This window comes from Catenulispora sp. MAP12-49 (assembly GCF_041262705.1).
Classification (GTDB): domain Bacteria; phylum Actinomycetota; class Actinomycetes; order Streptomycetales; family Catenulisporaceae; genus Catenulispora.
In genome coordinates this window covers 1-56982 of the sequence record NZ_JBGCCP010000034.1, presented here as the reverse complement: position 1 = coordinate 56982, position 56982 = coordinate 1, and the positions used below count along the sequence as shown (strand labels likewise).

The following is a 56982-nucleotide window of genomic DNA, read 5'->3' as shown; positions in this document are numbered from 1 at the left end:
TCTGGGTCGTGCGTTCGACCGTCGCGCCGGACGGGCCGCCTTCGAGTGCGTAGACGCCGTCGGCCGGGCCGTCCTCGTCCTTGACCGCCAGGACTATCCGGCCCTCGCTCTGGTACGTGCGCGCCGAAAGGGCCGCCGCCGCGTCGAGGATCCGCACCCACAGGGTGTCGTAGCGGTCGGACTGGCGGGCGGCGCGCGGGTTGCTCATGAACTGCCGCCAGGCGGCGTCGCAGCGCTCTGTCTCGATGTCGACGCGGACGACCCAGTCCTGCTCCCAGAGGAACTGCAGCAGCCGTGCCCGGACGGCGGGGGTCTCGGCCAGCACCGAGGCGCTGAGGATGGAGTTCGGCGTGAAGCCGACGCGCTCGCCGGCGTGCTTGGCCCGGTAGCTCGCCGAGCCGCGTACCACGCCGGCCTCGTCGCGCAGGACCGCGTACATCGTGCTCTTGTCCTCGGGCCGGCCCTCCGGGCGGATCAGCCCGGACTCCAGGCGCCACCGCCACAATGGCCGCTCGATCGCGCCGGGGGTCGCGGCGTGGATCCGGTCGTACACGGCGGGCATCTCCTCGCACCACTGCTCGACGCCGACCAGCTCGACGGTACCGGGCAGCGGTGCGCGCAGGCCGGCCGTGGCGGCGTCGATCTGGACGATCGCCTCCTCGGTCGCCGGGCCGTAGCCGAAGCGGCCGTAGATCGGCCATTCCGAGGGGATCAGGACCGAGGCGGCCTCGCCGTGCTCCAGCGACTGTCGCAGGCCGAGCGCCATCAGGCCTTTGAGGATCCCGCGGCGGCGGTGCGTGGCCTGGACCGTGACCGCCGTGACGGCGCCGACGCCGAGCGGCGCGCCGCCGGGGACGGTCAGGCCCGTGTGGAAGGTCGCGTACGTGCCGACGACCTTCTCGCCGTCGAAGGCGCCGAGCACCCGGCCCTGGGCGATCTCCTTCTCCCACATCAGCCGGCGGAAGTCGCCCTGGCCGCGCTTGTCGTAGCTCAGGAAGCCGACGCTGACCGCGTCGGACCAGGTGTCGAACTCCGCGTCGGAGACGGGCTTGATGGCGACAGGCTTGATGGCGATCGGCATGCGTGGTCCTCCCTGGGTGATCCGTCCATGATCACCCAGCGGGCGGACCCGCGCCCGCGGTTTTCCGCTCAGGCCTGTTCGGCCAGCTGTTCCAGGTCCTCGGCACTCAGCGTCACCGTCTTGATCAGTTCCCTGATCAGGTTCACGCTGAGCGTCGAGCCGACCGGCTCTCCCACCTCGTCGCGCATCAGGCCGCGCACGCCTCTGCGGTGCAGGCGCTCGCGCACCTCCTCGACCGTGTTCGCGACCGTCCGGAAGTTCCAGGACTTGGTCGTGTACGGCGAGGCGTTCGCCGTCCGGGCGGTGTCCTCCCACGTCAGCGGGAGCGGGAAGGGTTCCTGGCCTTCCAGGTAGCGGCGCGCCAGCGCGGTGAGGACCAGGCGTTCGGCCGGCGAGAGCTCGTAGACGGTCTCCGGGTCGACGGTCCCGGCCTTGGTCGTGGAGCGGGGGTGGCGGTCGTCGTCGTCCACCAGGCGGACCTCCACCAGGTGCGAGCGCTGCTTGGAGGAGTTGATGACCAGCGGGGTGTACCCGGGCTCCATGACGCGGCGGTGCCCGGTGAGCATCAGGGCGCCGTTGGGCAGTTCGATCGGCAGGTGGCCGGTGTTCGTGAGCCACCAGCCGCCGTCCGGGCCGGTGCAGGTGAAGACCCCGTGCCGGCGGCTGACCGTCGGGTCGTCGACGCCGACCGGGACGTGCACGTCCTCGCGGTCGCGGCCGAACAGCAGGGTGTACCGGCGCGCCGGGACCGCGTAGCCGCCCTCCGGGCCCAGCACGAAGATCGTGCCGGCGGGGGCCGCGGGGACTCCCTCGGACGGGCTGCCGGGCGGCAGCATCCGCGGGGGGAAGTGGGCGTTCGCCATGTCAGTGGCCTCCGTTCAGCTGGCGCCAGTGTAGGTGTACGCCGGGAGGACCGGTCCTCAACGATCATCAACAAATTGCCCTGGCACGACAGTGCTCGCTAACCTACGCAGCGTGAGTGCACGGAGCGGACGGGGCGCTGATGGACACTGACGTCGCCGATCAGCTGGGTCCGGGCGACCCGCGCGAGATAGGCCAGTTCACCATCATCGGCGTGCTCGGCGCCGGCGGCATGGGCGAGGTGTTCCTCGGCACCCGCGAGGGGCGCTACGTCGCCGTGAAGCGGGTGAAGCCGCGCCTGGTGTCCGGCGAGCGCTTCAACCGCGAGGTGGCGATCCTGCACCGGGTCCCCTTCGGCGTCGCGCCGTCCCTGCTGGCCAGCGACAGCACCGCGCCGGAACCGTGGTTCGCCACCGAGTACGTGCCCGGCCTGACGGTCGAGGACGCGGTCCGCGCCTACGGCCCGCTGGCCGCCGACACCCTGTGGCTGCTGCTGGCCGAGACCGCCGCGCATCTGCAAGCCGTGCACGAGGCCGGGATCGTGCACCGCGACCTCAAGCCCGCCAACATCATGATGGTGCGCGACGGCGTGAAGCTCATCGACTTCGGCATCGCGCTGGCCGGCGACCAGTCGCGGCTGACGCGCAGCGGCTCGAGTTCGGGCACGCGCGGCTTCACCGCCCCGGAGCAGGAGGCCGGCGACCGGGAGGTCGCCGCCCCGTCGGACGTGTACTCCCTGGCGGCCACCCTGGTCTACGCGGCCACGGTCCGGCTGCCGGGCGCCCAGCCCGACATCGCGCCGATCCGCGCCCTGGACGCCGATCTCGCGTGGATCGTCGAACTCTGTCTCGCCCCCGATCCCGCGTCCCGGCCGACCGCCGCCCAGCTGGTGGCCGCGGCGCGCGATCACGCCGATTCCGTGAGCCCGTCGTGGCCGGCCGAGGTGACCGAGCGCATCGCCAAGCGCCGGGCCTTCGCGACGACGCCGGTGAGCGTGATCGACACCGTGCTGCCGCCCGAGCCCGACCCGGACGTCGACACAGAGCCGGAACCCGGCCCCACGCAACAGATAGCCGACGGCGCCAAGCCGAAACGACACCGACCGCGCTTCCTGGTACCGCTCGCGGCGGTCACGGCGCTCTGCGCGGTCGTGGCCGGCGTACTGGCAGTACTGGCCTCGACCCATCGCGGCGGAGCGGCGCACGCGTCCACCCCGCCCTCGGGAGTCGGGATCGTGCCGATCGCCGGGTCGCTGTCCCCGTCGGCGGGGTCCGGAGGAACGACCCCGCACACGCCGACACCGACCGCGCCCGGCACGACCACCTCGTCGGGGGCGTCCTCCTCGAACACCACCACCGGGCCCGGTTCCGGGACCACGACACCGCAGGGACCCGCCTCGTCGTCGAAGAACGGCGGCGGCAGCAGCTCACCGGGACGGCCGGTCAGCTCCAGCACGGCTCCGGGCACTCCCGGCACGCCATCGAGTTCGGCCCCGGGCTCCAAGCCCGGCCCCGGCCCCACCCCGACCGCCTCGTCGATCCCGGGCATCAACAGCGCCGACGACCCGGCGCGGGTGTCGAACTCGGAGGTGGACGTCGACTACGTGGCCAACGACGCCGCGTGCTCGGCCTGGCTGGACACCGACGGCTCCGGCAACCTGGCAGGCGTGCTGAACACCTCGCTGTACCAGTCCTGTGTCGCCGAGATCATCCGCAGCGACGGGATGGCCTACACCTTCAGCGCGTCACAGAACGCTGAGAAGACCAACTATCTCCCGGACCGGGGCGACACCATGCAGATCTGCGTGTGGCACGCGGACGACAAGGCCGACGAGAAGTGCTCGCCGCTGTTCGCCATGAGCGGCAGCACCCCGGTCCAGCGCTAGAGTCCGCCCTGCTGTGCCCCGGCCAACGCGCCGACCAAGGCGCCGACGTCTTGCTGCGTGTCCGCACGCGCCTGGAATCCCAGGTTCACGCTGACGTCCAGACCGTCGCCGCCGCCGAGCGTCCGCACCACCGACACGGCGTCCGGATCCTGGCAGTGGAACGTCTGCGGCTGGTCCAGCGGGAGCTTGGCGATCACCTCGCACTGTCCGGCCGGCTGGCCGTCCACGCTCACCGTGGCCGTCACGTCGGCGACGACGGAACCAGTCGGGTCCGTCCCGGAGGCGACGACACCGTCTGCCTCGACGGTGCATGCGTTCCGCGAGCAACGCAGCTGCGGATCCTGGCCGTACTGGAAGACGATCCCGAAGTCGAGCGCGGCCGTGAGCGTCCTGGTCTGATCGACCAGGCCGCTGATGACGTCCTTCGCAGTGCTCTGCGACACGGTCTCGACATCGGTCGGCTGCCCGGGGCCGGCCGTGACGGGAACGAGGCGGAGCACGCGGTACGGCTGCGCCGTCGAGATGTACAGGACGCCCGCGGACGTGGTCACCGGCACCGCCGCCTCGCCGTCGACCAGTGGCGTCGGGACGGTCGGCGACGGGAAGCCGGCGTCCGAGGAGGACAGTGCCGACCGCAGCGAGGCCGCCAGGTCCCCCGCTGAGGCCAGACCGGACGGCAGCAGCGCTTCCAGGGCGCTCTCGCCGGTGACCCACGTCCCCCGCACCGAGGCCGCCGTCACGCCGGACGGCAGCTCCCCCAGCAGACCGGCCGAAGCCGTGTCGTCGGCCCGGAAATAGGTCCGGCCGCCGACCTGGAGGACCCCGAGTTTCCCGTCGCCGAGTTCGATGGCGCCCTGCGCCTGGCCGCCGGCCGTGACCGTGAGCTGCCAGGAGGCGCGGCCGTCGGGCGAGACGCCGGAGTAGCGCAGCAGCTGCTGGTCGGACAGGTTCGCGAGGGCTTGGGAGAGCGGGCCGGACACGGCCGGAGCCGGAGCCTTCGGCGCGCTCGACACCGGCGATGTGTTCGGGATCGGCGATGTACCCGACACCGGCGAGCTGCTCGGCATGCCGGTCGGAGCCGACGTGGTCGCGGATGTCCCCGACCACATCGCCAAAGCCGTGGCCGCGAACGCCACGACCGCCACCGCCGCTCCGGCTCCCACGACAAGGCGCCCGCGCCGCTTGAGCGGTGCTTGTCCGGTCGAAGTCGGAGGATGACGAACCGGCGAAGTCTGCGATCCGGCTCCAGCCTCCGACACGACCGACCGGCCGTTCGCCGGACCGGATCCCCAAAGCGTTCGTGGCTCGGCGACCGCAGCTCTCATCGGTCCCTGATGCACCGGAACGCCCGCCGCGACCCCGATCCGCGCCGGCCGCTTGGACTCGACCGGCGGCGGCGCCCCCAGCGGCGGCGGCACGGCGCGCGGCGTGCCTTCCCAGATCGGCAGTGGGCCGTCCATGGCACCTCCCGGTCGGCAGTGCGTTCGAAGCGCGCAGTGCGTTCGAACTCTGACGGCGAGCGTAGGTCGGCGCGCTCAGGACCGGTCCTCTGCCGGTTTGCCTAGCCTGCTCCGCAGGGACGCCCGCACGGCGGGCGAGAGGGAGGCGATCGGGATGTCCGAGGCTAGAGGTGTGCTGCTGCCGGCCTACGTGCTGGTCGACGAGTCGGCGTCGATGGGTCCCTACGTGGACGACCTCTCCGCCGGGCTGGTCTCGCTGTGCGAGGAGCTGCGGGCCGCGCCGATGCTGGCGGCCAAGCTGCGGCTGGCCGTGCTGGGGTTCTCCGACGACGTCCGGGTGCACCTCGCGGTGGCCGACATGCGGCAGGAGACGAACCTGCCGCGGGTGACGGTGCGCGGCAGCACCAACTACGGCGCGGCGTTCTCCGATCTGGCCGGCCGCATCCCGACCGATGTGCGATTCCTGCGCGACCAGGGCTACAAGGTGCACCGTCCGGTGGTGTTCTTCCTCAGCGACGGCCAGCCCACCGACTTCGGCTGGAAGCGCGCGCTGGGCAAGCTGACCGACCGGCAGCGGATGCCGGCCGCGCCGAACATCATCGCCTGCGGCATGGGCACGGCCCAGCGGCAGACCATCGCCGAGGTGGCCTCCCGGCCGGAGTTCGGATTCATCGCGCAGCGCGGGGCCGACCTCGGCCGGGCGATCTCAGAGTTCTTCCACGCGCTGACCGCCAGCCTGATCGCCTCCAGCCAGGCGCTGAACTCGGACCATCCGCAGCTCGTGGTGACCAGGCCGGAGGGCTTCTCGATCGTGCTGGACGAGGTCACGCCGTGAGCCCGGGCGTCCTGACCGCCGGCGACGACACCGCGCCGTGGCCCCGGATGACGGTGGACACCCCCGGCGCCGAGTTCGAGCCGCGCCCGCCCGGCCAGTTCGCGTTCGACTTCCCGGACACCGAGTGCGACGGATGGTCGACCCCTGATTTCACCGTCCGCTCCGCCTCGGTGCGCGGGGCCAGCCACCGCTTCTACCGCAAGCCGCGCCAGGACTGCGCGCGCATCGCCGTGCACGAGGCGTCCGGCACGCTCGTGTTCGCGGTCGCCGACGGCGTGTCCGGCGCCACCGACTCCCAGCTCGGCGCGGTGGAGGCCTGCCGGGCCGCGGTGGAGCGGCTGCTGCACGTGCTGTCGCGGGGCGGATCGCCGGACCTGGAGAGCGTCGCGCACCACGCCGCCGAGCGGCTGCGGCAGCTGGCGGCGTGGCGGCTGGGCAGCACCGATCCGCAGCCCTCCGCGGTGGCCGCGCAGTGGTACGCCACGACGCTGGTCGCCGGGATCGTCCAGCCGGACTCGTCCGGGCCGCACGTCCGGCTCTTCCGGATCGGCGACTCCGGCGCCTGGCTGCTGGACCGCGCGACGGGTTCCTACCACGCGCTGTTCGGGACCAAGACGGGCTCCGCGAACGACCTCGTGTCCACCGCGGTGGTCCCGCTGCCGCACGTGCCCGAGGCCGTCGAGGCCGTCGCCGAGCACCTGACCGCCAGCGAGGTGCTGCTCGTCGGCACCGACGGCTTCGGGGACCCGCTGGGCGACGGGGACGGCCGGGTCGGCGCCCTGTTCGCACGCCACCTCGCGGTGCCGCCGAGCCCGCTGAGGCTGGCGCACGTCCTGGACTTCTCCCGCGAGACCTTCGACGACGACCGGACCCTGGTCGCGGTCTGGCCCGCTCGCGGCGCCGCGGGGGGCGCGCCGTGACCGGGCCGACCCGCACCGTCGACCACGGCGACCTCACGCTCGGCGCCGAGATCGGCCGCGGCGGCCAGGGCACCGTCTACCCGGTCGCCAACCGCAGGATCAACGAGGCGGTCGACGGCGGCTGGGAGGTCGTCTACAAGGAGTACAACACCGCCACGCTGGCCCTGCTCGACGCCGACGCCCTGCGCGCCATGGTCGACCTGCTCGGGGATCTGGACGCCGACGACGCGCGCTGGCTGTGCGAGAAGACCGCGTGGCCGGTCGCGGTGGTCGAACGGTCCGGCCGCGTCTGCGGCTTCCTGATGCGCGCCGTCCCCGACCGCTTCCGCTTCAGCATGCGCAGCCTGTCCGGCACCGCGTCGGCCAAGCCGGTCCTGGCCAACCTGGAGTTCCTGCTCAACGACGAGGCCTACATCGCCGGCATCGGGCTGGCCATCAGCCCCCGGGACCGGCTGGAACTGCTGGCCGACCTGGCCGCGAGCCTGGACCGGCTGCACGGCCTGGGCATCGCGGTCGGCGACCTGTCGCCGAAGAACCTGCTGTTCGCGACCGGCCGGGACGCCGGCTTCTTCCTCATCGACTGCGACGCCATGCGCCTGCACGGTGTCAGCGCCCTGCCACAGGTCGAGACCCCGGACTGGCAGGCACCGGCCGGCGAGGAGAAGGCGACCCGCGCCACCGACGTCTACAAGTTCGGGCTCCTCGCGGTCCGCATGGCGGCCGGGGACCAGACCACGACCGACCCCCTGCGGCTCGAGGCGATCAGCGGCGACCTGGGGGACTTGGCGCGCTCCAGCCTGAGCGCGGATTCCGCGCGGCGGCCGACGACGCCGGCGAACTGGATCGCTCAGCTGAACGCCGCCGCGCACGCCGCTCCCCCGGTTCCGCCTCGGCCTCCCGCTCCGACGCCGCCGCCGGCCCCGATCCCGACGCTGACCCCGACGCCGGGGACGCCGCCCGGGACACCGCCGACGTACACGCCGGCCAAGGCGGTCGGGAAGATCCTCGCCAGGGTCGGCGCGTTGGCGACCGTGTTGGTGATCGTGCTGGTGGTCGTGGTGAACAGCAACCACAGTGCGAAGGGCGCGAGCAACAGCAGCGGGACCACGTATACGACGTCCACCTCGGGCGGCGACGGTTCCACCGGTGGTTCGAGCGGCACGAGGGGTACCAGCGGTACGGCTGGCGACTCGACCACGACCGGCGGGGACAGCACGACCGGCGGGGACAGTTCAAGCGGCGGGGACAGCACGACCGGCGGCGACAGCACCACCGGCGGTAGCACTTCGAGCGGTGGCGACAGCACTTCCGGGGGCGACAGCTCGACCGGCGGCGACTCCTCAACCGGCGGCACCACCTCCGGCGACACCGGCGGCTTCACCCCGCAACCGCCACCGCCCCCGGCAGACCTCGTCAAAACCCTCCAGATCGGCGACTGCGTCGACGACAGCGACCCGTCCACCTCGTCGAGCGCGAACCTGTCGTCGGCCGACTGCGGGCCCGGTACCTTCAAGATCGTCGGCGCCTTCGACGACACCACCGACATGAACTCCTGCAACAGCGTCGACGACGTCTCGCAGAGCGTGTCCTCCCCCGCCGACGACCGCGTGGTGTGCCTGAGCTACCAGGCCGACGGCACCGCGTACTGGGCCAAGCCGGGGCAGTGCGTGTACGGCCTCAACAGCTCCGGCAGCACCTGGGACGTCGAGGACTGCCAGACCGGCAATTTCAAGGTCGTCGGCCGCTATCCCCAGACCGTGGACAAGAGCCGCTGCCCGGCCTGGCCGCAGAGCAACGAGGACTTCACCTACTCCAACACCGACTCGGGCCTGCAGGTCCTGCTGTGCCTCGTGATGAACTACCCCGACGCCCTGGGCACCGCCACGCAGAACGAGTGCCTGGTCAAGAACGGCGACACCTTCACCAACGTCGACTCCTGCCCGAACTCGAACGTCGTGGTCTCCGGCCGCACCGGCACCTACGACGACCCGGGCTTCTGCGGCAACGACGGGGCGCAGTGGTGGCAGCCGAGCGACTTCCCGGAGTTGGGATACACCGTGTGCTGGCGATGGAAGCAGTGAAACAAGCCATGGACACAAACTCGTGGACACAAAACAGCACCCTTTTATAGCTCGACAGCGTCGTAGTAGTCGTGAGAACCATGAGAAGCCATGTCCAGCCGGGCCTGTGGGCCGCGGGCTGCGCCATCGCGCTGGCGGTGACCTGCGTCGCCGCCGCGCCGGCCAGCGCGCAGGCGCCGAGCGCGGTATCAGGAAACGGAACGCTGCAGGGCGCGTTCGCGGCGGCCGCACACGAGTCCGGGGTGCCGCTGAACGTCCTTGAGGCGCTCGCGTATCAGGAATCTGCTTGGACCGACCACGGTGGGGCGCCGTCCACCTCCGGCGGTTACGGGATCATGCAGCTGACCGACGTCTCGGCGGCGACGCTGGACGGGCTCGACCCGGACAGCGCCAAGGCGGCGGCGGTCGAGGCCGATCCGACGCTGGCCACGGCGCAGAGTGCGGCGAAGCTGATCGGGAAGGACAAGGGCGCCGTCGAGCGGGACGACGCGACGAACATCCGTGCCGGTGCCGCGCTGTTGGCGTCCGACGCCAAGAAGCTCGGCGGCGGCAAGCTCCCGGCCACCGCCGGGGGCTGGTACGCGGCGGTCGCCAAGTACAGCGGCGCCACCGACGCCGCGACGGCCAAGCAGTTCGCCGACCGGGTGTTCACCACCGTGCGGACCGGCATGGCCACCTCCGCGTTGACGCTCGCGGGGGACGCGTCCGTCGCTGCGGACGCCGGCTCCATCAACGCCCTGCATCTGAGCGCGCCGGCGGCGGTCAAGGCCGCGACGACCTCGCCGAACGGCACGCCGCTGCCGGAGTGCCCCGCCGATCTGGACTGTGACTACAATCCGGCGGCGCTGGCGCTGAACAACCCGGCGGACCTGTCCAGCTACGGCAACTACGACCCGGCGAACCGGCCGGCGCAGTCGGCGATCCGCTACATCACGATCCACGACACCGAGGACACGTACGCCGGCGCGATCTCGACGTTCCAGAACCCCGCGGTCTACGCCTCGGCGCACTACATCGTGCGCTCCTCGGACGGCCACGTGACGCAGGCCGTGCCGACGCAGGACATCGCCTGGGACTCCGGCAACTGGTCGATCTACCAGCACGCGGTCTCGATCGAGCACGAGGGCTGGGCGATCCACGGCGCCTCCTGGTACACCGAGGCGCAGTACGAGACCACCGCGGAACTGGTGCGCTACCTGGCCGCGCGGTTCAACATCCCGCTGGACCGGCAGCACATCTTCGGCCACGACGAGGTGCCCGGCTCCAAGGACGCGAACCAGACCAGCCAGCACTGGGACCCGGGGCCGTACTGGGACTGGTCGCACTTCATGGACCTGGTCGGCGCGCCGATCGTGCCCTCGTTCAGCCCCTCGAAGCTGGCCGACCCGAGCTTCAACCCGCTGGGCTCCGTGGTGGTCGTGAAGCCGGACTTCCAGGGCAACCTGCAAGTGGTCTCCGGCTGCACCACGGCCAACGACCCGACGCCGGGCGCGGTCCCGGGCCAGTGCGGCGAGCAGCCGTCGCAGCCCACGAACTTCGTCTGGCTGCGCACCGCCGCGGACCCGAACGCGCCGCTGCTGTCTGAGCCCTACCTGCACGCCGACGGCTCGCCGGGCACCGACTCCGCCGACGACTGGGGCGACAAGGCGGTGACCGGGGAGAAGTTCGTGGTCGCGGACCGCAAGATCACCTCCGACGGCCTGTGGACCGCGATCTGGTACGGCGGCCGGGAGGCCTGGTTCGAGAGTCCGTGGTCGGACTTCTCGGCCCTGCCGTCCACCGCCACGGTGGTGACGCCCAAGCCCGGCGTGGCCTCCATCCCGGTCTACGCGACGGCGGCCCCGGAGGCGTCGGCCTACCCGGCGCCGATCGCGGCGGTCGACCTGCGCACGCCGAAACTGCTGTCGCTGTACTCGATCCCGGCCGGGCAGTCGTACGTGACCGCCGGTCCCGCGGTGAACGGCGAGTACTGGTACGCGCGCAACATCGACGGCTCGGCGCCGGACGACCGCACGGACGTGGTCGGGACGACGATGTTCTACCTGATCCAGTACAACCACCGGCTGGCGTGGGTCAACGCGGCCGACGTGACCGTCTCGCAGTCCTGACCATATCGCGGTCCTGATTCACGAGAAGCGCAGGTAGCGGCCGTCGTATCGCCCGTACGCGGGCGATACGACGGCCCGAGTGACACAATGCTCTGTCATGGACTCGATAGACGCGGCCGAGTTGGCCCTGAGCCTGCCCGAGGTCGACCCCGACCGTCCGAGCCCGGCGCGCATCTACGACTTCTGGCTCGGCGGCTCGCAGAACTTCGAAGCGGACCGCGAGGCCGGCCGCCGGGCCGCCGAGGCGATGCCCGCGCTGCCGGCCAGCGCGCAGGCCAACCGCCTGTTCCTGCGGCACCTGGTCGAGAACCTGGTCGCCGAGCGCGGGATCACGCAGTTCCTCGACCTCGGCTCCGGCGTCCCCACGGTCGGCAACGTGCACGAAGTCGCGCAGGCGGCCGACCCGGACGCGACAGTCGTCTACATCGACCTGGACCCGGTGGCCATCGCGCACGCGCGGACTTTACTGGCCGACAACGCGACCGCCCACGCGGCGCTGGCCGACCTCCGCGAGCCCGAGGCGGTACTGGAGCACCCCTTGGTCCGCGACACGATCGACTGGAGCAAGCCGGTCGCCGTGCTGCTGTTCTCGGTGCTGCACTTCATCCCCGACTCCGACCGTCCCGGGGACATCATCCGCGCTTTCCTGGGGCCGTGTGTCCCGGGCAGTTACCTCGCGCTCTCCCACGGCGCGCCGGACGACGACGCGCCCGAGGCGCAGAAGGCCGCGGTCCGCGAGTACGCCTCGCGCACCGGCGTGCCGGTCACACCGCGCACCGCCGAGCAGATCACGCCGTGGCTGACGGGTCTGGAGATCCAGCCGCCGGGGGTGGAGGACATCCGGCTTTGGCTGCCCTCGTTGGCCGAGAGCCACCAGACGATCGCGCCGTTCATCGGAGCGCTGGCCCGCAAGCGCGCTTAGACGCGGTGGGCACGCCTAAGGTAGCGTCGTGAATCAGGCAATGCCGACCATCGCGCTCAGCTACACCACCCCCTTCTTCGGGGCCGACCCGGACCGGCTGGTCACGGTGGCCCGCCAAGCCGAGGAATGCGGCTTCGAGGCCATGTATGTGCCCGAACACGTGGCCGTCTACCCGGGAGCCCAGATCGGCGGCTGGCAGATCCCGACGGACATCCCGTTCCCGGACCCGTTGGACATCCTGACGTTCGCGGCCGCGAACACCGAGAGGCTGTTGCTGGGCACGGGAGTCCTGCTGCTGCCGTACCACCACCCGGTCACCCTGGCCAAGCGCCTGGCCACCATCGACGTCCTGTCGCGCGGCCGCATGCGCCTGCTCGGCATCGGCGTCGGCGCCCTGCCCGGCGAGGCGGCGGCGGTCGGCGTCGACTACACGACCCGCGGCCGGCGCACCGACGAGGCGATCGACGTGATGCGCGCGCTGTGGGCGCCGGACGCCGACGCGGACGGCGCGACGTTCCACGGCGAGTTCTTCACGTTGGACCACATCCACAGCTACCCCAAGCCGCTCACAGAACCCGGCCTGCCGATCCACATCGGCGGATCGAGCGAGGCCGCGGCCCGGCGCGCGGGACTGCGGGGCGACGGCTGGCTGCCCGGCGGCTCGCTCACCGAGGAGGGGCGCACAGCGCTGTGGGAGCTGGTGAAGTCGACGGCGGAGCAAGCCGGCCGCGACCCCGGCGCGATCGACTACACGCGGATGGGATCGCTGGAGACGACCCCGGAGGAGGCCGAGCGGCTGGGGACGCAGGGCGTCACGCGCATCGTGGTCGGCGCGCCGGCCGGGGAGCCGGAGGAGCAGTGCGCCCAGCTGGTGGAGTTCGCCGAGCGGTTCGGGCTCGGGAAGGGCTGAACCCGCGCTACCCCGCGCAGATCCGCTCGACGAACTCACCCAACTGCCGCTCGCTCAGGTGCGCCGCCAAGTCCGCCTCGCTGATCATGCCGACCAGCCGCTTGTTCTCCACCACCGGCATGCGGCGGATGCGGCGGTTCTCCATCTCGTGCAGCACGTCGGCGACGTCGGTGTCGACATCCACCCAGCGCGGGGTGCCCTCGCAGAGGTCGGCGCAGGTGGTCTTCGCGGGGTCGTGGCCCAGGGCCACGCACTTCACCACGATGTCGCGGTCGGTGATGATGCCGCACAGGCGCTCGTTCTGGTCGCTGACCGGCAGCGCGCCGACGTCGAGGCCGCGCATCAGCTCGGCGGCGCGGTCCAGGGTCTCCTCGCGGTAGATCCACTGGGCACCGGGATGCATGATGTCCTTGGCAGTGGTCATGATCGCCTCCCTGGGCTCGGCCCCGTCGGGACTGCCACCTCCATCGTGGTCACCACAGGCGGCAACGCGCCACCGGAGCCGCGATCACACCGCCGCGAGCAACCGCCGCACGAACTCGTTGCGGAACTTCCCGTCGGGATCGCGCCGCTCCAGCAGCGCCCGGAAGTCGCCGGCCCGCTCGTACCCCGCGATCGCCGCCGCCGGCCCGCCCGAGAACACCTTTCCCCAGTGCGGGCGCGCCCCCAGCGGCATCAGCACCCCCTGGACCGCCGCGAGGGCCGGCTCCACGGCGGCGCGGTCCGCGACCCACGTGAAGTGGATCGCCACGCTGTCCCGCCGGTAGGCCGGGCTGAGCCACAGCTCGTCGGCGGCGACGGTCCGGATCTCGGAGATCTGCACCACCGGGGCGAGGAGCGGTCCCAGTTCGCGCACCGCGTCGAGCGCCTCGGCGGCCCGCGACCGGGCAACGAAGAACTCTGATTGGAGTTCGGCGCCGCTGCTCGGGGTGAAGCCGGGGCGGAAGTGCGGCAGCCGCTCGTGCCAGGGCCCCGGGACGCCCAGCTGCTCGGTGCAGTTCTCAGCGGACATGCCGGGGATCGGGTGCGCGGCACGCGTCGCGAGCCGGCCGCCCAACCAGCCGTCGTCGGGCCGAGCAGGCTCCGATCCGTCCCCGGCCACCTTGGCCTTCACCCAGACCGACGCCTCGCCCCGCCATTCCGTGAAGCCGCTGACGCTGTATCCCGCCGAGAAGACCTCCTCGAACCGGGCGATCAGCTCTCGCATCGCAATGCCCTCGTACACGAACTGCGCGACATCGAACGTGGGCACCACATCGACCGTCATCCGCGTGACCACCCCGACCGCCCCGAGCCCCACCACGGAGCCGTCGAAGTCCGGCGTGTCGCCCCGCGTCAGCTCGACGACACCGCCGTCCGGCCCGACCAGCCGCATCCCCCGCACCAGCGCCGCAAGGCCCTGATTCCGGTCCCCCGAACCGTGTGTGCCGGTGGCGCAGGCACCGGCCAGCGAGATGTGCGGAAGCGAGGGCAGCGCGGCCAGGGCGAACCCCGCGGCGTGCAACCGCGCCGCGAGATCCGCCAGCCGCATGCCCGCCGAGACGGTCGCCGTGCCCGCGTCCGCGTCGACCCGCGCCTCGGCCGGCAGCGCGTCGAGCACGACGAGGTCGCCGTCGCTGCCACCGTCGCTGCCGGTGTCGGTGTCGGCGAGCCGGTTGAACGAGTGCCCGGTCCCGAGCACCCGCACCGACCGCGCCCCGGCCACGATCCGCCGCACCTCGTCGAGCGAGGCCGGATGATGGCTCCGGGCGGGGTGGAAGACGACGTTCCCAGCCCAGTTGCGGATCTGTTCGCTCATCGGTCGAGATCTCCCGGTGTTCTCGGTAACATCGCCGACCATCGAGTCACGCCGCGGACCCGGATGTCAACGCCAGGACAGGTCCAGTGCGCCGGCCGGCTGACGCCCGAGGGCGGCAGCGGATCCGTCCGGGCCGCCGGCCAAGCGCTCCAGCGTGACGTTCGCCGCCGCGAGGTCCTGCACGCCCAACCCGATCAGCTTGCACACGGTGATCTGCTCATCGGCGGAACGGCCCGGCGTCTGCCCGCTGATGAGCTCGCCGAGTTCGATCGGCGCCACCTTCGGTCGCACCCCCGCGCGGTGCGCATACGCGAGATCGCCATACAGGGCGGTCAGGTCCCTGCTGTCCACGACCACCAGGTCGGCACGCGCGATACAGCCGGGAGCGAGTTCGGCCTTGCCCGCGTCGTCCGCGCCCATGGAGGTCACATGTGTTCCCGGCGCCAGCCACTCGGCCTCGACCAGCGGCTGCGTGGCAGCCGTCGCCGTGATCAGGACATCAACACCCGCACAGGCATCTCGCGCTGTAGGTACGACTAGGACGTCGACTCCGTCCAGGCGCCGCCGAAGCGCCGCAGCCACGCGCTGTGCGGACTCCTCTCGCCGGCCCCAGATCCGCACCGACGCCACCGGACGCTCCGCAGCCGCGGCCAGCACCTGGAGGTACGCCTGCACCCCGGTGCCCAGCACTCCGACCGAGGTGCTGTCCTCCCGGGCCAACAGCCGCGTGGCCAGCGCACCGGCCGCCGCGGTCCGTACGTCGGAGAGATGGTGGCCGTCACGGAGCAACGCCACCGGCTCGCCGGTCCCCGAGTCGAAGGCCATGATCACGCCGCTCGCGCCATGGCCGGCGAACCAGCTGCCCACCTTGACGACGAACACCGGCGAGCCGGGCAGCCATGCGGACTTGACGTGCACGTCGCCGTCCGGCCCGGCGGGCGCGAACACCGAAACCGGGGACTCCCCCACTTTCCGGCTGTAGTCGGCGAAGGCGCGCGCGACCGGCTCGATCAGGTCTTCGAAGCCGATCGCCGCGCGGATCGCGTCGGGCTCGAACGAGACCATCCCGGCCACCGACGCGCCGCTCATTCCGGGATCCGATCGAGCGTGCCCCGGCCGACGAGGACCACGTCGGCGCCCACTTCGACCGACGACACGCCGGTCCCGCCGCCGTGGGCCCGGATCGTGATCGTGCTGGGACGGCCGAGGAAGCGTCCCTGATGAAGGGTGGCCGTCTCGCCGTCTCCGAGCCGGTCGTGGCGGCGCAGGTAGGCGGCGACGCAGCCGGCCGCACTGCCCGTGGCCACGTCCTCGACGACGCCGTCGTTGTTCCAGTGCCGGCCTTCCATGGCCGCCGCGTCCAGCAGGTAGGCGAACTGCGCTCCGATCGCTGAGAGCTGCTGTTCGAGGTCTGGTACCACGATCCGGGCCTGTTCGAGCACGCCACTGCGGACCGGCAGGATCAGGTAGCGCAGACCGGTGGACACGACCTGCGGCGGAAGTCCGGGATCGAGGTCCTTCTCGGCCAGGCCGAACCACGCGGCCGCGTCGGCCGGTATGGCCGGTATCGCCGGCTCGCTGAAGAACTCGGCGCGGCCCTGATCCAGCACGGCTGAATAGTGGCCGGACGCGCGGCGCTCGGTGGTGATGCGGACGGTGCGCGCCGGAAGGCCGATGGTCCAGGTCTCCGGAGCGCCGCCGCCGTGCAGTTCGTGCAGAACGCAGGCCGCGCCGAGGACCGGATGCCCGGCGAAGTCCAGTTCCTCGAAGAGGTCGAAGACGCGGGCCTGCCGGCGGTGGACGTCGGAATCGGAATCGGAATCGGCATTGGCATTGGCATTGGCATTGGCATCGACATCGGAATCGGCGCCGTCGCCGTCCGGGACCAGGAAGATCGATTCGAAGTGCCGCAGTTCGCGGGTGATCCGGGCCATCTGATCGCCGGTGAGTCCGGACGCGTCCGCGAAGACGGCGAGGCTGTTGCCCGAGTAGGGCTGCGACGTGAAGACGTCGACATGGAAGTAGTGGGAGTACTGGGAGTACTGGCTGTCCTGCATGATCGCGACGCTACGCGGCCGCCGAGTTCAAAGGAACTGGCCAACTTGGACCCCCTCGTATAAGAATTGCTTATGGTCCAGGACTTGGAAACCGGCTTGCTCCGGGCGTTCGTCACCGCGGTGCGCGCGGGCAGCATCAGCCGCGCCGCGCAGGTTCTCGGCCAGACCCAGCCCGCGCTCAGCCAGCAGCTCCGCAAGCTGGAGCGGCGGACCGGACAGCCCCTGCTGCACCGCGCCGCGACCGGCGTGAGCCTGACGCCGGCCGGGGAATCCCTTCTGCCGTATGCCGAACGGATCCTCGCGCTGTCGGCGCAGGCGCTGCACGCCACCCGGACCTCGCTGGCCGGGCACTGCGGCGTCGGCCTGATCGAGGACCTGGCCGCGGCCCGCCTGCCGCAGGCCCTCGCCGACTTCGGCCGCCTGCATCCCGAGGCGACGCTGGAGGTCTTCAGCGGCCCCGGCCCGGCGATGCGGGAGGCGTTCGACGCGGGCCGGATCCACATCGCGCTGTGCGATCCGGACTACCTGCCCGAACCACCGCGCTGGTCGGTACGGCTCCCGCTCACGTGGGCCGTCGGCACTGGGCTCGATCTGCGCGCCGATCCGCTCCCGCTGGTGCTGTTCTCGCAGCCGTGCGGGTGGCGTGCCCCGGTGCTCTCCGCGCTTGACGCCGTCGGACGACCGTGGCGCGTCGCCTTCGAGAGCACCGGACTCGCCGGCGTCCACGCCGCCGTCCGCGCGGGTCTCGGGGCGGCGGCGCTGCTGCCGGCGAACATCGAGGCCGGGATGAGCGCGGTGGACGACGCCGCCCTGCTCCCCGTCCTGCCGGATGTCGTGCTCGGACTGGTCCGGCACTCACGGACGGCCGGCGATCCCTTGATCGACGCGGTGGAGGCGGTGCTCCGGGGCGTCGTCTAGCGTTGTCCAGGTGCACGGATCGTCTACGCCGCGGCCAGGTGCGCCGGCTAGAACTCGGCGAGCTTGGCGACGGCCGGGGTGACGTACTCGTCCTTGTCGTACAGGTCGACGTGCGAGGCGCCGTCGATCCAGTGCAGTTCCTTCGGGCCGCCGGCGCTCTGGTAGGCCTGGACGCTCATCCAGGACGTGATGGCCTGGCGGCCGGCGATCAGCAGCAGCGGCCGCGGGGCGATGAGGCTGACGGTGGCCAGGCCGTCGAAGGTCGCGATGCGGTCGACGCTGGGATGCCCGACGACGGGCGCCTGCGCCGCGTCCCGGGCCTGCGCCGCGAGGAACTGGCGATGCTGGCGCACGTGAGCGTGGACTACATCGTGCGGCTGGAGCAGGGCCGCACGAACCGGGTCTCGCGCACCGTGCTGGAGGCCCTCGCCGACGCCCTGCAGCTGGCACCCGACGAGCGTGCGTACCTGTTCACGGTCGCCGACCTCACACAGAGCGCGCCGACGCGCCGTCCAAGCCAGTCCGGGGCGGCCCCGCGGTTGCAGCGGCTGCTGGACCTCATGACCGACGTCCCCGCGATCGTGGTCAACCACCGCATGGACGTGCTGGCCTGGAACCGCGGCGGCGCCGGTCTGCTGGCCGATTTCAGCGCGCTGCCGCCGGGGCGGCGGAACATGATCTGGCTGACGTTCCTGGACGAGTCCTTCCGCACGCTCTACGGCGACTGGCCGCGCGCCGGCAAGAACTGCGTGGCGACGCTGCGCATGGAGGCCGGGAGCCGGCCCGACGATCCCGCGCTGAACGCACTCGTCGGGGAGTTGAGCGTGCGGGACAAGGATTTCCGGACATGGTGGGCCACGCATCAGGTGCGGGGACCGGGCCAGTTGGTGAAGACCTACAACCATCCGATCGCCGGGACGATGGACCTGGATGTGCAGCAGTTCTCCGTGGACACGAACCCCGATCAGAAGCTGATCGTGTTCACCGCGGAGCCCGACACGGAGTCGGAGAAGGCGCTGCAGTTCCTCTTGCAGTGGTCTGACACGCATGTGAGCGCTGGGGCATAGTCGCCCGTCGGTATCAGTGCTCTTGCACTGTCCCGCTCGACGCCCGGACCACCAGCTCCGGAGCGAAGCGCTCGACGCGCTCCTCCCGCTCGGCCTGATCGGCGTGCAACAGCGCGATGGCACGGTCGGCCATCTCGTCGAGCGGGTGCCGGATCGAGGTGAGCGGCGGGTCGAGCACCTCCAGGATCGCGGTGTCGTCGAACGCTGTCACGGCCACCTCCGCGGGCACCGCGACGCCGGCCCGGTTCAGCGTGCTGACCAGCCCGATCGCCAGCACGTCGGCGGCACACACCACGGCGTCCACGTCGCCGCGCATCCTCAGCACGCGGCGTCCGGCCTTGCGGCCGGCGTCGGTGGTGATCGAGGGCAGCACGATGGTGCGGCCGTCCGCACCGCACCGGTCGGCGAAGGCGGCCGAGCGCTCGGCGCCCGATGACGAGCTCTGCTCGGCGGCGACCAGCGCGATCTTCTCCCGGCCCAGGCCCCGCAGGTGGTCGATCAGCATGCTGATGGCCGCGTGGTTGTCCAGGGTCAGCGCGACCGTGCCGGCGCCATCGGCCCAGCGGTCGAACTGCACGACGGGCCGGACCGAGGCCGCGGCCCGGATCGCCGCGCCGGAGGCCGCGGTGGTCACCGGCACCACGATCAGGCCGTCGACCTTGCCGTTGGCCAGCGTGTCGATCTCGCGGGCCTCGATGTCCGGGGCGTTGGCGGCGTCGGAGACCACCAGCACGCCGCCGCCGGCCCGCACCCGGCGGGACAGCGCCTCGATGAGCTGGACGAAGTAGGGGTTCGCCAGCGAGGGCACGACCACGCCGAAGGTCCCGGTGGTCCCGGTGCGCAGCGCCCTGGCCGACGGGTTGGTCCGGTATCCCAGCTCCCGGGCCGCGCGCTCGACCCGCTCGACGAGCTCGGGGGCCACGTTGCGCGGCGTCCCGGCGATGACCCGGGAGGCGGTCGCACGGGAGACGCCCGCGAGTTGGGCGACGTCGACCAGACGAGCCGTCACCGGGACGTCCTTTCCCTCACGGAAGTTTCGCGTCGATGGTACTTGACGGTGTGGTGAACATCATGCAGGGTATGGGAAATCGATCTCCCGGGAGGTGAAGATGGCGTCGATCACGGTGGTCGGCTCCGTGAACCGCGACGTGGTCCTGCAGGTGCGGGGCCTGCCGCGGCCCGGGGAGACCGTGCACGCGGTCGGTTCGCGCGAGGGTCTGGGCGGCAAGGGCGCGAACCAGGCGGTGGCCGCCGCGCGGCTGGGCGGCGGGGCCGGCGGGGCCCACGGTGGCCACAGCGCCCACAAGGCCCACAGGGTCCGGCTGGCCGCCAAGGTCGGCGCCGACGCGCAAGACATCCTGGCCTCGCTCGAGAAGGACGGCGTGGACACCCGATGGGTGGTCACCGCCGACCGGACCCGCACCGGCCTGGCGCTGATCACGGTGGACGAGGCCGGCGAGAACACGATCGTGCTGGACGGCGGCGCCAACCAGGAGCTGACCGTCGCCGACCTCCCCCCGGAGCTCGGCACGAGCGGCGATGTGCTGATGGTGCAAGGGGAGATCCCGCCGGAGGTGACCGGGGCGGCCGTCGCACGGGCCGCGGCGCAGGGCGTGACCGTGATCCTCAATCCGGCGCCGGCGTACGCGTTCGGCGACGACGTGCTCAAGCGCGTGGACGTGCTCGTCCCGAACCTCGGCGAGCTGTGCACGCTGCTCGGCGCGCCGGTCCCGGCCACCCGCGGCGAGCTCGAGGACCTGTTGGCGGCCCAGGTGCTGCCGGCCGGCGCGCTCGTCGTGACGCTGGGCGCGGACGGCGCGATCGTGGTGGACTCGCAGGGGACGACCCACATCCCGGCACCGCGCGTGACCGCCGTCGACACCGTCGGCGCCGGGGACACGTTCTGCGGCGCCCTGGCCGACTCGCTGGCGCGGGGACGGCCGCTGCGCACCGCCGCCGAACGCGCAGTCCTGGCCGCGGCCCTGTCCGTGACCGGCGTGGGAGCGCAGAGCGCGATGCCCACCGCCGCAGACGTTGACCGATTTGCCCAGCAGGTTGACCAATTCGCACAGCAGCAGGAGAACACCCGATGAAGACCCTCAAGCTCGGACTTTTCGAGAACGCGCAGACCAACTCCGGCGGCACGGCCACCTGGCGGCACCAGGACAGCGAGCGGCACCTGTTCGACACGCTCGGCTACTGGAAGCGGATCGCGGCGCTGTGCGAGGACGCGAAGTTCGACTTCCTGTTCCTGGCCGACGCCTGGGGCTGGTCGGAGGTGCGCGGCACGCGGCCGGCGATCGCCAGCGAGGAGAGCCTGGACCTGCCGCGGCTGGACCCGGCTATCGTCGCGGCGGCGCTGCTGTCCGCCACCTCCGAGCTCGGGCTGGTCATCACCGGATCGGTGCTGGTCGAGCCGCCGTATTCGTTCGCGCGCCGGATGGCCACCCTGGACCAGCTCTCGCAGGGCCGGCTCGGCTGGAACATCGTGACCACCGGAACCGCTGACACCGCTGTGAAGGCGTTCGGGATGGACATGGTCGCGCACGACGAGCGCTATGCGATGGCCGAGGAGTTCTTGGAGGTCGTCTACAAGTACTGGGAGGGGGCCTGGGAGCCGGACGCGCTGGAGAAGGACAAGAACGGCCGGTTCGCCGACCCCGAGCGCGTGCACCTGATCAAGCACGCCGGCAAGTACTTCCGCTCCGAGGGCTACGGCAACACCGCCTACTCCCCGCAGGGCACGCCGGTGCTCTTCCAGGCCGGGGCCTCGCCGGCGGGACGGCGCGTGGCCGGACGGCACGGCGAGTGCGTCTTCATCGGCAGCGGGTCGGCCGAGCAGCTCGGCGCGCACACCTCGGCCATCCGGGCCGAGGCGGTGAACGCCGGCCGGAACGCCGACGACGTGAAGGTCATGTCGGCGCTGGCGTGTGTGGTCGGGGCCACCACCGCCGACGCCGAGCGGCGGTACCAGCGCATCCTGGACGCGCAGCGGCCGGAGGTCACCGTCGCGAGCTACGCGATGTTCACCGGCATCGACCTGTCGTCGTACTCGCACGACACGCCGATGGCGGAGCTGAGCACGGAGATCTCCCAGACGCAGCTCGCGCGCTTCGCCGACAAGACGGTCGGCGACGTCCTGCGGGACTGGCACAAGCACGGCGTCGGGGCCAAGCCGATCGTCGGCAGCGCCGAGGAGATCGCCGACCAGATCTGCGCGCTGGCCGACGGCGCGGACCTGGACGGCTTCCTGCTGTCGCCGACGGTGCAGCCGGCCTCGACCACCGACTTCATCGAGTCGGTGCTGCCGATCCTGCGGCAGCGCGGAGTCGTCACGACGGAGTACCGCGACGGGGAGTCGCTGCGGGAGCGGCTCACCGGGTCCTCGCAGGCGACGCTGCCGGGAAACCACCCCGCCGCCTCGCACCGCCACCAGCGGCACGCGGCTCAGTGAGCTGACATGAGGGAGCGCGACGCCGCCGGATGGCTGGGCACAGTGGTCGGGACCGTCGTGCACGGCGCCGGCCGCGGACGCCGGCTGGGTTTCCCGACGGCGAACGTCGCCCCCGACCTGACGGACCAGAGGGACCAGACAAAACCGACGGAGCCACTGCCGGAGTCGGCGGTCTACGCGGGCCTGATGGCCCGGCTGAGCACCGGCTCACTGCATCCGGTGACGGTGAGCGTCGGGACCAACCCGACGTTCTGCGACGGAGACGAAGTACACATCGAGGTCTATTGCCACGACCTCAGCACGGACCTGTATGGCGAACGCGTGGTGGTCTGGCTCGCCGCCCGGCTCCGCGACACGGTCCGGTTCCCGACAGCCGAGGCCCTGGTGGCCGCTGCCGCCGGGGACGTCGAACGGACCGTGGCCACGCTTACCGAGGAACACAGGGCACGCGCAGCAAAGGAACTCCGCGCGTGTTCGTAGCAGGGAACGCAATGGCCGAGCCTTCAGCCACGAGCCGGCCGCACATCGAACGGGGACCCTTCCTACCCACGGAACACTGGAGATTCGCATGCACGCGTTCGATTGGCTCAACCACCAATTCAGCTTCTTCGGGCTCCCGGTCTACTGGTCGGACTTCATCGGCAACATCTTCGCCCTGCTCACCGTGGTCCTGGCGCTGAAGCGGCTGGTCATCTCCTGGCCGGTGCAGATCCTCGGCTCGATCTGCCTGCTGGTGGCGAGCCTGAACGTGCACCTCACCGGCAACGCCGGACGGCAGATCATCATCATCGTCGCGGCCACGTGGGGCTGGGCGACCTGGCGGCGGAACAAGGCGAACGAGGGCACGGTCGTGGTGAGCTGGGCCTCGTGGCCGGCGCGCCTGGTGCTGATGGCGGCGATGGTGATCGGCACCGGGGTGCTGGGCGCGTTCCTGAAGGCGATGAACTGGTCGTTCTACCCCGGGGCGCCGTGGTGGATGGTGCTGTGCGACGCGTGGATCTTCACCGGGACCGTCATCGCGATGTACTCCCAGGCCCGGCGCCACGTCGAGTTCTGGTTCGCCTGGCTGGCCGTCGACCTGGTCGGCGTGCCGCTGGCGGTGCACTCGCACCTGTACTTCTCCGGCATCGTCTACGGGATCTTCTTCTTCATGGTCCTGGCCGGTATCCGGGACTGGGCTTCGCGCAGCCGGACCCAGGCCGTTGCGTCCCCCAGCCCCCGCCCCGAACCCGAGCCGGAAGGAGCGCTCCATGCGTGAGGAGTACGGCGACCGCATCGACTTCATCGACGACGCCGACGACATCCAGCAGGTCTTCGGAGACATCCCGTCGACGGTCGCGGCGATCGGGGCCGTGGTCGACGGCACCCCGGTCACCATGATCGTGTCGTCCTTCACGGTCGGTGTCTCCCACGAGCCTCCGCTGGTCTCCGTCGCCATCCAGCGCACGTCCTCGACCTGGCCGGTCCTGGCCCGGGCGGCGCACCTGGGGGTGTCGGTGCTCGGCGAGAGCCACGCGTCCAAGACCCGGCAGCTCGCCTCGCGCAACAGCGCGGGGCGGCTGGCGGACATCGCGTGGCACCAGAACGAGAACGGCGCGATCTTCCTGGAGGGCTCGCCGATCTGGCTGGAGTGCTTCGCCGTGCACGACTACCCGGCCGGCGACCACTCGATCATCGTGCTGCGCGTGGAGCGCGTCCACCAGGAGGCGCGCAACCGCGCGCTGGTCTGGACCCGCGACCGCGCAAGCTGCTGAGCCTGAGCACCGGATCCGGCGAGGGACAGTTTCCGCCCACAGATCTGTTCGCTACTCTCCACCCCAGACGGCGTCGCGACTAGTCTCGCCATGGACGGTCGTGCACACCGGGTGAACCGGGGAGAGGAACGCGCTCGGGGATGAGAGGGCTCGGGGGGCTGGAAGCGGCGAGGGGAGACGCGCGGCCGGCTCGGCAACCAGCAGGGACACCAGCAGCGGCAGCGACAGCGGCAGCCGGGCTGAAGCCCACGCGGCGGCCCGGAGCACCGGTCCGGCCGGTTCCTGAGCGGACTTTGCATCCGCACCGCCCCGCCTTGGCGCACGATGCCCGGGACGCCGCTCCGTGATCGCCGCACTCATCCTGGGTTCCTACGCACTCCTGCTGGCGCTGCTGGGCCCGCGATTCCTGACCCGGGCCTGGCCCACCGAGCGGCTGCCGCGGCTGACCGTGGTGATGCTCCAGGTGGTCACCTGCTCCTTCCTGACCGCCGCGGCGACCGCGGGGCTGGCGCTCGGCCTGACCCTGATCGACACGCTGTCGCGGGTGGACCCGCAGATCGACCGCTGCGCCGACCAGCTGCCGATCAACGACGACTCGCCGGTCGGCCCGTTCCTGGGCTGGTTCGGGCTGGTCGCGGCGACCGCGCTGGTGCTGCGGATCGGCTTCTGCATGGCGGCGACGTTCCTTTCCGCGTGGCGGACCCGGCGCAAGCACATCGCGGTCCTGCGGATCCTGGCCCGGCGGGACGAGGAACTCGGCGTGCTGGTGCTGGAGCACGACGAGCCCGGCTGCTACTGCCTGCCCGGCCGCCCCGGCACCATCGTGATCACCAGCAGTGCCCTGACCCGCCTGTCGCCCTCCCAGCTCGGCGCGGTGCTGGCGCACGAGCGGGCGCACCTGACCGGCCGGCACCACTTCGCCGTCGCCTTCGCCCACGCGATCCACCGCACCGCACCGCGGATCCGGCTGCTGGCCCTGGTCGAGCAGGAGACCCGGCACCTGGTGGAGTTCATCGCCGACGACGCCGCGGTCCGCCGAAGCGGGACCGTGGCCCTGGTCTCGGCGCTGGCCGTCCTGGGCGCCGGCGGCGCGGGCGCCGCGCCGGGGTTCGCCCTCGGCGTCGGGATCGACCGGCGCCCGGCGGCGTCCTCGCGCGTGACGCGGCTGGCGCACCGCAAGATCGGCCGGCGCGGACTGGCTCTGGGGGCGCTCGGCTCGGCCCTGCTGATCATCGTGCCGCTGCTGCTGACCGCCCTGTCCGTGGCGACCGTGATCCACGGCTGCCCGCCGGACAAGGACGGCGACGCGCTGTCGCTGGCGCTGCCGCCGTCGGCCACCGCGCCCTCGTGGGTCGAATCCCCCTCATTCGCGACCTTTTCGACGGACACGTTTGTCGATTCTTCAGCCGGGTAATCGGTCGCGTTCGATATAGGCCAAATGGGCTGCTACTAACGCTGATTCGACATGCCAGAAGGCTTATCCCGGCGATCACTCACGCCTCTGACCTGGTAGAGAACAACTTTCTCACGGCTTTTCCAGGGTTCTGCAAGGGTTTTCCCCATAGAGGCTTTACAGAAACTTTGCCGCTGTCGCCCTTTATCGCCCCGGCTACTGTCCGCGATAGTACTAACACTGATCAAGGTGTTGCGAGCCGTGATCCGGCTCAGCGCTGCCCTTGATCCGTACCGCCACCCCTCGTCCCACGACAAGGAGCAAGAGTGTTCCAGCTCACACGGAAGAAGCGGGGGCGCGCAACGCCGCGTGCCGCCGCCGCCCTCCTGGGCGTCGCCGGTCTGATAACCATGGGCGCCGCGGTCGCCCAGGCGGCTCCGTCGTCCTCGTCCGCAGCGGCCGGCCCCACCTCGGTCCACAGCTGCAGCCAGGCCGTCAAGCCCGGTTACGCCACGTGTTTCGCGTTGAAGCGCACTGACAAGAAGGCCCACGCCATGGCGGCGAACGGTCTGCCCTCGGGCTTCGGTCCGGCCGACCTGGACAGCGCCTACTCGCTGCCCGCCAACGGCGGCTCGGGCCAGACCGTCGCGATCGTGGACGCCCAGGACGACCCGAACGCGGAGTCCGACCTGGCGACCTACCGTTCGACCTACGGCCTGCCGGAGTGCAGCACCGCCAACGGCTGCTTCTCCAAGATCGCCCAGGACGGCAGCACCAACTACCCGAGCGCCGACAGCGGCTGGGCCGGCGAGATCTCGCTGGACCTGGACATGGTCTCGGCGACCTGCCCGGGCTGCCACATCCTGCTGGTCGAGGCCAGCTCGGCGAGCATGTCGGACCTGGGCACCGCGGTGAACCAGGCCGTGAGCCAGGGCGCGAAGTACGTCTCCAACAGCTACGGCGGCAACGAGGACGGCTCCGAGGCCCAGTCGGACTCGAGCTACTTCAACCACCCGGGCGTGGCCATCACCGCCTCCTCCGGCGACGGTGCCTACTCCGCCGGCACCGAGTACCCGGCCTCCTCCCCGTTCGTCACCGCGGTCGGCGGCACCTCGCTGACCAAGGACTCCAGCAGCCGCGGCTGGAGCGAGTCGGTGTGGGAGACCAGCGACAGCGAGGGCACCGGCTCGGGCTGCTCGCAGGACGAGACCAAGCCCTCGTGGCAGACCGACACCGGCTGCACCAACCGCATGGTCGCGGACGTGGCAGCGGTCGCCGACCCGGCCACCGGCGTCGCGGTCTACCAGACCTACGGCGGCAACGGCTGGGCCGTCTACGGCGGCACCTCGGCGGCCTCGCCGATCATCGCCTCGGTCTACGCGCTGGCCGGCACCCCCGGCGGCAACGACGTCCCGGCGTCGTATCCCTACGCCCACACCTCGAACCTGAACGACGTGACCAGCGGCAGCAACGGGACCTGCTCCCCGAGCTACTACTGCACCGCCGGCCAGGGCTACGACGGCCCCACGGGCCTGGGCACCCCCAACGGCCTCGCGGCCTTCACCGCCGGCAGCTGAGGACGTGCCGGTCGACAGCCGGCACAGCCCAGCCACCGCGTGACATGGTTCGGCGCTGAACGAGCGGCCCCGCTTTACGGCGGGGCCGCTTTGCGTTCGCGGTCACAGCAGATCGTCGACTGCTGATCTGCGGCCTTGAGGGGCACCCCGATAACGCCTAATTTCAATAAAATCAGGTATCGCCCCGAATTCGGCAGAAAGGATCCTGATCCGATGACGACCGACGACTATCTCGCCACCAGACCATCCGACGAAGAGCTGCGACGGTTCCACCAGTTGCCTCCCAAGGCGATACCGGAGCCGTCGTTCGCGCACCTGCTGCGCATGAGCGACGACACGGGACTGTTCGAGCACGCCCGAGGCCCGATCCCCAAGCGGTGGCACGGCTACTGCGTGGACGACGTGACCCGCGGCCTGATCGTGGTGTGCCGCGAACCGGACCCGTCCCCGCAACTGATACGGCTGGCAGAGATCTACCTCGCCTTCTTGCTCGACGCCCAGGACCGCGAACGCGGATTCCACAACCGGATGGGCCTGGACCGGGTGTGGCACGACGAGCCGGAGACCGGCGAGTGGTGGGGACGCGGCGTGTGGGCCCTGGGCACGGCCGCGCACCGCGGCCCGACACCGTGGATCCGGGCCGTGGCCCTGGAACGCTTCGGCGACGGCGCCAAGCTGCGCGCGGGCCTGGGTCCGCAGAGCCGCCTGAACCATGCCATGGCCTATGCCGCCCTCGGCGCCGCCGAAGTCGCCGAAGCCCACCCCGGCCACCCGGCGGCACTGAGCCTGCTCACCGCCGCGGCCGACACCATCGGCCGCCCGAACCCGGACCCGTCCTGGCCCTGGCCCGAACCCCGCCTGGAGTACGGGGACCCGGCCCTCCCCGAGGCCATCATCGCCGCCGGCCAGTACACCGGCGACGAATCCCTACTCCAGGACGGACTCCGGCTGCTGGAATGGCTCCTCACCCTGTCGACGCACGACGGACACCTGTCACCGACCCCAGCCGGCGGCTGGTCACTCGGCGACCCCCGCCCGGCGTTCCATCAGCAGCCAATCGAGGCCGCCGCCTACGCCGACGCGTGCGTCCGCGCCTACGCGGCGACCGGCGACCGCACATGGCTGGCCGGCGTACGAATGTCGATCGACTGGTTCCTCGGCGTGAACGACAGCGGCATCCCGATGATCGACGAGGGCACCGGCGGCGGCTTCGACGGCCTCGCCGAGGACTCGCGGAACCCGAACCAGGGCGCGGAGTCGACCATCGCACTCATCTCGACCCTGCAGCACGCACGCTGGCTGAACGACCTCTCGACCGAGATCTGATGACCTCCTTGATGTCTTGATGCCCTACTGAAGATCAGTGCTTTCCGATGAGCCCGCGAGGTCTCATCGCTGGAGGTCGGGTCGCCGACCGGCAAAGGCGCCGGGCGACCCGATCGTTGTTTGCGGTGGGGGGCCTGACTTGCGTGCGGGTGGCGGGTCCGAATTGTGGTCGCCTCTGTCCCGGCCTGCCCTGAAACCCACGCTCGAACCGCAGCCAGCACGCAACACCCACCCCCGAACAAGCCCTCAGCGCCCTTTCTGAGCGACCCTCACGCCTCCCGCAACTCCCCGACAGCCGCCTCATACGCCAACAACGTCTCCACGACCGTGCGGCGCTGCGCAGGCGTCAGCGGCCCCAGAGCGCGCCGCCAGGCCTCGGCGCCGGGGGCGAGCCAGGCCTGGATCGCGGGTTGCGCGGCGGGGGTGATGCTGACGATGCGGCGGCGGCGGTCGGCGTCGTCCTCGGTGCGCTCCAGGACGCCTTTTCTGCTCAGCTCGGCGATCACCAGGCTCGCGGTGGTGGGCGCGACTTGGAGGCGGGTGGCGAGGTCGTTGACCGTCATCGGGCCGTCGAGCAGGAGGAAGACCAGCAGCGACAGGTGGCGGGGGCCGAGGGTGAGGTCGCGGAGTTCCTGAGGCGGGGGGATGCGTTTCGCGCGGGCGACCAGGCGTGGCATCAGGAGTAGCAGGTCGCGGATTGCGTCCTCGAGATCTGATTCGGTGGACACGCCGGCCGTCCTCCATTTACCTTTGAAACCAAAGATGTTTTGTCCTGCAGGCCAATCTTGGTCATCGTACTCAGGGGGACACAGCCATGACTGTGCTCGTGATCGGCGCGCGCGGGAACATCGGAAGCCGTGTCGTCGCGCGGCTGGACGCCGCCGGGCAGCGGGTCCGCGCGTCGGCCAGGGATGTCGGGACGATGAGCGTCCCTGACGGCGTCGAGACCGTGGAGCTCGACCTGACTGCCGCCGATGGTTTCGAAGACGCCGTGAAAGGGGTCGACGCCGTCTTCCTCTACGCGACCCGGGGCAGCGCGGCGCCCTTTCTGAACACGGCGCGCGAGGCCGGGGTACGCCACGTCGTTTTCCTGTCCTCGCCGGCGTCCTACGAGGCGGCCGAATTCCGCGGGCCCATCGGCCGGATCCACCGCGCGGCCGAGCAGGCGGTCGCCGAATCAGGCCTCGACCACACCATCCTGTATCCCAGCTGGCTGGCGACGAACGCGCGCCGCGACTGGGGCGCCGCGATCCGGGCCGGAGAGCCGGTGGAGCTTCCGTATCCGGCGGCGCAGTGCGTCCCGATCCATCCGGACGACGTCGCGGAGGCCGCCGTCGAACTGCTCCTGCACGACACCCATCGCAGCCGGATGCAGATCCTGACCGGACCGGAATCCCTGCGGCTGGACGAGGCGGTCGCCACGGTCGGCGCGGCGCTGGGCCGCTCGATCCCCGTCCGTGAGATCAGCCGCGAGGACGCGCTGGCACGCCGCGAAGCGTGGATGCGGGCGGAAATCCTGGAGTCGCTGCTGGACAGCGCCGCAGCCTCGGTAGGCCGGCCCGCGCCGCTCACGAACGCCGTGGAGCGGATCACCGGGCGACCGGCACGGCCGCTGCGGGAGTGGGTCATGGAGAACCGTGCGGGCTTCGACCAGGAAACCGACCCGCCGCTATGACGCGCTACCACTACGAGGCGCCACCGCTATGAATCGAACGAGTAGTACAGCGTGTCGTTGTAGAACGAGTAGAAGTTCTCGCGCCACCGCCCCCGCGCGACGGCGAGCCAGTCGGCGTTCTCGCCCGCGATGGCGGCCTCGGCGTGCGCGGCCAGATCGGGGATGTGCTGCGCGACGAGGCGGTCCATGGCGGTCTCGGCGGGCTCGTCCTCCAGGTCGAGGATCGCGCCGGCCTCCAGCAGGAAGTACTTGGCGCGCTGCTTGTCCAGTTGAGCCTTCGTGGTCGCGACCACCGACTCGAAGTCCTGGGTCTCCTCGACCCCCTCCCCCACGACCCGCAGCAGGTCCATCAGCAGCGCCGCCCCGCGCTCGTAGTCCCCGGCCACACCGCTGCGCTGGTCCCAGATCATCGAGGGGACGACGCGGGTGTCGTAGCTGACCAGGAGCAGGTGGGCCAGCGGGATGCTCCAGTTGTGCTCGGAGATGCCCACGATCGCATCGGGGCGGCCCTCGCCGGTGGGCAGCGTGTTCGCTGCGTACAGGTGGGAACGGTTTGCCATCCGGGGACCGTAACAGGGGTCCCCGCGCCCGGAAAGGGTGGCTCTGCCGTCATCGGGCGGCCCTGGACGGTTGGCCGGGCTGTAACATCCCGGCCGCACAGCCCTGCCCGCACTTCCGGTACGGTTGGTCTATACCAATGCTCTAGACCATTCCGACACGCAGCACCACCGTCATCGACCGTCAGTGCCAGCCAGAACCAGGGGTCGCCATGGAAGTCGTCATCGTCGCGGACGCCGCAGCTCAGGGCGAACTCGTCGCCTCGGCCGTCGCCGGCCTGATCGCCCGCAAGCCCGACGCGCTGTTCGGCGTCGCCACCGGTTCCACGCCGCTGCCGGTCTACCAGGCGCTGGCCGCGAAGGCCGCCGCCGGCCAGGTCGACGTGAGCCGGCTGAAGGTGTGCCAGCTCGATGAATACGTCGGGTTGCCGGCCGGGCACCCGGAGTCCTACCGCGAGGTCCTCAAGCGCGAGGTGCTGGCGCCGCTGGGGATCGGCGACGAGGCGTTCCTGGGCCCGGACGGCGGCGCCGAGGACCTGCCGGCCGCGTGCGCGGCGTACGAGCAGCAGCTCGCCGACGCCGGCGGCGTGGACCTGCAGCTGCTGGGCATCGGCACCGACGGCCACATCGGCTTCAACGAGCCGGTCTCCTCGCTGGCCTCCCGCACCCGTATCAAAACCCTGACGGAGCGCACCCGGGTGGACAACGCCCGGTTCTTCAACGGCCTGGACGAGGTGCCCCGGCACGTCATCACCCAGGGCATAGGCACCATCCTGCAGGCCCGGCACCTGGTGCTGCTGGCCACCGGCGCGGGCAAGGCCGAGGCGGTCGCGGCGACGGTGGAGGGACCGGTGTCCAGCATGGTGCCGGCCTCGGCGCTGCAACTGCACGCGCACGCTACGGTGGTCGTGGACGAGGCTGCCGCACAGCAGCTGAAGCTGACGGACTACTACAAGGCGACCTTCGCCTCGAAGCCGGCGTGGCAGGGGATCTGATTCCTCAAGCCCGAACCGGCTCCGAGCCGGGAAAGGGGCGGTGGTGCGACGACTCCCCGGGGCGGCGCACACCGCCCAGCCGTGGCTGATCCACGAGATCGCCGGCGACTTCGCGCTGGAGGACGTCTGGGAGATGCCCGCGCCCGGCGGCGGCCCGGACGACTTCCCGGTGCTGCTGGCGGTGTTCGACGGCGGACTGCGGGAACAAGCCTCGGCGCCGACGAAGGCGCTCTTCTGGCTGCGCTTGAAGCTGGGCTCGGTACTGCGGCTGGACCGGGGCTCGCGCGGACTCGGGGCGCGAGTGCCGTCGCTGCGGGAGCGCCTGCCGGCGGAGGTGCGCGACGCCACACCGGACAAGCAGCTGAATAAGAATGCTGATTTCACGCTGGTCTACGAGCGCGAGAACGAGCGCGCGATGGAGATCGCCAACGGAACCATGCACGGGATCCTGCACCTCGGCTGGGTGCCCGACGGCCGGGGCGGCTGGCGCGGGCAGTTGGCGGTGCTGGTGAAGCCGAACGGCCGGGCCGGGTCGGCGTACATGGCGTTCATCAAGCCCTTCCGGCACCTGATCGTCTATCCGGCGCTGGGGCGCGTCTGGGAGCGGCACTGGCGGCAATTAACCGAGACGGGACGTCTCGACAAGGGGTAGGCTGGTCGCGCACGCTTTCAGCACAGCCTGTTTAGGAGTCCGTGCCATGACTCGTTCCCGCATAGTCCTCTCCCGCATAGTCCTCATCACCGGCGCGACCGACGGCCTCGGCCGCGCGCTGGCCCACCGGCTGGCCGCCGCCGGCGACACCGTCCTGCTGCACGGACGCGACCAGGCCCGCCTCGACGCGGTCGCCGACGCCATCCGCGACGAGCACGGAGTGGCGCGGCCCGAGACGTTCCGCGCCGATCTGGCGGAGTTGGCGCAGGTACGAGAACTCGCGGCGGCGGTCCGCGCGTCCACCGAGCGGCTGGACGCGTTGGTGAGCAACGCCGGCATCGGCGGCGGCGAGCCCGACGGCCGCGACCGGCGCGAGAGCAAGGACGGGTACGAACTGCGCTTCGCGGTGAACTACCTGGCCGGATTCCTGCTCACGCAGGAACTGCTGCCGCTGCTGCGCGCCTCCGCGCCGGCGCGGGTGGTGAACGTGGCCTCGCTCGGCCAGCAGGAGATCGAGTTCGACGACGTGATGCTGGAGCACGGCTACAGCGGCACGCGCGCCTACTGCCAGAGCAAGCTGGCGCAGATCGCGTCGGCGGTGGAGCTGGCCGAGCGGGTGCCGGCGGACGAGGTCACGTTCAACAGCCTGCATCCGGCGACGTACATGCCGACGAAGATGGTGCTCCAGGAAGTCGGACACAGCATCGACACCCTGGAGACCGGTGTCGAGGCGACGTGGCGGCTGGTGACGGACCCGAAGCTGGCGGGGGTCAGCGGGCGGTTCTACGACCGGCAGCGGGAGTCGCAGGCGTTGAAGCAGGCTTACGACAAGCAGGCGCGGGGCGAGTTGTACCGGCTCAGCTTGAAGCTGGTGGGATTGCCGGGCGAATAAGGCGGTATATACCCCCATTCGGCGCAAAGTCAGGTACACCTGGCTGAACATGTCGCATGACATCTCCGGCGGCACCCATCGCGGGTGCCCGGAGAGGAGATTGCGGAAGTCATGAGTATCAGCGCAAGGGTCAAGGGGGCCGCGGTTCTGGGCGCGGCGCTGTCGGCGCTGGCGATGGCGCCGGCCCACGCGGACACCGGGGCCTCGGTCACGGTGTCCCCGTCGGTGGCGGCTCCGGGCGCCAAGGTCACCGTCACCTTGACCTGCCCCAGCATCGCCGGCGCGAGTTCGTGGAGCACGGCCATGGGGTCGTTCAGCCCCATCCCGAACCCGGGAGCCCAGGCCGGCTTCGTCATCGACTTCGGCCCCCCGTCCCGCCCCTCGCGGCCCGGCGCGCCGACCACGTTCGTCGGCACGGCGGCGGCCCCAGACCGGCCCAGCCTGTACTCCGTCAACGCGACCTGCTCGAACGGCAGCAGCGGGCCGATGCTCAGCGGCAGCACCTTCCTGCGGGTCGGGACCGGCGGCGGCGCGGCCGGCGACGGCGCGACGCAGCAGGCCGGGACGGCTCCGGGCGAGATGGCGCTGAGCGGCGTCCTGGCCGGGGCCGCGCTGGCGCTCGGCGGGGTCGCCGTGCGCCGCCGGCGGGCGGGATCGAACTCCTGACGTGGCCTCATCGAGGACTTCGAACGGCGGCCGCCTGCCCATGGCGGCGGCCGCCGTTTGCGCGCTCGCGGCGATCCTGATGTTCCACGGCGCCAAGTCGGCGCCGGAGCCTCCGCCGCAACCGCCGGCCTCGGCGGTCCAGCCGCTGCCCGCGGCCATCCCCGACGACCCGCAGATCGCCATGACCGCTTCGGACCCGGTCCGGGTCAGGATCCCCGACGTCGGCATCGACGCCCCCGTCGTCGGAGTCGGCCAGACCCGCGACGGCGAGCTCGCGGTCCCCTCCCCGGCCAGGGCCAGATCCGCCGGATGGTTCACCCAGAGCGCGGCGCCCGGATCGGTCGGCGACTCCGTGATCATCGCGCACGTCGACTCGCGCCTGGTGCCGACCGGCAAAGCGGCGTTCTACCACCTGGGCTCGGTCCGTCCCCACGACACCGTCTACGTCGACCGGGCCGACCACACCACCGCGGTCTTCACCGTCGACTCCGTCGAGGTCGCCAGAAAATCCCAGTTCCCGGCGGCCAAGGTCTACGGCCCGGTGGGCTATGCCGCGCTCCGCCTGATCACATGCGGAGGCGGCTGGTCCAAGGAGACCAGCTACGACAGCAACGTCATCGTCTACGCGCACCTCATCAGGCCCGAGACCAGCGCCCTGGCTGCCGGCGGTTAGCGCGCCGCAGCCCCGTGGAACGCAGCGATCGCACCCCGCATCGCGTCCAGATCAGCGTTCGAAGCCAGCCCCGCGTGATACAGCCGGATCCCGCTCGCGCCGGCCGCGCGCATCGCGACCGCCCGGGCGGCGAGCCCGTCGGTGTCGGCGCCCATGCCGCGCACGCCGAGCAGGCCGGCGTTCACCGGGGCGTCGTGGCCCAGGGCGTCGGCGATGTTGTCGGTCGAGCCCTTCCAGCAGTTCACCACGATGCCGGTGTCCTTCGGCAGCGTGGCCACGTCCAGGCCGGTGAAGGCCGTCGAGCGGCGGGGGTCGGGATTGGCGTGGAACAGGATCGGGAAGTCGGGGTCGCGCTGGGTGCGCAGCTCGCGGACCATCGCGCCGCGCAGGCGGTTCGCCACGCGGGTGCGCGTGGCCAGGACCGCCGTGGCCAGGTCCGGGTCGGGCAGGCCGCCGGACAGCGGTGCGGACGCGGCCGCGGCGAAGCGGGCGTCCAGGCGGGTGCACACCGCCTCGCGCAGGCCGCCGACGTCGATGCCAGAGGCCTGATACTCCTCGCGGCAGGCGTCGCAGAAGCACAGCGACATCAGGTACAACTCGTCCTCGGACAGCGGGACGCCGGCGACCTTGTCGTGCTCGTGCAGGTGGTCGAAGCCGTACCAGCCGGCGGCCTCGAACTCGACGCCGGCGATGTCGGGGCGGGCCGCGATGACCGCCGCGAGGCCGACCGCGTATTCGAGGGCTGCTTCGTGCGACGGGCACAGGGCCCAGGGGTACACGTCGCCGTAGGCGTTCACCACGTGCGGCGCGTCGAAGCCGTCGACGTGGTCCACCACGACCCACGCGTGCGTCGGCACCCCGGCGGCGGCCAGCGCCGCGGCCGTCGCCCCGAAGGCGTCCTCGGCCTCGACCCACCGCTGCGCCGGGGGCAGGACCTGCTCCCAGGCCTCGCCGACCGGCAGGTAGGAGGCGCTGTGCTCGGCCACGACCACGCGGCGCAGCGGATGCCGGGGCGTCAGGGCCCGGGTCGCATGGTAGAAGGCTGCGACGACCGCGTGGTCGACGCCGAGGCCCGCGACCGACTCGGCCGCCGAGGCGTCGCCGACCACATCCCACGGATACACATACGCCGCCGCGCTCATTGGCCCGCCTCCGACCGTCGTCGTTTCAGCCCGTCACAATCTCAGAAGTCCTGGAGCCCAGAAGCTCAGAAGCGCGGCCGCTTGCCGGTCCACTCCGGCCGCACCCGCTGCATCCATCCCACATCATCGCGCTTGCGGATACCGCATGTGAGGTACTGCTCGTGCAGCGCGGCAACCGCGTCCCGGTCCAGTTCGACGCCGAGTCCCGGGCCGTCCGGCAGCGTCACCGCGCCGTCGGTGAAGGTCAGACCGCCGCCGGCGACCACGTCCTCGGTCTCGGACTTCCACGGTGTGTGGGTGTCGAGGGCGTACGTCAGGTTCGGTGTCGCGGCGGCGATGTGGGCCATCGCGGCGAGGCTGACGCCGAGGTGCGTGTTCGAGTGCATCGATAGTCCGAGGTCGAAGGTCTGACAGAGCCCTGCCAGAGTCTGCGTCGCCCGGAAGCCGCCCCAGAAGTGGTGGTCGGACAGGATCACCTGGACCGCGCCGAGACGCACCGCCTCGGGGATCTCCGCGAAACTGGTGACGCACATGTTGGTCGCCAGCGGCAGGGAGGTCCTGGCCGCGACCTCGGCCATGCCGGGGATGCCGGGCGTCGGGTCCTCCAGGTACTCCAGTTCGCCCTCCAGCGCCGCCGCCACCTTGTGGCTGGTCTCCACCGACCAGTTGGCGTTCGGGTCGATGCGCACTGGACGATCGGGGAACTCGCGTCGCAAAGCCTTGACAGCCTCGATCTCCTCCTCGGGCGCGAAGACGCCGCCCTTGAGCTTCAGTGAGCCGAATCCGTAGCGGTCCACCATCCGGCGGGCCTGCTTCACGATCCCGTCGGGGTCCAGCGCCGCGCCCCAGTCGTCGACCTCGAAGTTTCCGGGGTGCTCGGCCCACTTGTAGAAGAGGTACGCGCTGAAGTCGACCCGCTCGCGCACCGCGCCGCCGAGCAGGTCGACCACGCGCCGCCCGGTCGCCTTGCCCTGGGCGTCGTAGCACGCCACCTCGAAGGCCGCGAAGGCCTGGGCGACGGTTTTGTCCTTGCTGGCCGCGCCGATCAGCTCGGTGGGGGACGACGCCTCGGAGCCGCCGACCGCGCTCGCGACCCGGCGGCTCAGCTCGTTGAGGTCGAAGGCGTCGGTGCCGATCACCGCCGTGGCGGCCTTGTGCAGCAGCGCCAGCGTCGCGTCGTCGCCGTAGGCCTCGGAGACGCCGACGATGCCGGCGTCGGTCTTCACCTCGACGATCGAGCGCAGGGCGAACGGTTCGTGCACGCCCGAGGAGTTGAGCAGAGGCGGGTCCTTCAACGCGATCGGCGTGATGACGACATCAACGATCCTCAAGTCGGTCATTGCCGGTCCTCCACCCTCGCTTTCACATCCGTGAATAAAGACCACGGATATGAATCTGCTCGACGCCGTGAAAGGTAGTGGCGCGCACCGGACCCCGTCAAGACGGGTCTCAAGCACAATGGTGGCCATGACGACCGCGACGCGCCCCGACCTCATAGCCTGCGATCTGGACGGAACCCTGGTCCGGCACGACGGCACCGTCTCGCGGCGGACCGTCGCGGCCTTCGCGGCGCTCGAGCAGGCCGGCATCCCGTTCGTCTTCGTCACGGGACGGCCGCCGCGGCTGATGGGCCAGATCGCCGACGCCTTCGCGGTCAACGGTCTGGCCGTCTGCTCCAACGGCGCCTACGACTACGACCTGCGGGCCCGCGCGGTGGTCGCCGAGTACGGCATCGACCCCGCGACGCTGGAGAAGGTGGCCCGCGCGATGCGCGAGGCGATCCCGGGCATCGGCCTGGCCGTGGAATACGCCGACTCGCTCGCCGCCGATTCCCTTTACGAGCCCTGGGATTGGGATCGCGGCATCACGGTCCAGCGTCTCGACGAAGCCACCCTGTGGGGACGGCCCGCGCCGAAACTGGTCGGCCGCCACCCGAGCCTGTCCGCCGACGAACTGCTCGCCCTGGCCCGGCCGGTCGTCGGGGATCTGGTCACCGTCTACCACTCCAACGGTCTGCGGCTGGTCGAGGCCGTGGCGCCCGGGGTGAGCAAGGCCGAGGGACTGGCCCGGCACGCCGCGCGGCTGGGCGTCACCGCCGAGCGGGTCATCGCTTTCGGGGACATGCCGAACGACCTGTCGATGTTCAGCTGGGCCGGCCGTTCCTACGCCGTGGGCAACGCGCACGCCAGCCTGATCGCCGCGGCCGACGGCGTGATCGGATCCGTCGAGGACGACGGGGTCGCCGAGTTCTTGGAGACGCTGCTCGGCGCGTGATCGCCACAGCGAACCGTGACCGCCTGACTACGGCGATGCTCCCCCGGTAGTAGCGTCCCCTCCCCCGTACTACGACCGCAGCAGAGCAAGTGTCTGCGCTTGCCAGACGCGCCGCACCCCCGGCTTTCGGCACCGTGTAAACGCACGCGTTCCATGTTCGTAGAAGTCCGGGGAGCCCTGATGTCCGTCATTGCCCGCTGGTGCCACAAGCGCCGCCTCGTCACCGTCCTCGTCTGGCTGGCGCTGATCATCGGCCTCGGAGCCCTGACCGGTTCGGCAGGCACCAAGTACAACGACACGATGTCGATCCCGGCCTCGGAGTCCAGCCAGGCTCTGGACCTGCTCAAGCAGTCCTTGCCGGCCTCGGCCGGGGACACCGACCAGGTGGTCTGGCACACCAGCGGCGGCGCCAAGGTCACCGACGCCGACGTCCAGAAGCGCATGACCGACGCGCTGAACCAGATCGCCACCTCGCCCGGCGTGGCCGGGGTCACCAGCCCCTACAGCGGGGCGAGCGGCGCCGTACAGACTGCCAAACAAACACAGATCAGCAAGGACCAGACCACCGCCTACGCGACGGTCAACTTCTCGCAAGAGGCGCACGACATCCCGAACGCGCAGATCACGCACGTGATCGACGTCGCACAGAGCGCGCGCGGCGGCAACCTGCAAGTAGAGCTCGGCGGGCAGGCGATCAGCCAGGCCGACCGCAAGGTCGGCGGCGCCGCGGACCTGATCGGCGTGGTGGCCGCGCTGATCGTGCTGGGCCTGGTGTTCCGGGCCTTCGGCGCGGCCGTGATGCCGATCCTGACCGGGGTGGCCGGCGTCATCACCGGGATCATGGGCACCGGCCAGCTCTCGCACCTGTTCTCCATCAGCTCCACCGCCCCGACCCTGGCCACGCTGGTGGGTCTGGGCGTCGGCATCGACTACGCGCTGTTCATCGTCAACCGGCACCGCAAGGGCCTGATGGCCGGGCTGTCGGTCGAGGACTCGGTGGCCAAGGCGCTGAACACCTCCGGACGCGCGGTGATCTTCGCCGGCGGGACCGTGGTCATCGCGCTGCTGGGCATGTTCGCGCTGGGCCTGAGCTTCCTGAACGGCATGGCGATCGGCGCGGCGGTGACCGTCTCGATGACGGTGCTGGCGGCGATCACCCTGCTGCCGGCGATGCTCGGGTTCCTGAAGCTGCGCGTGCTGAGCAAGAAGCAGCGCCGGGAGCTGGCCGCGCGCCAGGCCGGCGTCGGAGTGCTGGTGCCCTACGCCCGCGCCTCGCGCCGCCGCCCGTCCTCCGGCACCCCGGGACAGCCCGAGTCCGTGTTCACCCGCTGGGCGGGCAAGGTCCAGGCCCGGCCGCTGGGCAAGGGGCTGCTGGCGATCGCCGTCATGGCGGTGGTCGCAGTGCCGTTCTTCTCCATCCGCCTGGGCAACTCCGACGCCGGCAACGACCCGAAGTCCACGACCACGCGCCAGGCCTACGACCTGCTGGCCGACGGCTTCGGCAAGGGCTTCAACGGCCCGCTGACACTGGTGGCGCAGACCCCGGCGGCTGGCGACCAGCAGGCGCTGAGCAAGCTGGTGGACCGGATCAAGACCGTGCCGGACGTGGCCGCGGTGGCCGCCAAGCCGATGCAGCCCGGGCAGAAGCTCGGCGTGGTGCAGGTGGTGCCGGTCAGCTCGCCGCAGGACAAGGCCACCACGGACCTGATCGACAACCTGCGGCACGACGTGATCCCGCAGGCCGAGGCCGGGACCACGCTGCACGTCATGGTCTCCGGCTCGACGGCGATCAGCAACGACTTCAGCCACACCCTGACCAGCAAGCTCCCGCTGTTCGTGGCGATCATCGTCGGGCTGGGCTGCGTGCTGATGATGCTGGCCTTCCGCAGCCTGCTCGTTCCGCTGATCGGCGTGGCGATGAACCTGCTGACCATGGGCGTGGCCTTCGGCTCGCTGGTCGCGGTGTTCCAGTGGGGCTGGGGCTCGGAGGCGCTGGGAGCCGGCGGCGCCGGGCCCGTGGAGGCCTTCGTCCCGGTGATCGTGATCAGCATCTTGTTCGGGCTGTCGATGGACTACCAGGTCTTCCTGATCAGCCGCATGCACGAGGAGTGGTCGCACTCCAAGGACAACAGCCGCGCGGTGCGCGTCGGACACGGCGAGACCGGCCAGGTGATCGTGGCCGCGGGCGTCATCATGACCTGCGTTTTCGGCGCCTTCCTGTTCAACGGCGAGCGCGTCATCGCCGAGTTCGGCCTGGCACTGGCCGCCGCGATCCTGCTGGACGTGCTGATGCTCCGGCTGATCCTGGTCCCGGCCCTGATGCACCGCTTCGGGCGCGCCAACTGGTGGCTGCCGAAGTGGCTGGACAAGGTGCTGCCGCACATGTCGGTGGAGGGCGAGCCGGACCCGGCCGCCGGCGCCGGACCGGCGACGGGCGGACCGCACGACGAGCCCGAGCTGGCTTACGCGAATCACCGCCTACATTGACTCTGACCCCACCTCTACAAGGCGGGGACTCCCCTCAGCCTCACAGCTGAGCCGCTGCACGAGAGCGCACCGGTTGGGACACTTCCTGTTTCCAAGCCGAGCGCGGAAGGGAGGGCCCTTGCCGTCTCACCTCAGCTCCGCAGGCATCGCCCGGATCGCTGCGGGCTACGGCTCGACCAGCCGCAAGGATGTTCTTGGCCGCGTTCACGTCCCGGTCATGCCGGGAGCGGCAGGCGGGACACCGCCACGTCCTCACCGAAAGGCTAAGCGCGGCTCGCTGGTACCCGCACTCATTGCAGATCTTGCTGGACGGGTACCAGCGGTCGATCGCCACCAGGCACCGTCCAGCACGCGCACACTTGTACTCGAGCTGACGACGGAACTCACCCCAGGAAGCATCCGAGATCGAACGGGCCACGCTCCGGTTCCGTACCATCCCGGCGACGTTCAGATCCTCGACGACGATCAGGTCGTGGTCGGCGACCAGGCGGCTGCTGGTCTTGTGCAAGAAGTCGGACCGCGCGTCACGGACTTCGCGATGGACCTTGGCAACCTTGGTCTGAGCCTTCTTGTGATTCTTCGAGCCACGCTGGGCACGCGCCATGCGGCGCTGATAACGCTTGAGCTTGACAAGCTTTTGTTCCAAGTGACGCGGGTTGGCGATGTGTCCACCATCGGAAGTGGTGGCGAAGTGGGCCAGGCCCAGGTCGATTCCGACCTCGCGTCCGGTCCGGGACTCGGGCTTCGGGTCGCCGGTCTCCACGGCGAACACCACATACCAACGACCGTCCGGTTCCCTGGACACGATCACCGTCGTCGGGTTCAGCGTCGTGATGTCCACCTCGTCGAAAGACCACACGAAGAGAAGCGGCGCAGTGGTCTTGGCCAGGCACAACATGCCGTCGCTCAGACGAAAGGCGGACCGAGTGTAGTGAGCCGACTGCCGACCGCCACGAGATTTGAAACGGGGGTAGCGTGCACGTTTGGCGAAGAAGGCGGCGAACGCGGCATGCTGGTGCCTGAGTGCCTGCTGCAGCGGTACCGAGGACACCTCCGAAAGGAACGACAGCTCGTCGGTCCTCTTCCACCGGGTGAGTGCCCGGTCCGAGGCGGCATACGACGTCCGCTCCCGGCGCTCGCGCCAGGCAGCCGTACGGTCGGCGAGCGCCTTGTTCCACACCAGGCGCACACACCCGAAGGTGCGGGCCAGGATCGCAGCCTGCTCGGGATCCGGGTACGCCCGACACTTGAACGCCGTCCTCACAATCTTGAACTTACGAGAAGGGACTGACATGTTCGGACATGCGCCGAACGTGCAGGTGACACACCAGGTCAAAGAGTGGCTGCGTCCCGGCACGACCAGCCGGGACATCGTCACCACCGTGCTGTACCTGGTCCTGCTGTCCCCGGCCATGTTCGTCTCGGCGCTGCACAAGCACGTCAGCGCCGAGACGGCGGCCGCGCTGCTGACCACGGTGGCCGTCCCGCTGCTGTTCCGCAGCCGGTGGCCGCTGGGCGCGGTGGTCGGCACCTCCGCGGTGGAGGTGGCGGCGATGCCGTTCGTGGGCGTGCCGAGCATTCCGCCGATCGCCTGCGCCATCGCGTTGTTCTCCTTCGCCAAGCGCTCCGACCGGCCCACCACGGTGAAGGTCGGGGCCGTGACGGCGGTGGCCCTGACCTCGTTCGCCCTGATCCTGCGGCCCGGCATGGACGACCTGGCCGCGAACCTCGGCTTCATCGCCTGGGTCGGGCTCGCGGTGGCCGTCGGCGACGCCGCGCGCAGCCGGCGCGAGCTGCTCGCCTCGGCCATGGAGCGGGCCGAGCACGCCGAGCGGACCAAGGAGGACGAGGCGCTGCGGCGCGTCACCGAGGAGCGGATGCGGATCGCACGCGAGCTGCACGACGTGGTGGCGCACCACATCACGCTGGTCAACGCCCAGGCCGGAGTGGCGCACCACCTGATGAAGACCGACCCCTCGCACGCGTACGAGGCGCTTGAGCGGATCCGGGACACGTCGCGCTCGGCCCTGGACGAGCTGCGCGCGACGGTCGGACTGCTGCGCGCCGGCGACGAGTCCGCGCCCCCGCGCGAGCCCGCGCCGGGGCTCGGGGATCTGGACGCGCTGGTGGAGTCGTTCCACCACGCCGGACTGAACGTGGCGATGGCCGGTCCCGGCGCCGACGCCCTCCGGCCGATGCCGGCGCTGACCGGGCTGACGGCGTACCGGATCGTGCAGGAGGCGCTGACCAACACGCACAAGCACGCCGGGAGTTCGGCGCTGGCGCGGGTGCGGGTCGAGGTCGCCGCGGACGCGGTGCGGATCCGCGTGGACGACGACGGCGGCCGGGGACCGGCGCGGTCGGGGATGGGCACGGGGCACGGGATGATCGGGATGCAGGAGCGGGTGAAGGCGGTGGGCGGGACGTTCGCGGCCGGGCCCAGGTCCGGCGGCGGGTTCCGGGTCGAGGCGGAGTTGCCGCTGGCGGTGCGAGTCGGTGCCGGAGTCGGCACCGGAGTTAAAAGCAGCGCCGAAAACCCTTCGGCGGCCTACGAGAAGGCTGCTGAGGCCCTCGCATGAACGCGCCGCCGATCCGCATCCTGCTGGCCGACGACCAGGCGCTGCTGCGGGGCACCTTCCGCCTGCTGCTGGACTCCACCCCCGATTTCGAGGTCGTCGCCGAGGCCGGCGACGGCGCGGCGGCGGCGAAACTGGCCCAGGAACTGCGCCCGGACCTGGTGCTGATGGACATCCGGATGCCGGTCTTGGACGGCCTGGAGGCCACCCGGCTGATCGCGGCCGATCCGGAACTGGCCGGCGTCAAGGTACTGATCCTCACCACGTTCGAGCAGGACGAGTACGTCGCCGAGGCGCTGCGCGCCGGAGCCGGCGGCTTCCTCGGCAAGGGCGTGGACCCCGAGGAGCTGCTCCGGGCCATCCGGATCGTCGCGGGCGGGGAGTCGCTGCTCTCGCCCGCCGCCACGCGCGCCCTGATCGCCCGCTTCCTCGCTCAGCCCTCCGCCTCCGACCCGCCGACCGTCACCGCTCCCCTGAACGCGCTGACCGCACGGGAGCTGGAGGTCGTCACCCTGGTCGCCGCCGGACTGTCGAACGAGGAGATCGCCTCCCAGCTGTTCGTCACGCCGCTGACCGCCAAGACGCACGTCAACCGGGCGATGACGAAGCTCGGCGCGCGGGATCGGGCGCAGGTCGTGGTGATCGCGTACGAGTCGGGGCTGGTGCGGCCTGGCTCCGGCGGGTCGTCATAGCGCCCCGCGCCGCTGCAACGCCGTGAACGCGAACCAGCCCGGGATCACCGGCAGCCACCAGGTCAGCAGCCGGAAGACGATCACCGAGGTGGCGGCCACCGCCGAGGGCACGCCGGCGGCGGTCAGGCCGGCGGTGAGCACGGCCTCGACGCCGCCGATGCCGCCGGGGGTGGGCACCAGGGAGCCCACGGCCTTGGCCAGGAGGTAGGCCACGCCCATCGCGGCCAGGTTCACCTCGGTGCCGCTCACCGCGTTCACCGACGCCCACAGGCACAGGGTGGCCGCCAGCGGCAGGCCCAGCGCGCCGCCGAAGGCCTGGGCCAGCTTGCGCGGGGTGCGGGCGACCTGGAGGAACTCCGGGCCGATGTCCGTGACCAGCGGCTTGACGCGGCTGACCACCAGGGTGCGCAGCTTCGGGACGGCCGCGATCAGCAGGCCGATCACGGCCAGCGCGATGATCACGCCGGTCACCGTCGCCGACGGCGTGATCGCCGACAGGCCGCCGGACTCCTTGCGGTGGCTCCCCGCGAAGGCGCTGAACAACAGCAGCAGGAGCAGGTAGCAGGCGAAGCCGATGACCTGTGAGACGCCGACGGCCGTCACGGCGCGCGCCACCGGGATCCCGGTGCGCTGCAGGTAGCGGGTGTTGACGGCCAGGCCGCCGACGGAGGCCGGGGCGACCAGGCCGGCGAAGGCCGCCGCGACCTGGGCCAGGACGGTGGTCGCGACCGGGACGCGTTCCTTGACGCAGCCCAGGAGGTTGAACGCGGCGGCGACGTAGGTCACGGCGGAGGCGACGGCGGCGCCGACCACCCAGCCCCAGGCCTGCCAGGTGTCCAGCTCGGGCACCTGGAAGCCGGTGAGCTGGGTGGCCAGCAGGTAGAAGGCGATGGTGCCGCCGACGATGCTCAGGACGGTGCGGGGCCGGACCCGCTCCAGGCTGACCGGCTGGACGTCGGCCTCGGGATGCAGGGCGATGATGCGGTCGCGGATGGCGCCGACGATGTCCGCGCGGTCGCCGGCGGCGCGGTGGCGGCGCAGGGCTTTGGCGGTGCCCTCGGAGAACAGGATCGGCTGCATGAGCGGGAGCAGGGAGGCGACGGTCGCGGGGCCGAGGGCGTCGACCGCTTCTTCGGTGGCCCGGGCCGGGCCGACGCGCAGGGCGAGGGAGACGAGGAGTTCGGCGCCGTCCAGGCGGCACAGGAGGTCCTCGGCGGTGATCTCGCCGTAGCCGACGTCGGTGAGCCACAGCCGGCCGGAGGGGTCCAGGCGGAGGTGGTCGGTGGTGAGCTCGCGGTGCGCGAGCTGGCGGCAGCGCAGGTGCTGCCACAGGGCCCAGATACCGCTGTGCAGGCCGGGGGTCCAGGCGCGGTCGGGGAGGTCGGCGACGCGCGGGGCGTCGAGGTGGTCGTAGGCGAGCAGGGCGGTGTCCTGGTCGACCTGGCGCGCGGTGCGCAGGCGGGGGGTGCGGATGCCGGCGGCCTCGACCGCCATGGACATCAGGACTTCGCTTTCGACGGTGCGGCGCAGGGAGAAGAAGCTGCGGCGGCGAACCGGGCCGCGCAGGCGGATCCACTGCCAGAGGCGGGAGGTGAGGTAGGCGGCGCGCTGGCTTTGGTCGAGGACGGCGAGGTCGAGGGTTTGGCGGTTGCTGGCGCTGTCGCGGTTGCTGTTGCCCTTGCGGTAGCTGTCGCGGTTGCCGTTGCCGCTGCCGCTGCCGTGGTTCGCGACGGTGACGAGGAAGCGGCGCGCGCCGTCGACTCCGGGCTCCAGGACGCGGACCGAGCCGGGGTGGGCGCGGAACCCGACGTGGTCGAGCTCGGTGAGGATACGGGCGATGCCGGGACGGGTGTCGAGGACGCCGCGTACCGACAGCCAGGCCCGCCCGACGATCCGGCCGAGCAGCGCCGACAGCAGCACCCCGGTGACGGAGTCCTGCCCGAGCAGCACCACGGCGAGCCCGCCGAGCGCGGCGGCACTGAGGAACAGGCTCCGGTACTGACTCCGGCTGAACCCGAGGACGGTGACCGCCGCGACCCCGACCGCGAGCTGGATCTGCATCGGCGTCGCGCCACCGATGGCCTGCGCGACCGAGGAGTCCTGGTAGTGCGAGGTGGCGATGTTGACGCCGAACGCGGCGAGATAGGCCACCGTCGAAGCCCCGACGGCATCGACGACCTGCACGGTCTCGCGCTTGACCACGCGCTCCACAGCGACGGCGACCGGCACGGCGATCACGGCGAGGAACGAGACGACCTGCACGACGTAGAGCAGGAAGCGAGGGAAGGCGGACGCCCGGTGAAGGATCTCCTGCCGCAGATCGCACCCGGCCCGGTGACCCACGACCCCGGCCGCGGCCAGAAGCACGGCCAGGGCGACGGCGCCGATGAGGCGGAGGCGGTCGGAGGGGAGGCGGACGCGGCGGTGCGGGTCGGGGGGTCGGTCGGCGAAGTGGGGTGGGTCGGCGGGCGGTGGGGGCGGAGAGGGAGGTGTGGTGGCGGCAGTCCGCTGATGTGCGCCGGAGCAGCGGGGCGGGGCCGGGAATCTGTGGTCGCCGAACGCGCTCCGGTGGTCGACCGGCGCGCGGGCGGCCGAACCGGCACCAGGAGCGGCACCGGCGAGCTCGCTGCGGCACTCGAACGAGGCACGGCCACTCGAAGCAGCACCCGAAGCAGCACCCGCACCGGCGCCCACACCATCGTCGTCAGCGCCGGCCCCGGCCTCGGCGTCGGTCCCAGCCCCGGCCCCGGCCGCACCGGCCCCCGGATCAGCCTTCAACGCCGACTCGCTCCAGCGCGTTCGCCGCGCGCCGCCGTCGTCCTCGCCGGAAGCGCGGGGCGGCGAGCAGGGCCGCGATCGTTGCGGCGGCGGCTGCGGCGAGCGTGAGCGTGGCGCGTTCGCTGTGGGACACCGGCTGTGGGTGGAGGGCGCCGCGGCCGGTGGCGCAGGACTGGGGGCCGGTGTCTTCGCGGGCGCAGACGGTTGTCGTCGGGTGGGGGTGGTGGCCGTGGTGCGGGGTGCCCGCCTGGGTGATGTGGTCCAGGGGGCGGGCGCCGACGTGGCGGCCGGGGGCGCCGGTGGTGGTGATGCGGGCGGTGCCGTGGGCGGGGATGGTGAGGGTCCAGGTCAGGTGGCGGCCGGTGCGGTGGGGGGCCGGGGTGGCGGTGACGTAGTCCAGGCCTGAGGGGAGTTGCTGGGTGATCACCGCGTCGGTGACCGTGTAGGCGGTGGTGTTGCTGATCTCGATGGCGTAGGACACGTCCTGGGCGCCGGTGGCCTGGATCGCCACCGACAGGGGGGCGGGGTGGCCGCCGGCGGGCGCGGACAGCGGGGCGAGCAGGATGGCTGCCGCCGCCGCCAGCCCGATCATCAGGCCTCCGAGGTGTCGATCCGTCGCCGCTTGTCGAACCCTCAGCAGTCGAACACCGCGCGGGGCGGGGCGCACCCGGGGATAGGCCGCCGGGGAGTGCCGCCACCCGTTCGGCCCAGCGGTGCCTCCCCGCCTGGTGTGCGGGCACTGCGGACAATGGGCTCATGTGGCACGACCTGTTCACCACCGGCGTCTCGTACGGCGACAAGACCCTGCGCACGATCATCGTCTACGCCGCGATCGTGGTCCTGCTCCGGCTGGCCGGGAAGCGGGAGCTGGCGCAGCTCAACACGCTGGACCTGTCCGTGGTGCTGCTGCTGTCGAACGTGGTGCAGAACGCGGTGATCGGGCCCGACAACTCGCTGATCGGCGGGATCTACGGTGCGGCGGTGCTGATCGCGGTGAACGCGCTGTTCGTGCGGCTGCAGGCGTACCTGAGCGACCGCACGCCGCGGCTGGAGCGGGTGCTGGAGGGCAGCCCCAGTGTGCTGATCCGGGACGGCAAGCTCCAGATCAGGACGCTGCGGCGGCTGGCGCTGCGGCCGGCGGACGTGATCGTGTCGTCGCGGAAGCAGGGGGCCGAGCATGTGAGCGACGTGCGGGAGATGGTGATCGCGCCGGGCGGGACCATGCTGATCGAGCTCAAGGAGAGCGAGGAGGGCGCCGACCGGGGCGACGTGGAGAACATCCGGGCGGATCTGGCGCGGATCCAGGAGCGGCTGGACATGCTGCTCCTGCGGAACACGTGACGAGAACAGCCAGGCGAACCGGCGCGGACGGCAGGCGACGCGAGCGGCAGTCAGCACCTCCACCGACCATCGGCCGAATCATCCGATCGGGGCACCGTTGCCCCGGTGCTGGCGTGTCACGGCCGCCGGGCCGCGCGCGTCCGGAAATCATGGAGCCCACTTCGGGCGCGACGGTGCGCACCGGTCGGCGACGGGAGTTCGTATGCATGCCGTGCTCGCCTCGGTGGTGGCCCTGCGCGGCGGCGGGTCGTGGTGGAACCGGCCCATGGTGTGGGCCTCGCTGGCGGCGATCGCCTCCGGGGGCTGGCTGGCCGTGCGGCGTTCGCAGAAGCGGGCCGAGCGCGAGGCCGCGGCCGACGAGCAGGCCGCCGCGGCAGTGCCCGCCGAGGAGCGGGACCGGATCGACGAGGCCATGAACCGGCTCGGGCGGGACTGGCAGCCCGGGAACCAGAGCGATCCCGGGTCGTATCCGGAGCCTTAGAGGGTGCGCGGAGTTCCAGGCAAACCCCGAGCCTGTTCGACACACTGGTCGCCAACGGCATCCTGCACAAGGGCGACACCATCGCCCTGATGACGCCGATCTTCACCCCGTACATCGAGATCCCGGAGCTGGAGCGCTACTCCTTCGACGTGGTCCAGGTGAAGTCGGACATGATGACCGAGGAGGGCGTCCACATGTGGCGCTATCCCGACTCCGAGGTCGACAAGCTGGCCGACCCGAAGGTCAAGGCCCTGATGTTGGTGAACCCCTCGAACCCGCCGTCGACGGCGCTGTCCGACCGGGTCCGCGACCGCATCGCCGAGATCGTCAAGACCCGGAACCCGAACCTGGCCATCATCACCGACGACGTCTACGGCACCTTCGTCCCCGGCTTCCGCTCGCTGGCCGCGACCTGCCCGCGCAACACTGCGCTGGTCTACTCCTGGTCCAAGCACTACGGCGCCACCGGCCACCGGCTCGGGGTGATCGCGCTCGCCGAGGACAACGTCTTCGACCACCTGCTTTCCAAGCTGCCGAAGGCCAAGAAGGAGGAGCTGGCCGAGCGTTACAGCACCCTGGCTCTGCGTCCGGGCAAGATCAAGTTCATCGACCGCCTGGTCGCCGACAGCCGCTCGGTGGCGCTGAACCACACCGCGGGCCTGTCCACCGGCCAGCAGACCATGATGATGCTGTTCTCCCTGTTCGACCTGCTGCCTGAGGGCCAGGAGTACAAGGAGCTGCTGCGCACGATCGTCCACCGCCGCCTGGACCTGCTGATGGAGGGCATCGGCGTCCACCACATCAGCCAGGACCCGGGGCGCGCCTGCTACTACGTCGAGCTCGACATCCTGGCCGAGGCGGAGGCCTTCGAGAGCAAGGAGTTCGCCGACCACCTGGTGCGGAACTACGAACCCACCGACGTGGTGTTCCGGCTGGCGCACCAGGCCTCGGTGGTACTGCTGAACGGCGGCGGGTTCGACGGACCGGGCTGGTCGGTACGGGTGTCGCTGGCGAACCTGGACGACCTGGACTATCTGAAGATCGGCCACCACCTGCACGCGATCATGGGCGAGTACAAGGACGAGTGGCTGAAAACGCAGACACAGACACAGACACAGACGAGGACGAAGGCGAAACAGTGAACTGATACAGCGGGGCGGCCGGCGGCGAGGGCGAAGATCCTTAGCCGGCGGCCGTTTGGCTATCCTGCTGACCCATGACGACCGAACCCAGCGACTACGTCAAGCACCTCCCCATCGGCCAGGAGATCCCCTTCGACGCCGACGGCATCCCGGGCTGGGAGATCTTCCCCTTCGAGGGCGATCTGCGGGTGAGGAAGCTCCAGCCGCCGGTGCTTCCGGAGCCGCCCCGCAACGGTGCGCCGGGCGGAACGCCGTGCAGTCCGTGTGCCTGGACGGACTCGGACTACATCTGGACCGACGAGCACTGGCGGCTGCGGACGTTCCCCGAGGCGTCGATCCCGGCGCTGGTGATGCTGGAACCGCGGGTGCACTGCGATCTGGCGGACCTGCCGGCCGAGCGCGCCGTCGAGTTGGGGGCGCTGTTCCAGCGTGTGGAGCGGGCGATCGTGGGCCTCGGCGGGATAGCGCGCGTGCACGTGGCGCGCTTCGGCGACGGCGGGGACCACCTGCACTGGTGGTTCTCGGCTCGGCCGGAGGGCATGCTGCAGATGCGGGGGTCGTGTCTGCTCATCTGGGAGGACGTGCTGCCGAAGATCGAGGCCGAGCGGTGGGCCGAGACGAACCGGAAGATCGCCGCGGCGATGGCGGCCGATGGCGGAACGGCGCATGTCTGAGGACAGCGGCCCGGAGCCGGGCAGAGCACATCACGGCGGCCCGGAGCCCGACAGATCACTGCCCGTCGGCCCGGAGCCGGGCTTGTGCGCGATGTGCAGCCACGTACACCGGAACGAAACGCGCAAGGGCACCGTCTACTGGCGCTGCACCCGCGCCGCCGACGACCCGCGCTTCCCGAGGTACCCGCGGCTGCCGGTGCTCAGCTGTCCGGGTTTCGAGGCGAGGGCACCGGAGTAACCGCGGCCGTCGCCAAGCTGGAAGCGCGGACCACCAACTCCGGCTGGAACACCAGCTCGCGGTGCACATGCTCCCCCGCCGCCGCGCCGCTCTCCTCCACCAAGAGCTCCGCGGCGGCCTTCCCCACGCGCGTCGCGGGGCGCCGGATCGAGGACAGCGGCACCACGGCGGCCGCGGCGACCTCCGCGTCGTCGTACCCGACGATCGCCACGTCTCCCGGTACCGCCACCCCGGCGGCGAACAGGCCCTGCAGCATCCCCAGGGCGATCAGGTCGTTGCCGCAGAACACGCCGGTCGGCCGTTCCGCCAGCCCGAGCATCCGCGCCGCCGCGTCGCGGCCCGCGGCCACGTCGCCGCGCGCGCCCGGCAGCATCACCAGGTCCACGCCCCCGTCGGCGGCCGCGGCGGCTCCGGCCCCAGCCCCGTTCCCGGCCCCGGCCCCGGCCCCGGCGACCGCCAAGCGCGCACCCTCCAGCCGGTCGCGATACTGCGGCAGCTCCAGAGGTCCGGGGACGTAGGCGATCCGCCGATGGCCGGCCGCGATCAGGTGCGCCACCGCCATCGCGCCGCCGGCGACGTCGTCCACCAGGACCCGGCATCCGATTCCGCCCGGTATGTCGCGATCCACCAGGACGTACGGGATCCGGGCGCGGCCGAACTCTGCCAGGGTCGCGCCGCTGACGTCCGCCGGAGTCACCAGCACGCCGCGGACCCGTTGCTGCGCCAGCATCACCAGGTGCGTGGCCTCGGTGGCGGCGCTGGAGGCGCTGTCCATCACCAGGACGCCGAGGTCCGCCGCGCGAGCCGCCTGTTCGGCGCCGCGCAGCACGCCGACGAAGAACGGGTCGGCCAGGTCCAGCGCGAGCAGGGCCAGCACCTGGCTGCTGCCGGCGCGCAGCAGGCGCGCGCTCTCGCTGCGGACGAAGCCCAACTCGGCGATGGCCGCCTGGACCCGCGCCCGGGTGCCCGGGGAGACCGCGTCGGGGCGGTTCAACACGTTCGACACCGTGCCGACCGACACCCCGGCCAGTTGGGCCACATCTCGCATGCCCGCGCTCTTCGTCACGCACGCCCCTTGTATCCCGATCCGCCCGGTGGCCGTGCCGAGGAGGCTAAACGGCCGCGCTCACCGCAGTCAACATCCTGTTTCGGGCACGGCCCCGGGGCGGTCTAGACCGCCTGGGCTTTGTGTGGCACAGTCGAATCCGGGGCGGCCACAGGTCTAGACAGCCGCCAGGGGACGCCAGTCCCTTTGGAACGTTTCAAGGACCGGCGGCGGTGGCCGCTGCGCGCCGTACCGTATACCTTCGGCATCTTTACCGTTGCACTTCCAGGTCAACCCTTGACGTCGCATTATCCGGGTTCTAAGTTCCACGCAACGTGGAATTGAAACGTTCCACCCGGCTGCGGAGAGGCGAGACCCACCATGACCGACGAGGCGCTGGTCCTCGGACTCGACGTCGGCGGCACGTCGACGCGGGTCCTGGCGGTCACGCCGCGGGGGGTCAGGCGGGGCGCCGGACGCGCCTCCGGGGGCAACCCGACCGGCCTGGGACCGGAGCGGGCCGCGGCCGCCCTGGCCGAGGCGGTGGAGCAGGCGCTGACCGGCCTGGACCCGGCCGCCGTGCGCCACGTGGTGCTCGGCCTGGCCGGCGGCGGGGCCCTGCCCTCCGGCGAGGACCTGCCCGGCGGGCAGGCGTTCACCCAGGTCTGGGCCCGTGTCGGGATCCGCTGCCCGGTCGAGTACGAGCCGGACGCGCTGATCGCGTTCGCGGCCGGCACCGCCGCCGCGGAGGGCTCGCTGCTGCTGTCCGGCACCGGCGCGGTCGCGATCGCCGTGAAGGACCGCGCGATGGCCGCGCGGTCCGACGGCCACGGCTGGCTGCTCGGCGACCGCGGCTCCGGCTTCTGGCTGGGACGTCAGGCGGTGCTGGCGGCGATGGCCGCGCTGGACGGCGAGGGCCCGGCGACCGCGCTCACCGGCCTCGTGATCGAATCGTTGCGGTTGCGCCCGGCGGGGCCGGGTACCGCATCGGCATCCGACTCTGCTTCATCGCCCGGCACCGACGAACCGCCTCTGACCGCCCGCGAGCTGGTGGCCGCGGTGATGGCCGAGCCCCCGACGGCACTGGCCCGCCTGGCCCCGCTGCTGACCACCGCCTGCGCAGCCCACGACCCGGTCGCCGAGGCGATCGCCGACCGCGCCGTCGAGCACCTCGCGCAGACCCTGACCACCGTCCGCACCTCCGACGCGGCCAGCCCGATCGTGCTGGCCGGAAGCATCCTGACCAATCCGACACCGGTCGCCGAGCGCGTGCGGCGGATGCTGCGCGAGCGCTGGCCGGACGCCCCGGTGAGCGAGGCTCTGGACGGCGCGGCGGCCGCCGCGTGGCTCGCGCTGGCCCGCGTCGGGCCGGTGCCTCCCTCGGAAGTCCGTGAGCGATTGTTTTCGATACCTACCGCCAGCTGACAAAATCTCATAACCTACCGAGCAACTCGAGCAAAACCTGTCGCACGACACCGCACCACCGGCACCATCCAGCACCACCCAGCACCGCGCAGCACCGTACGGCCGAGCACTCGCATCACCTGAGCACACCGCACGAGCGCACCTCCCCTCACAGCCGGAACCCCCCGGCGCACCGCTTCTCGTCGATCAGGAGAACCACAGTGTCAGAACACGGCTTGCCCGCCGACGTCTCCCGCCGGCAGATGCTGGTCCGCTCGGCCGCGATCGCGGCCATGGTCGGCCCCGGCTCGGCCCTGGCAGCCGGGTGCGCGGCCGGCAGCGGGAGCAGCAAGAGCAGCAGCAACTCCTCGACCGCCGCGAACTCCTCGGACCCGAAGAACCCGTTCGGGGTGAAGGCCTCCAGCCCCCTGGACGTCTACATCTTCAAGGGCGGCTACGGCGACGACTACGCCAAGGCCTTCGAGTCGCTGTACACCAAGAGCTTCCCCGGCGCCGCGGTCGCGCACCACAGCGGCCAGAACCTCACCGGCGACCTGCAGCCGCGCTTCAACGCCGGCAGCCCGCCGGACGTCATCGACGACTCCGGCGCCCAGCAGCTGAAGCTGGACGTGCTGAACTCCAGCGGCCAGCTGACCAACCTGGACGAGCTGCTGAACGCGCCGTCGATCGACGACCCGAGCAAGAAGGTCCGCGACACCCTGCTGGCCGGCACCATCGAGACCGGGCAGCTCGGCCAGAGCATGTTCTCGCTGAACTACGCGTTCACCGTCTTCGGCCTGTGGTACTCCTCCTCGACGTTCAAGAAGAACAACTGGCAGGTCCCCACCACGTGGGCCGACTTCATGACGCTGTGTGCGACCATCAAGGCCAGCGGCATGGCGCCGTTCGCGCACCAGGGCAAGTACCCGTACTACATGATGGTGCCGCTGATGGACCTGGTCGCCAAGAACGGCGGCCCGGACGTGCAGACCGCCATCGACAACCTGGAGCCCAACGCCTGGAAGGCCGACGCGGTCGTGAACAGCGTCAACGCCATCTACGAGCTGGTGGACAAGGGCTACATGCTCCCGGGCACCGAGGGCCTGACCCACATCCAGTCCCAGACCCTGTGGAACCAGGGCAAGGCCGCGGTCATCCCGTGCGGGTCGTGGCTGGAGAACGAGCAGATGGCCGCCACCCCGGCCGGCTTCGACATGGCCGTGTTCGCCATGCCCTCGCTGGACGGCGACAAGATGCCGCAGACCGCGATCCGGGCCGGCGCCGGCGAGCCGTTCATCGTGCCGAGCAAGGCCAAGAACCAGGCCGGCGGCCTGGAGTTCCTGCGCATCATGTGCTCCAAGGCCGGCGGCGCCTCCTTCGCCCAGAACGCCAACTCGCTGTCGGTGGTCAAGGACTCGATCACCCCGGACATCGAGGCCAAGCTCAAGCCGGGCACCAAGTCCAGCAACGACCTGTACCAGGGGGCCAACGGCCAGGTCATCTCGTGGTACTACCTCAACTGGTACTCCCAGATGGAGAAGGACCTCGAGGACGCCATGGGCCAGCTGATGGCCAACAAGATCAAGCCGGCGGACTTCATCAGCCGCGCGCAGACGGCGGCCGACAAGTGCGCCGCCGACTCCTCGGTGCAGAAGTTCAAGCGGCCCACCAGCACCAGCTGAGTCGTCCCGCTTCCCCGCCGCGGACACCGGCCCCGGTACCGACACCGGCCCGGCGTCCGCGGCCCCACCGTCCCACCCCTCCCCGACCCTCCCGGGAGCTCGCGCCATGCGGCTGCGCAAAAAGACCAGAGAGCGGCTGTTCATCGCCTCGTTCCTCGCGGGGCCGCTCGCGGTCTACCTGATCTTCGTCATCTGGCCCTACGTGGAGACCTTCGGCTACTCCCTCACCGAGTGGAGCGGCGTCGCACCGCCGAGCAAGGTGGTGGGGCTGAAGAACTACGTGGACCTGTTCCACGACTCGATCTTCCTCAAGGCCCTCACCCACAACATGATCATCCTGATCGTGTTCCCCACCATCACCATCGTCCTGGCGATGTTCTTCGCCTTCATGCTGAACGTGGGCGGGCGCAAGGGCGGGATCGGCGGCGTGCGCGGGATCCGGGGCTCGGCCTTCTTCCGGATCGTGTTCTTCTTCCCGCAGGTCCTCTCGGTCGCGATCATCGTGATCCTGTTCCAGGCCGCCTACGAGTCCAACAGCGTCGGCCTGTTCAACGCGGTGGTCATCAAGCTCGGCCTGACCGACGCGAACCACCCCTGGGAGTTCCTGAACTCCCCCACGTTCGTGCTCTGGTGCATCATGTTCATCCTGGTGTGGCAGTGGGTCGGCTTCTACCTGGTGCTGTTCTCCGCGGCGATGCAGCAGATCCCGCGCGACTACTACGAGGCGGCCCTGCTGGACGGCGCCGGCCGGACCCAGACCTACTTCAAGGTCACGATGCCGCTGCTGTGGGACTCGGTCCAGACCGCCTGGGTGTACCTGGCGGTCGCCGCGATGGACGCCTTCGCCCTGGTCGCCACCCTGACCCCGGGCTCCAGCTTCGGCGGCGGCCCGGACGAGCACGGCGAGGTGCTGGCGACCTACCTGATGCGCAACTTCCAGGTGCTGGGCAAGGCCGGCTACGCGTGCGCGATGGGCGTCGTCATCTTCTTCATCACCCTGATCCTTTCGCTCGTCGTCATGCGCGCCACGCGCCGCGAGCGCCTCGAGTACTGAGCGCGGAGGACAAGACGACATGGCAGCAGATATGACGCAGACCCCTCCCGCGGCGACGCCCGGAACAGCGGGCACAGCCGACCCGAAGGGGGGCAAACCCGGCGGCGAGCGCTCGCGCCGGTTCGCCGAGTCCGGCGCGACCCTGAACGTGTTCGGCACCGGCTTCATGGGGGTCTGGGCCATCATGGTCCTGGGCCCGGTCCTGTGGGTGATCCTGGGCGCGTTCAAGAACAGCAGCGAACTCAACGGCAGCGCCTGGTCCTGGCCGCACCACTGGTCCTTCGGGGCCTTCTCCCGGGCCTGGCACACCGGCATCAGCACGTACCTGAAGGACACGGTCATCGTCCTGGTCTTCTCGGTGACCCTGACGATGCTGTTCGGGGCGATGGCGGCCTACGTCCTGGCCCGCTTCGAGTTCCGGGGCAACAGGTTCATCTACTACCTGTTCGTCAGCGGCGTCATGCTGCCGGTGTACCTGGCGCTGGTGCCGCTGTTCTTCCAGGTGAGCAAGCTGCACATGCTGAACACCTACCAGGGCCTGATCCTGGTGTACGTCGCGTTCTCGATGCCGTTCACCGTGTTCTTCCTGCACTCGTTCTTCCGCACCCTGCCCACGGCGGTGTACGAGGCAGCCATGATCGACGGCGCCTCGCACACCCGCGCCTTCTTCCAGGTGATGCTGCCGATGGCCAAGCCCGGCCTGATCAGCGTGGGCATCTTCAACATCCTGGGGCAGTGGAACCAGTACCTGCTGCCGGTGGTGCTGATGCAGTCCCAGCACGGCGAGGCCCCGCACTACATGCTGTCGCAGGGCCTGGTGTCGCTGATGGTGGCGCAGGGCTACAGCGGCGACTTCCCGGCCCTGTTCGCGGGCATGACGATCGCGATGCTGCCGGTGATGGCGGTGTACTTGTCGTTCCAGCGACAGGTGCAGGCGGGTCTGACGGCGGGGACGCTGAAGTAGCGCTTCCACAGCGCTTCCAGCGGATCCAGTGCAGCCAGTGCAGCCAGTGCCGGGTGGCGACCGCATCGCCGCCCGGCCGGTGTGTCGAGGGCGCTCGGCTTGCGGACGCTCTTGGCTTGTGTGTGGGTGGTTGGGTTTGGCGGCTGGGTGCGGTTTGGTCGTGGGCTGACAGGCACAGGCGTTTTCTGACGGCTTCGCGCATGGTTCACGGGATCCGTTGGTGGCGCGGGTCGATGGTGCCGCTGGTTTTGCGGGGCGGCGGTGGTGTGGGTAGGTGGTGCTGGCTACTGCCACAGTCAAAGGCGGCAGTCAAAGGCGGCAGTCAAGGGCGCCTCCGGCGGCGCCTGCGCGGCGAGCGGCCTCGCTCCGGGGAGTGGGGGTCGCGCTGGCTGCCGCCGGACGCTGCTTGTGGTCGCCTTCGTCCCGGATTCCCCGTCGCATCGTCGCCTAACGGAAGCAGACCGGTCCGGTGGTATCAAGTCGGATCGCCC

51 protein-coding genes and 1 pseudogene (1 of these 52 only partly in view) are annotated in these 56982 nt (G+C 71.1%); 35 read left to right on the top strand and 17 right to left on the bottom strand.

Annotated features, from left to right (window positions below; genetic code table 11):
* Positions 1-1081, bottom strand: partial view of a GNAT family N-acetyltransferase gene (locus ABIA35_RS39345; RefSeq protein ID WP_370344706.1) — the 5' portion only. 173 nt of this gene lie to the left of the window's left edge; the window shows 1081 of its 1254 coding nt (coding positions 1-1081); its start codon is at positions 1079-1081; its stop codon lies beyond the left edge, outside the window.
* A 68-nt stretch (positions 1082-1149) separates the two neighbouring features.
* Positions 1150-1944: an FHA domain-containing protein gene (locus ABIA35_RS39340; RefSeq protein ID WP_370344704.1), complete on the bottom strand. Its 795-nt coding sequence runs from the start codon at positions 1942-1944 to the stop codon at positions 1150-1152.
* A 140-nt stretch (positions 1945-2084) separates the two neighbouring features.
* Between ABIA35_RS39340 and ABIA35_RS39335 the strand changes: the two genes are divergently transcribed.
* On the top strand, positions 2085-3827 hold the full coding sequence (locus tag ABIA35_RS39335; protein ID WP_370361317.1) for a serine/threonine protein kinase: 1743 nt from the start codon (positions 2085-2087) through the stop codon (positions 3825-3827).
* Here ABIA35_RS39335 and ABIA35_RS39330 read toward each other — a convergent pair.
* Entirely contained in the window at positions 3824-4990 is a 1167-nt protein-coding gene (locus ABIA35_RS39330; protein WP_370361316.1) for a hypothetical protein, read from the bottom strand. The two genes, ABIA35_RS39335 and ABIA35_RS39330, sit on opposite strands and share 4 nt — an antisense overlap.
* A gap of 451 nt (positions 4991-5441) precedes the next feature.
* Here ABIA35_RS39330 and ABIA35_RS39325 point away from each other — a divergent pair, with 451 nt between their 5' ends.
* From ABIA35_RS39325 to ABIA35_RS39300, 6 genes are all read left to right on the top strand, one after another.
* A complete protein-coding gene (locus tag ABIA35_RS39325; protein WP_370361315.1) occupies positions 5442-6122 on the top strand; it encodes a VWA domain-containing protein in 681 nt (226 codons plus the stop codon).
* Positions 6119-7042: a protein phosphatase 2C domain-containing protein gene (locus ABIA35_RS39320; protein WP_370361314.1), complete on the top strand. Its 924-nt coding sequence runs from the start codon at positions 6119-6121 to the stop codon at positions 7040-7042. Before ABIA35_RS39325 ends, ABIA35_RS39320 begins: the two co-directional genes overlap by 4 nt.
* Complete coding sequence (locus ABIA35_RS39315; RefSeq protein ID WP_370361313.1) at positions 7039-9123, top strand: hypothetical protein; 2085 nt, start codon at positions 7039-7041, stop codon at positions 9121-9123. The genes ABIA35_RS39320 and ABIA35_RS39315 overlap by 4 nt, the downstream gene beginning before the upstream one ends.
* A gap of 80 nt (positions 9124-9203) precedes the next feature.
* Positions 9204-11231, top strand: a complete 2028-nt coding sequence (locus ABIA35_RS39310; RefSeq protein WP_370361312.1) for an N-acetylmuramoyl-L-alanine amidase — start codon at positions 9204-9206, stop codon at positions 11229-11231.
* Positions 11232-11328: 97 nt separating this feature from the next.
* The gene (locus ABIA35_RS39305; RefSeq protein WP_370361311.1) at positions 11329-12153 is read left to right on the top strand and encodes an SAM-dependent methyltransferase; all 825 of its coding nucleotides are present in this window, start codon (positions 11329-11331) and stop codon (positions 12151-12153) included.
* A gap of 40 nt (positions 12154-12193) precedes the next feature.
* A complete protein-coding gene (locus ABIA35_RS39300) occupies positions 12194-13063 on the top strand; it encodes a TIGR03619 family F420-dependent LLM class oxidoreductase (RefSeq protein ID WP_370344797.1) in 870 nt (289 codons plus the stop codon).
* A 7-nt stretch (positions 13064-13070) separates the two neighbouring features.
* Here ABIA35_RS39300 and ABIA35_RS39295 read toward each other — a convergent pair whose 3' ends face one another.
* The 4 genes from ABIA35_RS39295 to ABIA35_RS39280 form a co-directional block, all read right to left on the bottom strand.
* Positions 13071-13487, bottom strand: a complete 417-nt coding sequence (locus ABIA35_RS39295; protein WP_370344696.1) for a CBS domain-containing protein — start codon at positions 13485-13487, stop codon at positions 13071-13073.
* 84 nt (positions 13488-13571) lie between these two features.
* On the bottom strand, positions 13572-14861 hold the full coding sequence (locus ABIA35_RS39290; protein WP_370344695.1) for a D-arabinono-1,4-lactone oxidase: 1290 nt from the start codon (positions 14859-14861) through the stop codon (positions 13572-13574).
* Positions 14862-14927: 66 nt separating this feature from the next.
* Entirely contained in the window at positions 14928-15950 is a 1023-nt protein-coding gene (locus ABIA35_RS39285; protein ID WP_370361310.1) for an ornithine cyclodeaminase family protein, read from the bottom strand.
* Complete coding sequence (locus tag ABIA35_RS39280; protein ID WP_370361309.1) at positions 15947-16918, bottom strand: PhzF family phenazine biosynthesis protein; 972 nt, start codon at positions 16916-16918, stop codon at positions 15947-15949. The genes ABIA35_RS39285 and ABIA35_RS39280 overlap by 4 nt, the downstream gene beginning before the upstream one ends.
* Before the next feature lie 84 nt (positions 16919-17002).
* Between ABIA35_RS39280 and ABIA35_RS39275 the strand changes: the two genes are divergently transcribed.
* On the top strand, positions 17003-17836 hold the full coding sequence (locus ABIA35_RS39275; protein WP_370361308.1) for a LysR family transcriptional regulator: 834 nt from the start codon (positions 17003-17005) through the stop codon (positions 17834-17836).
* A 47-nt stretch (positions 17837-17883) separates the two neighbouring features.
* On the opposite strand, the gene ABIA35_RS39270 is transcribed toward ABIA35_RS39275, so the two are convergent.
* Positions 17884-18189, bottom strand: coding sequence for an alpha/beta hydrolase (locus tag ABIA35_RS39270; protein WP_370361307.1), 306 nt, complete (start codon positions 18187-18189; stop codon positions 17884-17886).
* Between ABIA35_RS39270 and ABIA35_RS39265 the strand changes: the two genes are divergently transcribed.
* Positions 18178-18903 carry a helix-turn-helix transcriptional regulator gene (locus ABIA35_RS39265; RefSeq protein WP_370361306.1) on the top strand — a complete coding sequence of 242 codons (726 nt, stop codon included), beginning with the start codon at positions 18178-18180 and terminating at the stop codon, positions 18901-18903. The two genes, ABIA35_RS39270 and ABIA35_RS39265, sit on opposite strands and share 12 nt — an antisense overlap.
* A 13-nt stretch (positions 18904-18916) precedes the next feature.
* Here ABIA35_RS39265 and ABIA35_RS39260 read toward each other — a convergent pair whose 3' ends face one another.
* Positions 18917-19912 carry a LacI family DNA-binding transcriptional regulator gene (locus ABIA35_RS39260; RefSeq protein ID WP_370344690.1) on the bottom strand — a complete coding sequence of 332 codons (996 nt, stop codon included), beginning with the start codon at positions 19910-19912 and terminating at the stop codon, positions 18917-18919.
* A gap of 100 nt (positions 19913-20012) precedes the next feature.
* On the opposite strand from ABIA35_RS39260, the gene ABIA35_RS39255 reads away from it, so the two are divergent.
* From ABIA35_RS39255 to ABIA35_RS39220, 8 genes are all read left to right on the top strand, one after another.
* Positions 20013-20996 carry a ribokinase gene (locus ABIA35_RS39255; protein ID WP_370361305.1) on the top strand — a complete coding sequence of 328 codons (984 nt, stop codon included), beginning with the start codon at positions 20013-20015 and terminating at the stop codon, positions 20994-20996.
* Positions 20993-22357, top strand: a complete 1365-nt coding sequence (locus ABIA35_RS39250; protein ID WP_370344688.1) for an NtaA/DmoA family FMN-dependent monooxygenase — start codon at positions 20993-20995, stop codon at positions 22355-22357. The genes ABIA35_RS39255 and ABIA35_RS39250 overlap by 4 nt, the downstream gene beginning before the upstream one ends.
* A 6-nt stretch (positions 22358-22363) precedes the next feature.
* Positions 22364-22837, top strand: a complete 474-nt coding sequence (locus ABIA35_RS39245; RefSeq protein ID WP_370361304.1) for a riboflavin kinase — start codon at positions 22364-22366, stop codon at positions 22835-22837.
* Positions 22838-22925: 88 nt separating this feature from the next.
* Positions 22926-23615: a nicotinamide riboside transporter PnuC gene (locus ABIA35_RS39240; RefSeq protein ID WP_370361303.1), complete on the top strand. Its 690-nt coding sequence runs from the start codon at positions 22926-22928 to the stop codon at positions 23613-23615.
* Complete coding sequence (locus ABIA35_RS39235) at positions 23608-24111, top strand: flavin reductase family protein (protein WP_370340911.1); 504 nt, start codon at positions 23608-23610, stop codon at positions 24109-24111. Before ABIA35_RS39240 ends, ABIA35_RS39235 begins: the two co-directional genes overlap by 8 nt.
* A gap of 343 nt (positions 24112-24454) precedes the next feature.
* Positions 24455-25525, top strand: coding sequence for a M56 family metallopeptidase (locus tag ABIA35_RS39230; RefSeq protein ID WP_370361302.1), 1071 nt, complete (start codon positions 24455-24457; stop codon positions 25523-25525).
* A gap of 305 nt (positions 25526-25830) precedes the next feature.
* The gene (locus tag ABIA35_RS39225; RefSeq protein WP_370361301.1) at positions 25831-27081 is read left to right on the top strand and encodes a peptidase S8; all 1251 of its coding nucleotides are present in this window, start codon (positions 25831-25833) and stop codon (positions 27079-27081) included.
* Between the two features lie 213 nt (positions 27082-27294).
* Positions 27295-28407 (top strand): glycosyltransferase, encoded by a 1113-nt coding sequence (locus tag ABIA35_RS39220; RefSeq protein WP_370361300.1) that lies wholly within the window; start codon positions 27295-27297, stop codon positions 28405-28407.
* Positions 28408-28676: 269 nt separating this feature from the next.
* Here ABIA35_RS39220 and ABIA35_RS39215 read toward each other — a convergent pair whose 3' ends face one another.
* The gene (locus tag ABIA35_RS39215; protein WP_370340930.1) at positions 28677-29084 is read right to left on the bottom strand and encodes a MarR family winged helix-turn-helix transcriptional regulator; all 408 of its coding nucleotides are present in this window, start codon (positions 29082-29084) and stop codon (positions 28677-28679) included.
* A gap of 137 nt (positions 29085-29221) precedes the next feature.
* Between ABIA35_RS39215 and ABIA35_RS39210 the strand changes: the two genes are divergently transcribed.
* Entirely contained in the window at positions 29222-30082 is an 861-nt protein-coding gene (locus ABIA35_RS39210) for an NAD(P)H-binding protein (protein ID WP_370361299.1), read from the top strand.
* A 26-nt stretch (positions 30083-30108) separates the two neighbouring features.
* Here ABIA35_RS39210 and ABIA35_RS39205 read toward each other — a convergent pair whose 3' ends face one another.
* Entirely contained in the window at positions 30109-30642 is a 534-nt protein-coding gene (locus ABIA35_RS39205) for a hypothetical protein (RefSeq protein ID WP_370361298.1), read from the bottom strand.
* 209 nt (positions 30643-30851) lie between these two features.
* Here ABIA35_RS39205 and nagB point away from each other — a divergent pair, with 209 nt between their 5' ends.
* The 5 genes from nagB (at position 30852) to ABIA35_RS39180 (ending at position 34517) form a co-directional block, all read left to right on the top strand.
* Positions 30852-31634: a glucosamine-6-phosphate deaminase gene (gene nagB / locus ABIA35_RS39200; protein ID WP_370361297.1), complete on the top strand. Its 783-nt coding sequence runs from the start codon at positions 30852-30854 to the stop codon at positions 31632-31634.
* Positions 31635-31677: 43 nt separating this feature from the next.
* Positions 31678-32286: a DUF2867 domain-containing protein gene (locus tag ABIA35_RS39195; RefSeq protein WP_370340904.1), complete on the top strand. Its 609-nt coding sequence runs from the start codon at positions 31678-31680 to the stop codon at positions 32284-32286.
* Positions 32287-32332: 46 nt separating this feature from the next.
* Positions 32333-33178 carry an SDR family NAD(P)-dependent oxidoreductase gene (locus ABIA35_RS39190; protein ID WP_370340903.1) on the top strand — a complete coding sequence of 282 codons (846 nt, stop codon included), beginning with the start codon at positions 32333-32335 and terminating at the stop codon, positions 33176-33178.
* Positions 33179-33289: 111 nt separating this feature from the next.
* On the top strand, positions 33290-33844 hold the full coding sequence (locus ABIA35_RS39185; RefSeq protein ID WP_370361296.1) for a hypothetical protein: 555 nt from the start codon (positions 33290-33292) through the stop codon (positions 33842-33844).
* A gap of 1 nt (position 33845) precedes the next feature.
* Positions 33846-34517, top strand: coding sequence for a class F sortase (locus ABIA35_RS39180; protein ID WP_370361295.1), 672 nt, complete (start codon positions 33846-33848; stop codon positions 34515-34517).
* Here the strand turns inward: ABIA35_RS39180 and ABIA35_RS39175 are convergent.
* Entirely contained in the window at positions 34514-35659 is a 1146-nt protein-coding gene (locus ABIA35_RS39175; protein WP_370361294.1) for a hypothetical protein, read from the bottom strand. The two genes, ABIA35_RS39180 and ABIA35_RS39175, sit on opposite strands and share 4 nt — an antisense overlap.
* 65 nt (positions 35660-35724) lie before the next feature.
* Positions 35725-36999, bottom strand: a complete 1275-nt coding sequence (locus tag ABIA35_RS39170; protein ID WP_370361293.1) for a glucarate dehydratase family protein — start codon at positions 36997-36999, stop codon at positions 35725-35727.
* A gap of 127 nt (positions 37000-37126) precedes the next feature.
* Between ABIA35_RS39170 and ABIA35_RS39165 the strand changes: the two genes are divergently transcribed.
* On the top strand, positions 37127-37933 hold the full coding sequence (locus tag ABIA35_RS39165; RefSeq protein ID WP_370340898.1) for an HAD family hydrolase: 807 nt from the start codon (positions 37127-37129) through the stop codon (positions 37931-37933).
* 180 nt (positions 37934-38113) lie between these two features.
* Positions 38114-40420, top strand: coding sequence for an MMPL family transporter (locus ABIA35_RS39160; protein ID WP_370340897.1), 2307 nt, complete (start codon positions 38114-38116; stop codon positions 40418-40420).
* A gap of 40 nt (positions 40421-40460) precedes the next feature.
* On the opposite strand, the gene ABIA35_RS39155 is transcribed toward ABIA35_RS39160, so the two are convergent.
* Positions 40461-41684: an RNA-guided endonuclease InsQ/TnpB family protein gene (locus ABIA35_RS39155; RefSeq protein ID WP_370340896.1), complete on the bottom strand. Its 1224-nt coding sequence runs from the start codon at positions 41682-41684 to the stop codon at positions 40461-40463.
* A gap of 28 nt (positions 41685-41712) precedes the next feature.
* Here ABIA35_RS39155 and ABIA35_RS39150 point away from each other — a divergent pair, with 28 nt between their 5' ends.
* The gene (locus ABIA35_RS39150) at positions 41713-42999 is read left to right on the top strand and encodes a sensor histidine kinase (RefSeq protein WP_370361292.1); all 1287 of its coding nucleotides are present in this window, start codon (positions 41713-41715) and stop codon (positions 42997-42999) included.
* Positions 42996-43688: a response regulator gene (locus tag ABIA35_RS39145; RefSeq protein WP_370340894.1), complete on the top strand. Its 693-nt coding sequence runs from the start codon at positions 42996-42998 to the stop codon at positions 43686-43688. Before ABIA35_RS39150 ends, ABIA35_RS39145 begins: the two co-directional genes overlap by 4 nt.
* On the opposite strand, the gene ABIA35_RS39140 is transcribed toward ABIA35_RS39145, so the two are convergent.
* Complete coding sequence (locus ABIA35_RS39140) at positions 43683-46055, bottom strand: YbhN family protein (RefSeq protein ID WP_370361291.1); 2373 nt, start codon at positions 46053-46055, stop codon at positions 43683-43685. The genes ABIA35_RS39145 and ABIA35_RS39140 overlap by 6 nt on opposite strands.
* Before the next feature lie 400 nt (positions 46056-46455).
* Positions 46456-47058, bottom strand: a complete 603-nt coding sequence (locus ABIA35_RS39135; RefSeq protein ID WP_370361290.1) for a hypothetical protein — start codon at positions 47056-47058, stop codon at positions 46456-46458.
* A gap of 164 nt (positions 47059-47222) precedes the next feature.
* On the opposite strand from ABIA35_RS39135, the gene ABIA35_RS39130 reads away from it, so the two are divergent.
* The 4 genes and pseudogenes from ABIA35_RS39130 to ABIA35_RS39115 all read left to right on the top strand — a co-directional run bounded on the left by ABIA35_RS39130 (position 47223) and on the right by ABIA35_RS39115 (position 50104).
* Positions 47223-47807, top strand: a complete 585-nt coding sequence (locus ABIA35_RS39130; RefSeq protein ID WP_370361289.1) for a DUF421 domain-containing protein — start codon at positions 47223-47225, stop codon at positions 47805-47807.
* A 202-nt stretch (positions 47808-48009) separates the two neighbouring features.
* A complete protein-coding gene (locus ABIA35_RS39125) occupies positions 48010-48288 on the top strand; it encodes a hypothetical protein (protein ID WP_370340931.1) in 279 nt (92 codons plus the stop codon).
* Positions 48249-49430, top strand: a pseudogene (locus ABIA35_RS39120) (bifunctional aspartate transaminase/aspartate 4-decarboxylase); the annotation flags it as partial. The gene ABIA35_RS39125 and the pseudogene ABIA35_RS39120, both read left to right, overlap by 40 nt.
* A 74-nt stretch (positions 49431-49504) precedes the next feature.
* The gene (locus ABIA35_RS39115; RefSeq protein WP_370361288.1) at positions 49505-50104 is read left to right on the top strand and encodes a hypothetical protein; all 600 of its coding nucleotides are present in this window, start codon (positions 49505-49507) and stop codon (positions 50102-50104) included.
* Between the two features lie 200 nt (positions 50105-50304).
* On the opposite strand, the gene ABIA35_RS39110 is transcribed toward ABIA35_RS39115, so the two are convergent.
* Positions 50305-51408 carry a LacI family DNA-binding transcriptional regulator gene (locus ABIA35_RS39110; protein ID WP_370361287.1) on the bottom strand — a complete coding sequence of 368 codons (1104 nt, stop codon included), beginning with the start codon at positions 51406-51408 and terminating at the stop codon, positions 50305-50307.
* A gap of 360 nt (positions 51409-51768) precedes the next feature.
* Here ABIA35_RS39110 and ABIA35_RS39105 point away from each other — a divergent pair, with 360 nt between their 5' ends.
* From ABIA35_RS39105 to ABIA35_RS39090, 4 genes are all read left to right on the top strand, one after another.
* A complete protein-coding gene (locus ABIA35_RS39105) occupies positions 51769-52812 on the top strand; it encodes an N-acetylglucosamine kinase (protein ID WP_370361286.1) in 1044 nt (347 codons plus the stop codon).
* A gap of 200 nt (positions 52813-53012) precedes the next feature.
* Positions 53013-54473 carry an N-acetylglucosamine/diacetylchitobiose ABC transporter substrate-binding protein gene (gene ngcE / locus ABIA35_RS39100; protein WP_370340886.1) on the top strand — a complete coding sequence of 487 codons (1461 nt, stop codon included), beginning with the start codon at positions 53013-53015 and terminating at the stop codon, positions 54471-54473.
* 106 nt (positions 54474-54579) lie between these two features.
* Positions 54580-55527, top strand: a complete 948-nt coding sequence (locus tag ABIA35_RS39095; RefSeq protein WP_370340884.1) for a carbohydrate ABC transporter permease — start codon at positions 54580-54582, stop codon at positions 55525-55527.
* Between the two features lie 19 nt (positions 55528-55546).
* A complete protein-coding gene (locus tag ABIA35_RS39090; RefSeq protein WP_370340883.1) occupies positions 55547-56491 on the top strand; it encodes a carbohydrate ABC transporter permease in 945 nt (314 codons plus the stop codon).
* Positions 56492-56982: the final 491 nt, after the last annotated feature.

Coding starts and splice junctions, on each gene's coding strand:
- ABIA35_RS39325 (WP_370361315.1), top strand. CDS start 5,442: ATGTCCGAGGCTAGAGGTGTGCTGCTGCCGGCCTACGTGCTGGTCGAC.
- ABIA35_RS39125 (WP_370340931.1), top strand. CDS start 48,010: ATGCATGCCGTGCTCGCCTCGGTGGTGGCCCTGCGCGGCGGCGGGTCG.
- ABIA35_RS39170 (WP_370361293.1), bottom strand. CDS start 36,999: ATGACCGACTTGAGGATCGTTGATGTCGTCATCACGCCGATCGCGTTG.
- nagB (WP_370361297.1), top strand. CDS start 30,852: ATGGAAGTCGTCATCGTCGCGGACGCCGCAGCTCAGGGCGAACTCGTC.
- ABIA35_RS39235 (WP_370340911.1), top strand. CDS start 23,608: ATGCGTGAGGAGTACGGCGACCGCATCGACTTCATCGACGACGCCGAC.
- ABIA35_RS39175 (WP_370361294.1), bottom strand. CDS start 35,659: ATGAGCGCGGCGGCGTATGTGTATCCGTGGGATGTGGTCGGCGACGCC.
- ABIA35_RS39150 (WP_370361292.1), top strand. CDS start 41,713: ATGTTCGGACATGCGCCGAACGTGCAGGTGACACACCAGGTCAAAGAG.
- ABIA35_RS39335 (WP_370361317.1), top strand. CDS start 2,085: ATGGACACTGACGTCGCCGATCAGCTGGGTCCGGGCGACCCGCGCGAG.
- ABIA35_RS39255 (WP_370361305.1), top strand. CDS start 20,013: ATGGCGTCGATCACGGTGGTCGGCTCCGTGAACCGCGACGTGGTCCTG.
- ABIA35_RS39165 (WP_370340898.1), top strand. CDS start 37,127: ATGACGACCGCGACGCGCCCCGACCTCATAGCCTGCGATCTGGACGGA.
- ABIA35_RS39340 (WP_370344704.1), bottom strand. CDS start 1,944: ATGGCGAACGCCCACTTCCCCCCGCGGATGCTGCCGCCCGGCAGCCCG.
- ABIA35_RS39305 (WP_370361311.1), top strand. CDS start 11,329: ATGGACTCGATAGACGCGGCCGAGTTGGCCCTGAGCCTGCCCGAGGTC.
- ABIA35_RS39220 (WP_370361300.1), top strand. CDS start 27,295: ATGACGACCGACGACTATCTCGCCACCAGACCATCCGACGAAGAGCTG.
- ABIA35_RS39300 (WP_370344797.1), top strand. CDS start 12,194: ATGCCGACCATCGCGCTCAGCTACACCACCCCCTTCTTCGGGGCCGAC.
- ABIA35_RS39210 (WP_370361299.1), top strand. CDS start 29,222: ATGACTGTGCTCGTGATCGGCGCGCGCGGGAACATCGGAAGCCGTGTC.
- ABIA35_RS39290 (WP_370344695.1), bottom strand. CDS start 14,861: ATGAGCGAACAGATCCGCAACTGGGCTGGGAACGTCGTCTTCCACCCC.
- ABIA35_RS39280 (WP_370361309.1), bottom strand. CDS start 16,918: ATGCAGGACAGCCAGTACTCCCAGTACTCCCACTACTTCCATGTCGAC.
- ABIA35_RS39215 (WP_370340930.1), bottom strand. CDS start 29,084: ATGCCACGCCTGGTCGCCCGCGCGAAACGCATCCCCCCGCCTCAGGAA.
- ABIA35_RS39190 (WP_370340903.1), top strand. CDS start 32,333: ATGACTCGTTCCCGCATAGTCCTCTCCCGCATAGTCCTCATCACCGGC.
- ABIA35_RS39130 (WP_370361289.1), top strand. CDS start 47,223: ATGTGGCACGACCTGTTCACCACCGGCGTCTCGTACGGCGACAAGACC.
- ABIA35_RS39285 (WP_370361310.1), bottom strand. CDS start 15,950: ATGAGCGGCGCGTCGGTGGCCGGGATGGTCTCGTTCGAGCCCGACGCG.
- ABIA35_RS39115 (WP_370361288.1), top strand. CDS start 49,505: ATGACGACCGAACCCAGCGACTACGTCAAGCACCTCCCCATCGGCCAG.
- ABIA35_RS39135 (WP_370361290.1), bottom strand. CDS start 47,058: ATGATCGGGCTGGCGGCGGCGGCAGCCATCCTGCTCGCCCCGCTGTCC.
- ABIA35_RS39145 (WP_370340894.1), top strand. CDS start 42,996: ATGAACGCGCCGCCGATCCGCATCCTGCTGGCCGACGACCAGGCGCTG.
- ABIA35_RS39095 (WP_370340884.1), top strand. CDS start 54,580: ATGCGGCTGCGCAAAAAGACCAGAGAGCGGCTGTTCATCGCCTCGTTC.
- ABIA35_RS39090 (WP_370340883.1), top strand. CDS start 55,547: ATGGCAGCAGATATGACGCAGACCCCTCCCGCGGCGACGCCCGGAACA.
- ABIA35_RS39185 (WP_370361296.1), top strand. CDS start 33,290: ATGAGTATCAGCGCAAGGGTCAAGGGGGCCGCGGTTCTGGGCGCGGCG.
- ABIA35_RS39310 (WP_370361312.1), top strand. CDS start 9,204: ATGAGAAGCCATGTCCAGCCGGGCCTGTGGGCCGCGGGCTGCGCCATC.
- ABIA35_RS39105 (WP_370361286.1), top strand. CDS start 51,769: ATGACCGACGAGGCGCTGGTCCTCGGACTCGACGTCGGCGGCACGTCG.
- ABIA35_RS39240 (WP_370361303.1), top strand. CDS start 22,926: ATGCACGCGTTCGATTGGCTCAACCACCAATTCAGCTTCTTCGGGCTC.
- ABIA35_RS39205 (WP_370361298.1), bottom strand. CDS start 30,642: ATGGCAAACCGTTCCCACCTGTACGCAGCGAACACGCTGCCCACCGGC.
- ABIA35_RS39245 (WP_370361304.1), top strand. CDS start 22,364: ATGAGGGAGCGCGACGCCGCCGGATGGCTGGGCACAGTGGTCGGGACC.
- ABIA35_RS39295 (WP_370344696.1), bottom strand. CDS start 13,487: ATGACCACTGCCAAGGACATCATGCATCCCGGTGCCCAGTGGATCTAC.
- ABIA35_RS39265 (WP_370361306.1), top strand. CDS start 18,178: ATGCTGGCGCACGTGAGCGTGGACTACATCGTGCGGCTGGAGCAGGGC.
- ABIA35_RS39160 (WP_370340897.1), top strand. CDS start 38,114: ATGTCCGTCATTGCCCGCTGGTGCCACAAGCGCCGCCTCGTCACCGTC.
- ABIA35_RS39250 (WP_370344688.1), top strand. CDS start 20,993: ATGAAGACCCTCAAGCTCGGACTTTTCGAGAACGCGCAGACCAACTCC.